Source organism: uncultured Oscillibacter sp. (genome assembly GCF_947654275.1).
Classification (GTDB): domain Bacteria; phylum Bacillota; class Clostridia; order Oscillospirales; family Oscillospiraceae; genus Oscillibacter.
The window spans coordinates 1-54019 of the sequence record NZ_CANTJS010000016.1 but is presented as its reverse complement, the minus strand read 5'-3'; the positions used below and the strand labels follow the sequence as shown (position 1 = coordinate 54019).

61 protein-coding genes and 1 tRNA gene (1 of these 62 cut by a window edge) are annotated in these 54019 nt (G+C 61.0%); 16 read left to right on the top strand and 46 right to left on the bottom strand.

Annotated elements, in window-relative coordinates:
* The 7 genes from Q0063_RS06195 to Q0063_RS06165 all read right to left on the bottom strand — a co-directional run.
* Positions 1–11: the 5' portion of a CbrC family protein gene (locus Q0063_RS06195; RefSeq protein WP_297871109.1), read on the bottom strand. It extends 508 nt beyond the left edge of the window; the window shows 11 of its 519 coding nt (coding positions 1–11); it begins with the start codon at positions 9–11; its stop codon lies off the left edge, out of view.
* A gap of 13 nt (positions 12–24) precedes the next feature.
* Entirely contained in the window at positions 25–198 is a 174-nt protein-coding gene (locus Q0063_RS06190) for a DUF4250 domain-containing protein (RefSeq protein ID WP_297871108.1), read from the bottom strand.
* The gene (locus tag Q0063_RS06185; protein WP_297871107.1) at positions 195–794 is read right to left on the bottom strand and encodes a hypothetical protein; all 600 of its coding nucleotides are present in this window, start codon (positions 792–794) and stop codon (positions 195–197) included. The genes Q0063_RS06190 and Q0063_RS06185 overlap by 4 nt, the downstream gene beginning before the upstream one ends.
* Positions 795–808: 14 nt before the next feature.
* Positions 809–1141: a cupin domain-containing protein gene (locus Q0063_RS06180; RefSeq protein ID WP_297871106.1), complete on the bottom strand. Its 333-nt coding sequence runs from the start codon at positions 1139–1141 to the stop codon at positions 809–811.
* A 172-nt stretch (positions 1142–1313) separates the two neighbouring features.
* Positions 1314–3980: an alanine--tRNA ligase gene (gene alaS / locus Q0063_RS06175; protein WP_297871105.1), complete on the bottom strand. Its 2667-nt coding sequence runs from the start codon at positions 3978–3980 to the stop codon at positions 1314–1316.
* A gap of 35 nt (positions 3981–4015) precedes the next feature.
* A complete protein-coding gene (locus tag Q0063_RS06170; protein ID WP_297871104.1) occupies positions 4016–4441 on the bottom strand; it encodes a hypothetical protein in 426 nt (141 codons plus the stop codon).
* Between the two features lie 370 nt (positions 4442–4811).
* Positions 4812–5099, bottom strand: a complete 288-nt coding sequence (locus Q0063_RS06165) for a YciI family protein (protein WP_297871103.1) — start codon at positions 5097–5099, stop codon at positions 4812–4814.
* Positions 5100–5217: 118 nt separating this feature from the next.
* Between Q0063_RS06165 and Q0063_RS06160 the strand changes: the two genes are divergently transcribed.
* Entirely contained in the window at positions 5218–5832 is a 615-nt protein-coding gene (locus tag Q0063_RS06160) for a TetR/AcrR family transcriptional regulator (protein ID WP_297871102.1), read from the top strand.
* Between the two features lie 233 nt (positions 5833–6065).
* Here Q0063_RS06160 and Q0063_RS06155 read toward each other — a convergent pair whose 3' ends face one another.
* Together Q0063_RS06155 and Q0063_RS06150 are read right to left on the bottom strand one after the other, a co-directional pair.
* Entirely contained in the window at positions 6066–6284 is a 219-nt protein-coding gene (locus Q0063_RS06155; RefSeq protein WP_297871101.1) for a hypothetical protein, read from the bottom strand.
* A 37-nt stretch (positions 6285–6321) separates the two neighbouring features.
* Positions 6322–6762, bottom strand: a complete 441-nt coding sequence (locus tag Q0063_RS06150) for a hypothetical protein (protein ID WP_297871100.1) — start codon at positions 6760–6762, stop codon at positions 6322–6324.
* A 358-nt stretch (positions 6763–7120) separates the two neighbouring features.
* Here Q0063_RS06150 and Q0063_RS06145 point away from each other — a divergent pair, with 358 nt between their 5' ends.
* Positions 7121–7657, top strand: a complete 537-nt coding sequence (locus Q0063_RS06145; protein WP_297871099.1) for a DUF5662 family protein — start codon at positions 7121–7123, stop codon at positions 7655–7657.
* Between the two features lie 10 nt (positions 7658–7667).
* Positions 7668–8195: a hypothetical protein gene (locus Q0063_RS06140; RefSeq protein ID WP_297871098.1), complete on the top strand. Its 528-nt coding sequence runs from the start codon at positions 7668–7670 to the stop codon at positions 8193–8195.
* Positions 8196–8236: 41 nt separating this feature from the next.
* Here the strand turns inward: Q0063_RS06140 and Q0063_RS06135 are convergent, their stop codons facing one another.
* The 3 genes from Q0063_RS06135 to Q0063_RS06125 form a co-directional block, all read right to left on the bottom strand.
* Complete coding sequence (locus Q0063_RS06135) at positions 8237–9034, bottom strand: helix-turn-helix domain-containing protein (protein ID WP_297871097.1); 798 nt, start codon at positions 9032–9034, stop codon at positions 8237–8239.
* Positions 9035–9210: 176 nt separating this feature from the next.
* The gene (locus Q0063_RS06130; protein ID WP_297871096.1) at positions 9211–10629 is read right to left on the bottom strand and encodes a hypothetical protein; all 1419 of its coding nucleotides are present in this window, start codon (positions 10627–10629) and stop codon (positions 9211–9213) included.
* 117 nt (positions 10630–10746) lie between these two features.
* Positions 10747–11307: a phosphoribosyltransferase family protein gene (locus Q0063_RS06125; protein WP_297871095.1), complete on the bottom strand. Its 561-nt coding sequence runs from the start codon at positions 11305–11307 to the stop codon at positions 10747–10749.
* A gap of 317 nt (positions 11308–11624) precedes the next feature.
* Here Q0063_RS06125 and gdhA point away from each other — a divergent pair, with 317 nt between their 5' ends.
* Positions 11625–12974: an NADP-specific glutamate dehydrogenase gene (gdhA, locus tag Q0063_RS06120; protein WP_297871094.1), complete on the top strand. Its 1350-nt coding sequence runs from the start codon at positions 11625–11627 to the stop codon at positions 12972–12974.
* 294 nt (positions 12975–13268) lie between these two features.
* Here the strand turns inward: gdhA and Q0063_RS06115 are convergent, their stop codons facing one another.
* The 4 genes from Q0063_RS06115 to Q0063_RS06100 form a co-directional block, all read right to left on the bottom strand.
* Positions 13269–14351, bottom strand: a complete 1083-nt coding sequence (locus Q0063_RS06115; RefSeq protein WP_297871093.1) for a hypothetical protein — start codon at positions 14349–14351, stop codon at positions 13269–13271.
* Positions 14348–14899: an RNA polymerase sigma factor gene (locus Q0063_RS06110; protein ID WP_297871092.1), complete on the bottom strand. Its 552-nt coding sequence runs from the start codon at positions 14897–14899 to the stop codon at positions 14348–14350. Before Q0063_RS06110 ends, Q0063_RS06115 begins: the two co-directional genes overlap by 4 nt.
* A 106-nt stretch (positions 14900–15005) precedes the next feature.
* Entirely contained in the window at positions 15006–15425 is a 420-nt protein-coding gene (locus Q0063_RS06105) for a hypothetical protein (protein WP_297871091.1), read from the bottom strand.
* 7 nt (positions 15426–15432) lie between these two features.
* Positions 15433–16032: a 4'-phosphopantetheinyl transferase superfamily protein gene (locus Q0063_RS06100; RefSeq protein ID WP_297871090.1), complete on the bottom strand. Its 600-nt coding sequence runs from the start codon at positions 16030–16032 to the stop codon at positions 15433–15435.
* A 353-nt stretch (positions 16033–16385) separates the two neighbouring features.
* On the opposite strand from Q0063_RS06100, the gene dnaG reads away from it, so the two are divergent.
* Both dnaG and rpoD read left to right on the top strand, forming a co-directional pair.
* Positions 16386–18179 carry a DNA primase gene (gene dnaG, locus Q0063_RS06095; protein ID WP_297871089.1) on the top strand — a complete coding sequence of 598 codons (1794 nt, stop codon included), beginning with the start codon at positions 16386–16388 and terminating at the stop codon, positions 18177–18179.
* Positions 18172–19560: an RNA polymerase sigma factor RpoD gene (rpoD, locus tag Q0063_RS06090; RefSeq protein ID WP_297871088.1), complete on the top strand. Its 1389-nt coding sequence runs from the start codon at positions 18172–18174 to the stop codon at positions 19558–19560. Before dnaG ends, rpoD begins: the two co-directional genes overlap by 8 nt.
* A gap of 166 nt (positions 19561–19726) precedes the next feature.
* On the opposite strand, the gene Q0063_RS06085 is transcribed toward rpoD, so the two are convergent.
* The 5 genes from Q0063_RS06085 to Q0063_RS06065 all read right to left on the bottom strand — a co-directional run bounded on the left by Q0063_RS06085 (position 19727) and on the right by Q0063_RS06065 (position 23407).
* On the bottom strand, positions 19727–20479 hold the full coding sequence (locus tag Q0063_RS06085; RefSeq protein WP_297871087.1) for a hypothetical protein: 753 nt from the start codon (positions 20477–20479) through the stop codon (positions 19727–19729).
* Positions 20480–20576: 97 nt separating this feature from the next.
* Positions 20577–22130 (bottom strand): recombinase family protein, encoded by a 1554-nt coding sequence (locus tag Q0063_RS06080; protein WP_297871086.1) that lies wholly within the window; start codon positions 22128–22130, stop codon positions 20577–20579.
* Between the two features lie 77 nt (positions 22131–22207).
* Positions 22208–22345 carry a hypothetical protein gene (locus Q0063_RS06075; RefSeq protein ID WP_297871085.1) on the bottom strand — a complete coding sequence of 46 codons (138 nt, stop codon included), beginning with the start codon at positions 22343–22345 and terminating at the stop codon, positions 22208–22210.
* 449 nt (positions 22346–22794) lie between these two features.
* Positions 22795–23148: a sporulation initiation factor Spo0A C-terminal domain-containing protein gene (locus Q0063_RS06070; RefSeq protein WP_297871084.1), complete on the bottom strand. Its 354-nt coding sequence runs from the start codon at positions 23146–23148 to the stop codon at positions 22795–22797.
* A complete protein-coding gene (locus tag Q0063_RS06065; RefSeq protein WP_297871083.1) occupies positions 23135–23407 on the bottom strand; it encodes a helix-turn-helix transcriptional regulator in 273 nt (90 codons plus the stop codon). The genes Q0063_RS06070 and Q0063_RS06065 overlap by 14 nt, the downstream gene beginning before the upstream one ends.
* 726 nt (positions 23408–24133) lie before the next feature.
* Here Q0063_RS06065 and Q0063_RS06060 point away from each other — a divergent pair.
* The 3 genes from Q0063_RS06060 (at position 24134) to Q0063_RS06050 (ending at position 26030) form a co-directional block, all read left to right on the top strand.
* Positions 24134–24616, top strand: coding sequence for an RNA polymerase sigma factor (locus Q0063_RS06060; protein ID WP_297871082.1), 483 nt, complete (start codon positions 24134–24136; stop codon positions 24614–24616).
* A gap of 238 nt (positions 24617–24854) precedes the next feature.
* Complete coding sequence (locus Q0063_RS06055; protein WP_297871081.1) at positions 24855–25583, top strand: DUF4367 domain-containing protein; 729 nt, start codon at positions 24855–24857, stop codon at positions 25581–25583.
* A gap of 6 nt (positions 25584–25589) precedes the next feature.
* The gene (locus Q0063_RS06050; RefSeq protein WP_297871080.1) at positions 25590–26030 is read left to right on the top strand and encodes a hypothetical protein; all 441 of its coding nucleotides are present in this window, start codon (positions 25590–25592) and stop codon (positions 26028–26030) included.
* Between the two features lie 12 nt (positions 26031–26042).
* On the opposite strand, the gene Q0063_RS06045 is transcribed toward Q0063_RS06050, so the two are convergent.
* Positions 26043–26483 carry a hypothetical protein gene (locus Q0063_RS06045; RefSeq protein ID WP_297871079.1) on the bottom strand — a complete coding sequence of 147 codons (441 nt, stop codon included), beginning with the start codon at positions 26481–26483 and terminating at the stop codon, positions 26043–26045.
* Between the two features lie 160 nt (positions 26484–26643).
* Between Q0063_RS06045 and Q0063_RS06040 the strand changes: the two genes are divergently transcribed.
* On the top strand, positions 26644–27471 hold the full coding sequence (locus Q0063_RS06040; RefSeq protein WP_297871078.1) for a DUF6985 domain-containing protein: 828 nt from the start codon (positions 26644–26646) through the stop codon (positions 27469–27471).
* A gap of 48 nt (positions 27472–27519) precedes the next feature.
* Here Q0063_RS06040 and Q0063_RS06035 read toward each other — a convergent pair whose 3' ends face one another.
* From Q0063_RS06035 to fumC, 18 genes are all read right to left on the bottom strand, one after another.
* Positions 27520–27846 carry a hypothetical protein gene (locus Q0063_RS06035; RefSeq protein WP_297871077.1) on the bottom strand — a complete coding sequence of 109 codons (327 nt, stop codon included), beginning with the start codon at positions 27844–27846 and terminating at the stop codon, positions 27520–27522.
* A 3-nt stretch (positions 27847–27849) separates the two neighbouring features.
* The gene (locus tag Q0063_RS06030) at positions 27850–28155 is read right to left on the bottom strand and encodes a DUF2089 family protein (protein ID WP_297871076.1); all 306 of its coding nucleotides are present in this window, start codon (positions 28153–28155) and stop codon (positions 27850–27852) included.
* Positions 28156–28294: 139 nt separating this feature from the next.
* On the bottom strand, positions 28295–31564 hold the full coding sequence (locus Q0063_RS06025; protein ID WP_297871075.1) for a M56 family metallopeptidase: 3270 nt from the start codon (positions 31562–31564) through the stop codon (positions 28295–28297).
* A 7-nt stretch (positions 31565–31571) separates the two neighbouring features.
* Positions 31572–31925 carry a BlaI/MecI/CopY family transcriptional regulator gene (locus Q0063_RS06020; protein ID WP_297871074.1) on the bottom strand — a complete coding sequence of 118 codons (354 nt, stop codon included), beginning with the start codon at positions 31923–31925 and terminating at the stop codon, positions 31572–31574.
* 327 nt (positions 31926–32252) lie between these two features.
* Entirely contained in the window at positions 32253–33083 is an 831-nt protein-coding gene (locus Q0063_RS06015; RefSeq protein WP_297871073.1) for a histidinol-phosphatase HisJ family protein, read from the bottom strand.
* On the bottom strand, positions 33080–33718 hold the full coding sequence (gene hisIE / locus Q0063_RS06010; RefSeq protein WP_297871116.1) for a bifunctional phosphoribosyl-AMP cyclohydrolase/phosphoribosyl-ATP diphosphatase HisIE: 639 nt from the start codon (positions 33716–33718) through the stop codon (positions 33080–33082). The genes Q0063_RS06015 and hisIE overlap by 4 nt, the downstream gene beginning before the upstream one ends.
* 257 nt (positions 33719–33975) lie before the next feature.
* Positions 33976–34503 (bottom strand): RNA 2'-phosphotransferase, encoded by a 528-nt coding sequence (locus tag Q0063_RS06005; RefSeq protein ID WP_297871072.1) that lies wholly within the window; start codon positions 34501–34503, stop codon positions 33976–33978.
* 13 nt (positions 34504–34516) lie between these two features.
* Complete coding sequence (gene hisF / locus Q0063_RS06000) at positions 34517–35272, bottom strand: imidazole glycerol phosphate synthase subunit HisF (protein WP_297871071.1); 756 nt, start codon at positions 35270–35272, stop codon at positions 34517–34519.
* A gap of 3 nt (positions 35273–35275) precedes the next feature.
* Positions 35276–35992, bottom strand: coding sequence for a 1-(5-phosphoribosyl)-5-[(5-phosphoribosylamino)methylideneamino]imidazole-4-carboxamide isomerase (gene hisA, locus Q0063_RS05995; protein ID WP_297871070.1), 717 nt, complete (start codon positions 35990–35992; stop codon positions 35276–35278).
* Positions 35993–36004: 12 nt separating this feature from the next.
* Positions 36005–36475 carry a pyridoxamine 5'-phosphate oxidase family protein gene (locus Q0063_RS05990; RefSeq protein ID WP_297871069.1) on the bottom strand — a complete coding sequence of 157 codons (471 nt, stop codon included), beginning with the start codon at positions 36473–36475 and terminating at the stop codon, positions 36005–36007.
* A gap of 19 nt (positions 36476–36494) precedes the next feature.
* Entirely contained in the window at positions 36495–36665 is a 171-nt protein-coding gene (locus tag Q0063_RS05985; RefSeq protein ID WP_297871068.1) for a hypothetical protein, read from the bottom strand.
* A 10-nt stretch (positions 36666–36675) separates the two neighbouring features.
* Positions 36676–37287 carry an imidazole glycerol phosphate synthase subunit HisH gene (hisH, locus tag Q0063_RS05980; protein WP_297871067.1) on the bottom strand — a complete coding sequence of 204 codons (612 nt, stop codon included), beginning with the start codon at positions 37285–37287 and terminating at the stop codon, positions 36676–36678.
* Entirely contained in the window at positions 37288–37875 is a 588-nt protein-coding gene (hisB, locus tag Q0063_RS05975; protein ID WP_297871066.1) for an imidazoleglycerol-phosphate dehydratase HisB, read from the bottom strand. It abuts the gene before it with no gap.
* Between the two features lie 12 nt (positions 37876–37887).
* A complete protein-coding gene (gene hisC, locus Q0063_RS05970) occupies positions 37888–38952 on the bottom strand; it encodes a histidinol-phosphate transaminase (RefSeq protein ID WP_297871065.1) in 1065 nt (354 codons plus the stop codon).
* Positions 38953–39050: 98 nt separating this feature from the next.
* Positions 39051–39689, bottom strand: coding sequence for a hypothetical protein (locus tag Q0063_RS05965; protein WP_297871064.1), 639 nt, complete (start codon positions 39687–39689; stop codon positions 39051–39053).
* A 1-nt stretch (position 39690) separates the two neighbouring features.
* Entirely contained in the window at positions 39691–40974 is a 1284-nt protein-coding gene (gene hisD / locus Q0063_RS05960; RefSeq protein ID WP_297871063.1) for a histidinol dehydrogenase, read from the bottom strand.
* Positions 40971–42545: an ATP phosphoribosyltransferase gene (hisG, locus tag Q0063_RS05955; protein WP_297871062.1), complete on the bottom strand. Its 1575-nt coding sequence runs from the start codon at positions 42543–42545 to the stop codon at positions 40971–40973. The genes hisD and hisG overlap by 4 nt, the downstream gene beginning before the upstream one ends.
* A gap of 300 nt (positions 42546–42845) precedes the next feature.
* Positions 42846–44204: a class II fumarate hydratase gene (gene fumC / locus Q0063_RS05950; RefSeq protein ID WP_297871061.1), complete on the bottom strand. Its 1359-nt coding sequence runs from the start codon at positions 44202–44204 to the stop codon at positions 42846–42848.
* 340 nt (positions 44205–44544) lie between these two features.
* On the opposite strand from fumC, the gene Q0063_RS05945 reads away from it, so the two are divergent.
* The 3 genes from Q0063_RS05945 (at position 44545) to Q0063_RS05935 (ending at position 46489) form a co-directional block, all read left to right on the top strand.
* The gene (locus Q0063_RS05945; protein WP_297871060.1) at positions 44545–45201 is read left to right on the top strand and encodes an HAD family hydrolase; all 657 of its coding nucleotides are present in this window, start codon (positions 44545–44547) and stop codon (positions 45199–45201) included.
* Entirely contained in the window at positions 45198–45578 is a 381-nt protein-coding gene (locus tag Q0063_RS05940) for a metallopeptidase family protein (protein WP_297871059.1), read from the top strand. Before Q0063_RS05945 ends, Q0063_RS05940 begins: the two co-directional genes overlap by 4 nt.
* 146 nt (positions 45579–45724) lie before the next feature.
* Positions 45725–46489 carry a hypothetical protein gene (locus Q0063_RS05935; RefSeq protein ID WP_297871058.1) on the top strand — a complete coding sequence of 255 codons (765 nt, stop codon included), beginning with the start codon at positions 45725–45727 and terminating at the stop codon, positions 46487–46489.
* A 151-nt stretch (positions 46490–46640) separates the two neighbouring features.
* Here the strand turns inward: Q0063_RS05935 and Q0063_RS05930 are convergent, their stop codons facing one another.
* Genes Q0063_RS05930 through yedF form a run of 5 tightly spaced genes read right to left on the bottom strand, consistent with a single transcriptional unit; the run spans position 46641 to position 49362 of the window.
* Positions 46641–47168, bottom strand: a complete 528-nt coding sequence (locus Q0063_RS05930; protein ID WP_297871057.1) for an NUDIX domain-containing protein — start codon at positions 47166–47168, stop codon at positions 46641–46643.
* Positions 47169–47180: 12 nt separating this feature from the next.
* Positions 47181–47354: a DUF6472 family protein gene (locus tag Q0063_RS05925; protein WP_297871056.1), complete on the bottom strand. Its 174-nt coding sequence runs from the start codon at positions 47352–47354 to the stop codon at positions 47181–47183.
* A gap of 15 nt (positions 47355–47369) precedes the next feature.
* On the bottom strand, positions 47370–47606 hold the full coding sequence (locus Q0063_RS05920; RefSeq protein ID WP_297871055.1) for a DUF3343 domain-containing protein: 237 nt from the start codon (positions 47604–47606) through the stop codon (positions 47370–47372).
* The gene (locus Q0063_RS05915; protein WP_297871054.1) at positions 47606–48748 is read right to left on the bottom strand and encodes an aminotransferase class V-fold PLP-dependent enzyme; all 1143 of its coding nucleotides are present in this window, start codon (positions 48746–48748) and stop codon (positions 47606–47608) included. The genes Q0063_RS05920 and Q0063_RS05915 overlap by 1 nt, the downstream gene beginning before the upstream one ends.
* On the bottom strand, positions 48745–49362 hold the full coding sequence (gene yedF / locus Q0063_RS05910) for a sulfurtransferase-like selenium metabolism protein YedF (RefSeq protein ID WP_297871053.1): 618 nt from the start codon (positions 49360–49362) through the stop codon (positions 48745–48747). The genes Q0063_RS05915 and yedF overlap by 4 nt, the downstream gene beginning before the upstream one ends.
* 296 nt (positions 49363–49658) lie before the next feature.
* On the opposite strand from yedF, the gene Q0063_RS05905 reads away from it, so the two are divergent.
* The 3 genes from Q0063_RS05905 (at position 49659) to Q0063_RS05895 (ending at position 52426) form a co-directional block, all read left to right on the top strand.
* On the top strand, positions 49659–50912 hold the full coding sequence (locus Q0063_RS05905; RefSeq protein WP_297871052.1) for a diaminopimelate decarboxylase: 1254 nt from the start codon (positions 49659–49661) through the stop codon (positions 50910–50912).
* Between the two features lie 32 nt (positions 50913–50944).
* Positions 50945–52054 (top strand): class I SAM-dependent RNA methyltransferase, encoded by a 1110-nt coding sequence (locus tag Q0063_RS05900; protein WP_297871051.1) that lies wholly within the window; start codon positions 50945–50947, stop codon positions 52052–52054.
* Between the two features lie 283 nt (positions 52055–52337).
* Positions 52338–52426, top strand: a tRNA-Ser gene (locus Q0063_RS05895).
* Between the two features lie 66 nt (positions 52427–52492).
* Here the strand turns inward: Q0063_RS05895 and Q0063_RS05890 are convergent.
* Entirely contained in the window at positions 52493–53794 is a 1302-nt protein-coding gene (locus Q0063_RS05890; RefSeq protein WP_297871050.1) for a DUF4368 domain-containing protein, read from the bottom strand.
* Positions 53795–54019: the final 225 nt, after the last annotated feature.

Sequence of the window (54019 nt, the reverse complement as noted above, 5' to 3'; positions counted from 1 at the left end):
GGGAATGACATCAGCGGGCCTCCTTTAAACAAACTGGTTCCGTCCGGCGTCGTATTCGTAATTCAGCGCCGCCAGAGCCTCCCGCAGGGCCGCCTCGTCGGCGTCCAGTGCGGCGCAGAGCTCGGACAGACTGGGGAACTCGTCCCGGAGCTTCGTGTTGACGTAGCTCAGCAGAATCGCGGGGTCTTTGGGCATCATGTCTCTTCTCCTCCGGTCTCCGTAGGGATTTCAAGGGTATGCGGATGCGCTCCGGAAGCCGCAGCCGTCCCCCTGGGATTTTCCAGGCCCAGAACATCATAGTATTCATCGGAGAACACCAGGCCCGCCGGGTCAAAGGCCTTCTGCATCCGCCTGACAGCGGCAAAGGGGTCCCGGGGCTCCAGGCCGAAGGCCTCCGCGACGGTTGTCAGTGCGGCGTCCCTGGCGGCGAAATATTCCGGAATGTCTCCGCGTTCCCTGGCGGCACTGTCCTCCGCCAGAAGGGCCCGGAACTGCTCCTCTGTCATCCACCAGATTTGAGACATCGGATTGGCGTCCCGGCAGTACAGCAGGAAGGAGAGAAATTCCCGGAAATCCGCCCCCACCGGCAGCACATAGGTCCCCTCTTCCCCCATGGCCGGGTCCACGCAGAAAACCCGCTGGTCCCCCGGCAGAAGGATGAAATGCACGCCGTCACAGCCGAGGGTGCCCACAGGCTCCGCCCCCTCCGGGGTGCAGAAATACGGCTTGAATCCGGCGCTCCGTTCCAGGCCGATGGACGAGGCATCAATCTCCAGCGCCCGGAACCGCGCCAAATCCTCCCGGGTGCTCACTGCTCCGGCACCACGGCGAAGAAGCATAGATCCTCGGTGCCCCCGTCGTTCATCAGGCTGTGGGCGTGGCCCTTGGGGCAGTAGTGGCAGGAGCCGGGCTCCAGGGGCTCGCAGCCGCCGTCATAGAGAATGCGGCCCTTCCCCGAGAGAATATAAATGATCTCACTGCTGGTGTCATGGGTGTGCATCCCGATGGTTGCGCCGGGAATCAGCCGCCCCCGCATGATTTTGCAGGCTCCGTCGTTGAACAGTTCCATGCGGGCTTCCTTTTCGCCGCCCCGCATCTGGGGGATGACGGCGGTTTCCATCTTGTCAAATTCAATCAGCATATGGCACGCTCCTTTTTTATCAGCATACAGCTTTATCAGCCTCTTCGCCGCATCCTTTTTCTGCTCCCTCGAACGGTTCCGGACGCCTGTGCGCCCGGACCGCTTCAGGCACGCTCCGTCCATGGGGCCGGGAGGCCCGCCGGTGAGACGGACCCCCAAAAAAACTGGTAAATCAGCCCAGCTTCCCGGCCACGAAGTCGTCCACCATAGCCAGCGCGTCGTCCAGCTTCAGAAGGTCGGTTCCGCCGCCCATGGCGCTGTCGGGCTTGCCGCCGCCCTTGCCGCCGCAGACCGGGGTAATGGTTTTGATGATGTCGCCGGCTTTGATTCCCTTCGCCACGGCGTCCTTGCCGCAGACCGCCAGGAAGGTGATTTTCCCGTCGTTGACCGTAGCCATGACGCCCACCACGCCGGGTTCCTTGTCCCGGAGGAAGTCGCCCATTTTCCGCAGGGCATTGGCGTCCAGGCCGTTGCGCTGGGCGGTGAGAACCTTCAGCCCGCCCACGTCCTTGGCGCTCATGAGGAAGCTCCGGGCCTCGCCCAGAGAGGCCTCGGCCTTGAACTTCTCCAGCGCCTGGCGCAGCTCCTTCATCTCCATGGTCTGCTGCTCAATGCGGCTCTCCAGCTCGCCGGGGGTGGTTTTCAGCATCTGGGCGGCGTGGAACAGCATCTGCTGGTTCCGGTTCACCGTCTCCAGAGTCAAACGGCCCACGGTGGCCTCAATCCGCCGCACGCCGGAGGCCACGGACCCCTCGGACTTGATGCGGAAGGGACCGGCCTTGGCGGTGTTGTCCAGGTGGGTGCCGCCGCAGAACTCCATGGAGAAATCTCCCATCTCCACCACACGGACCACGTCGCCGTACTTTTCGCCAAACATAGCCACAGCGCCCTTCTTTTTGGCCTCCTCAATGGGCAGGACCTCCGTGACGACGGGGTAGCCCTCCAGAATGGCGTCGTTCACCAGCCGGTCAATCTCGCTGAGCTGCTCGGGGGTGATGGCCTCAAAGTGGGTGAAGTCGAAGCGGATGCGGTCCGGCTCCACCAGAGAGCCCGCCTGGTGGACATGGTCCCCCAGGACCTTCTTCAGGGCCGCGTCCAGCAGATGGGTGGCGCTGTGGGCCCGGCGGATGGCGGTGCGGCGATCCGCGTCGATGGAGGTGCTGACAGCATCCCCTGTCATCAGACGGCCCTCCAGCAGACGGCCGGTGTGAAGGAACTTGCCGCCCTTGTTTTTCTGCACATCCGTCACCTGGAAGACGGCGGAGGCCCGCTCCACCGGGAGGTTCGGTCCAGCCATGATAACGCCGTGGTCGGCGGTCTGGCCGCCCATCTCGGCGTAGAAGGTGGTTCGGTCCAGCACAATAGTGGCCTCGGCCCCGGCGACGATTTCGTCCTGGAACTCGCCCTCTACGATGATGGCCAGCACGGTGGCCGCGGTCTCGTTCCGCTCATAGCCCACGAACTCCGTGGCGGGCACGTCGCTGCCGAACTCGATACCGGCCCAGCCCAGGTCTCCCAGGGCCTCCCGGGCTTTTCTGGCCCGAACCCGCTGCTCCTCCATGAGCTGGTCGAAGCCGGGGCGGTCCACGCTCATGCCCTCTTCCTCCACCATCTCCACCGTCAGGTCAATGGGGAAGCCGAAGGTGTCATAGAGCTTGAAGGCGTCCGCGCCGGAGAATACCGTCTCGCCCCGCTGCTTGTGGGCGGAAAGCAGGTCGTTGAAGATACGGAGGCCGCCGTCGATGGTCCGGGCAAAATTCTCCTCCTCGGTGCGGATAACCTTGGTGATATAGCCCTGCTTCTCCCGGAGGTCGGGATAGGCGGACTCATTTTCGTGAATCACCGTATCCACCACCTCATGGAGGAAGGGATGATTCACGCCGAGAAGACGGCCATGGCGGGCGGCCCGGCGGAGCAGGCGGCGGAGGACGTAGCCCCGTCCCTCGTTGCTGGGCAGCACGCCGTCGCAGATCATCATGACGCCGGAACGGATGTGGTCCGTGATGACCCGGAGGGAGACGTCGGTCCTGTGGCTCTCGCCGTAGTGGGCTCCGGTGATTTCGCTGACCTGGTTGGTAATGTTCATCACCGTGTCCACATCAAAGAGGGAATTCACATTCTGGCACACGCAGGCCAGCCGCTCCAGGCCCATGCCGGTGTCAATATTTTTGTTGGTCATTTCCTCATAGTGGCCTTCGCCATCGTTGACGAACTGGGAGAACACATTGTTCCAGACCTCAATATAGCGGTCGCAGTCGCAGCCCACGGTGCAGGTGGGCTTGCCGCAGCCGTGCTCCTCTCCCCGGTCATAGTAGACCTCGGAGCAGGGACCGCAGGGACCCGCACCGTGCTCCCAGAAATTGTCCTCCTTGCCGAAGCGGAAAATCCGCTGGGCGGGGATGCCGATGTCCTTGTTCCAGATTTCAAAGGCCTCGTCGTCGTCCAGATAGATGGAGGGATAGAGACGGTCCTCCTCCAGACCCACCACCTGGGTGAGGAACTCCCAGCAATAGGGGATGGCGTCCTTCTTGAAATAGTCGCCAAAGGAGAAGTTGCCCAGCATCTCAAAATAGGTGCCGTGGCGGTCTGTCTTGCCGATGTTTTCAATGTCTCCGGTGCGGATGCACTTCTGGCAGGTGCAGACCCGGTCCCGGGGAGGCTCCTCCTCCCGGGTGAACCAGGTTTTCATGGGGGCCATGCCGCTGTTTATCAGCAGCAGGCTGGCGTCGCTGGCGGGGGGAATCAGGGAAAAGCTGGGCAGGCGCAGGTGGCCCTTGCTCTCAAAGTAGCTGAGGAACATCTCCCGCAGCTCGTTGAGGCCGTGATAGGGATGGGACATGGGAATTACCTCCTAAAATAATGATTTCATGATAGTTATTCGATGACAATTTTGTACTCGGAACCGCCGCCCTCCGGGTCGTCCTTCCCGCAGAACACGGCGTAGAAGCGCTTGCCGATCAGGCCCCGGAGGTTTCGGATATTCTCGATCTCAAAGGCGCCGAATTCCTGATAACAGGTGCAGTCGCTTTCCTGGTTCAGGGCGTCATAAAAATCGGTGACAAACACGGAATAGTCGTCCAGAATATCCTCAAAGGGAACCTGGGTGATGTCCTGGGGACAGCCGCCCTCCTCGCCGTACCGGTCCGGCTCCATCTCGAAGGAAAGCGACGTAACAAAAAGCTCCTCAATCCCCGGCCTCGAAAGGGAATAGGGATTCGGGCCCCAATAAATGCCGTCCTCGACCTTCTGATAGTCGGGCCCGCCGTATTTTTCCGGGGTATAGTTCTGGAAATTTTTCATCTGACACCTCCCTTCCACGCAAAAAAGCCAAAAAGCAAAAAAGCAAGAAAACAAAAACAAAAAAACCTCCGCCCCGGCATAGGGGCGAAGGCGCGCTTCGCGGTACCACCCTAATTATCCCCCGCCGCACAGGCGGAGACATCTTGAGTCATCCGGTAACGGGGATGAGCCGTTCCGCTCCTCGCGGACTGCTCCAAAGTGGCTGCGGCACGGCGTGGACAAGGGGCTTCCACCCTCCCCCTCTCGCTGAGAACCGTTTCGTGACGCTGGCTTTTTCACGGCGTTTGGCTGATTGAACAGTGTTATTATATGCCTTTTCCCACGTTTGTCAACCAGAAGATTTGCCAGAATCAAAGATTTTACCCCAGAATCACCCCAGCAGGGCCTGAAACCTTTCGGACATCTTCGTGGGCAGGAACTCGATGATCTCATATTCCGCCGCCCCCTCCTGAAAAAAGGGGTCCTGGTCCCGGATTTTTTCCGCCTCCCGGCGGCTCTCGCAGCGGCAGAGAATCACGCCGCCGGTACGGGGCTCCTTCCGGCCGGAGCACAGGAATTTCCCCCCGGCATAGAAGGCGTCCAGAAACGCGATGTGTGCTGGCAGCAGCCTTTCGATTTCGTCCAGAGGCTTGACATACGTCAGATTGAAAAGAAACATCTTGCAGAGCCCTCCCTTTTCTGGTACAATAGAATTGACCACAGTCAATGACCACGGTCATTATTATAACACAGTCCCGTCCCTCTGTCAATACCGGGCCTTGGAAAGGAGCGTTTTCATGGAATATCAGAGCCGAAAGGAAAAAGCCGCCGCCACAAAGGAGAAAATTTTCTCCACGGCGGCGGGACTCATCAAAGAAAAGGGCTACGCGAATGTCACCGTCAGCGAAATCTGCGCCAGAGCGGGCATCGCCAAGGGCTCTTTTTACGTCCATTACAGGTCCAAGGAGGACATCATCCGTGAAAGCTATTACGCGGACCTGGGCGCTTATGTAGAAAAGCACTATGCCGCCTGGCTCCGGGACCGTCCGGACAGCCAGGGCGGGGAGCGCGTCCTGAAATTCCTCTCCCTGGAACTGGAGTTTTCCGAGCTGGCCGGCTACGAGCTCACCTGCCTCGCCTATTCCCTGAATCTGGGGGCCTGCGTGCCGGGGCCCTCGGAGCATCTGCAGAAGCGGACCTTCAGCCGCATCCTCTACCAGGAAATTTCCGCCCATATGGACGAGGCGCAAACCGGCCTCTCCGCCGCCGGACTCTTCACCTATCTGGAAAGCGTGGTCCGGGGCATTATGGCCACCTGGTGCTTCTCCAACCACGCGTTCCACATGGAGGACACCGGCAGAACCTATCTGGCCTGCGCCGTCCAGTCTATATTCCCGAGCATCCGAGTATAAGAACCTGCATTCACAGCCGCTGCACGCCGTCCGGCCGGTCTTTTTCCCACCATACTGCGTCGATCTCCCTTGCCATACGTCAGTATGGCCGCGGGCGCTCTCCTTGTCTGACGAGAAAAATCCTCGCCCATCCGGCATCCCCCGGCTGTGAATGCAGATTCTAAGAAAGCTTTTTCATGTTCGGAAGGGAAAGGGCACTTGAGGGAAAACCGATCAGAGGGTTTCCCTCATGTTCAATCAACAGCATTTGAGCCTGTGCCCGGATGCTCCCCGCCGGGCTTTGTCCGGCGGGGTCCCACCGGCTTCCCGGTGAGAATGCAGATTCCGTCCCTGTCGCATTTCCCGCAGCCTATGCAGCGGGAGGGGCCCCGGGTCCCCTTGCTCAGCGCGTATTCCCACAGCGCCACAGCCGCGCCAATGCCAATCAGCAGCACCCAGCCCATCAGCGGCATACATTGCCCTCCTTATTTTGAAGTGGATGCCCTGATTTTACGGTGGAAACAGGCCGTCTGTCAGCGGCATTTGCAACAGCCGCAGCCCCAGCAGCGGCAGCATCTGTTCCGCCGGGGCGGGCAGCGGCGGAAGGGGAAACTCCTGGGGCTCCACCAGCCTTCCGTCCGGCCGGGGCAGCGCCCTCTGCACGCACAGCACCGGTTCCGCCAGACTGGAGAGCGTCAGGCTGTCCCGGGGCGACAGTCCGTAGGATATCACGGTCTCCGCCCCGGCCAGCAACGCCGGCGGGCAGTCCCCCGGCGCCAGCAGAATCCGGCAGAGGGGACCTGTCCCCTCCAGACGGCGGCAGCCCTCCGCCGTCAGCACCAGCAGAGACCACACCCGTTCCGCCAGCGCCTCCGGCTCCCACAGCTGCCGGACCCCCTCCGGCAGCAGGTCCCCCCAGACCCTGGGGCAGTCGTAAATTCCGGAGTCCATCCCATTCCCCCTGTCAGGGCTGTACCCTGAAAATTGATAGACATGCTTTGCCGGAAAATAGTTTCTGCGGACGGCGGAATTCCATGCAAAAAAACCTCGTCTTTTTTTGCCCGGCGTGTTATAATAGAATCCATTCAAAAGCTTGAGAAGCTTTTCCCCCGCAAGGGGGACGCCCGGCAAAACCGCCAACGGCTGCGCAGAATTACGTCAAAAATGCGTTGAGACGTGTTTTGCGCTATTGGGGCGTAAAACGGAAACGCAGCATGCATTTCCATTTCTTTCAAATAAAACGAAATCGCTTTCTTTGAAATGAGTATGATACTGCACCTGAATCATTCTGCGAACGGGGTGAAACGCCTTGCATTTCTGGGGACATCTGAAAACCATCTGCTATCACCGGTGCCTGGTACGGAAGTATTGCTTCCGCCTGGGACTGTATTGGCAGGGGTTGACCCACGACCTGTCCAAATTCTCCCCGGTGGAATTCTGGGCGGGGGTCCGCTATTTTCAAGGGGATCACAGCCCTAACGACCAGCAGCGAAAGCTCTTCGGCTACAGCGCCGCCTGGCTCCACCACAAGGGCCGCAACCGCCACCATTTTGAATACTGGACCGACTATCAGCAGGACGGCAGTGGCATCGGCGGCGTGCGGATGCCCAACAAGTACATCGCAGAGATGTTCTGCGACCGGCTGGCCGCCAGCAAGGTCTATCAGAGAGACAACTACAACGATTCCCACCCCTACCAGTTCTTTCAGAGGGGCAAGAACCGGCGGCTCCTCCTCCATCCGGAGACCGCCGCCCTGCTGGAAACCATTCTGGTCAAGCTCCGGGACGAGGGTGAGGACGCCGCCTTCGACTTCGTCCGCCGGGAAGTCCTGGGGAAGACACAATAAGGAGTATCGTATGGACGAGAACAGGCAAAGCATCCGCACACAGCTCCAGCCCGGCGAGGTTCTTCTCTGGGAGGGCGCGCCGGAGCGCGGCATTCATTTTCAGCGGTCCGATCTCCTCGCAATTCCCTTCAGTCTGCTCTGGTGCGGCTTCGCCATCTTCTGGGAAATCGGCGTCATCGCCGCCGGCGGGCCGCTGCTGTTCAAAATCTGGGGCATCCCCTTCGTTTTGATGGGACTTTATATCACCGTGGGACGTTTCTTCTTCCGGGCCTGGCAGCTGGCGGGAACCTGCTACGCCGTGACGGACCGGCGGGTCATCCTGCAAAGCCGCCGGGAGACCGTTTTTCTGCCCTATGGGCAGATTCCCCTGCTGCAAAAGGAGGTCCGCGCCAACGGGACCGGGACCATCTGGTTCCGGCCCCCCACGTCCTGCGGAGCCGGGAAGCACCGCCACCGCGTTCCCGGCGTGGGCTTTGAGGAAATTGCGGACGCCGAAAAGGTCTATCGAATCATCGAGGGGCAGATGCTGCATTCATAAAAAAGCGTGGAGGTTTCTCCTCCACGCTTTTCCTATTTGAATCACTTGATGTTCGCGCCGAAAAAAGCCAGCAGCTTCAGCAGCGGCCTCCAGAGATTGGGGTGGTACTCCAGAAGAAAGGTCTCTACCTCTGCGCTGGTCAGACCGTTTCCCCATAAAAGGACCTGTTTTCCCGCAGCGTCATAACCTACAGCAGTCTCCCCCACCGCGGCAACGCCTACAGAGATTTTTCCGCCCAATGCCGCCACGCCTCCGGCGTACCACAGACCTATTGCCACAGGGCCGAACGCCATCAGGCCGATGGCCACCGGGCCCAGCGCCGCCAGGCCAAATGCCAGAGCGCCCAAGGCAAACACGCCGGCGCTCAAAGCGCCAATGCTGAATACACCCGCGCTGAGGAGCCCTAACGCCACCACGCCCACCGCGATGTTGCCGATGGCGACGATACCCTTGGCGGTCTTCCGGCAGCGCGACATATGGGGGTACATACAAAAGCAGACAGAAACCAGAGGGATGCCAAACACCTTTGTTTTGCTGGTCCACTCCCAGGTCCGGAAATACCGGCTGATCTCTTCCACCTGTTCCTCCAGCTTTGCTGTGGACCTCGGTATGGAGGACTCCGGACGCTCCGGCTCCTCCAAGTAATCCTTCACCAGATAATCCACGCTGACGGAAAACAGCTCCGACAGGGCAACCAATTTGCTCAGCTCCGGCATTGCCGCGCCGCCCTCCCACTTGCTGACGGACTGCCGGGTAACCCCTAAACGGTCTGCCAGCTCTTCCTGAGACAGGCCCTTTCGGCGGCGGAGCTCCAGCAGTTTCGCTGAAAATGTTTTCATGTGCTCACAAACCTCTCACTTTCCTTTGGATTGGCCCTATGGTAGTCCTCCCCGCCCAAAAAAGCAAGAACGCAGCACGTGGAACTTTGTCAACCTGTGGTTGCGGCCCTTGTGCCGCAAGGGTTTCATAGATTCAAAGTTTTGAGGCCCCGAGCTTAAACCCTCCGCCCCTCCGGTCACGGCTGGTCCCGGTTCACCGTCTCCGGCGGCTGGTCCAGCTGCCAGGGATCACTGAAAATGCCATGGATATAACGAATGGCGGAGGCGTAATAAAAGCCGTCCGCAATCCGCTCGTCGGTGACGAAATTGCAGTCTATGTATTTCCGGCACACCACACTGCCATCCCGCTTCGTCTCATACACCCGGCGCTTCCGGCCAAAGGCGCAGAAGACGGGGACATTGCCGAAGTCATAGAGGTGATGATGAATGGGCGGAATGCCCAGGGAAGCCATAGACGTGATGAACAGAGAGCCGTGAAAAGGGGAAAGCCTTGTCAGCCACTGGGGCAGCAGACCGAAGTAGTCCCCTCCCTGCAGCAAAGCCACCACCCCTCGCAGCAGAAGGCCCGGCACCCGGTTCAAAGCGCCGGCCAACTGGTCAAAGGAGGAATTCAGCGGCGTGTTCTTTACCTCCTGAACCGCCTTGTCAAAGCGGCGAAACACGGTTTCCGCCGTGTCGGCGGGGTCAAAAGTGACCTTGATGACGGTATCCGGCGAGGCGGTGGACATCTCCTTTTTGATGGTCATATTGACCTCGATCACCCGGTCCCGGCTGTAGGCCCGCTGGCCGGCAATGAACCGGTTCAGCCCCGGATACCGGGCGCAGGTCCGGACATAGGCCGCCAGGATGACATGGAGGACGCCGAAGCCCTTCCAGCCCGCCTGACGCTTCTCCGCGATATAGCGGTCCACCGCCGTGACCTCGAACTGGTCGGCAATGAAATTCTGGGACGTGTTGCGGGTCTTCATGATATAGGGCGACACGGCGAAAATAGGCGACAGGGTCCGCAGGCGGCGGCCGTCGTTCCGGTCTCCGAAGCGGCGGACATAGGCCCCCTCTTCCACAGGCCGCCGCCTCATGGCCAGGGATAAGCACAGCAGCGCCGCCATACAGCACAGCACGGAAATCTCCGGCAGCCAGTCGTGAACCGGCCAGCCGATTTTCTGCCGGTCCTCTACGATGATGTGGTAGACCATCGGCAGGCCGAACAGCAGCCACAGCGGCGCCTGCGTCGGCACATGTCCCACCACCGTAGCGGTGTAAAGTACCGCCACCAGCGCGTAGAGAAGCAGGCAGAGCACCGTGCGCAGAAGAGAGGGAAAGGATAAAGCCTTTACAGCGAAGAAGATACACCCCAGCCACACCGGCACAGCGGAGCGGTACAGGCGTTCTCTTCCGTCCAGAAAGAGAATCCCCACAAAACACACATTGGCCGCCAGCGGCAGCAGAATCTGAAACAGCCAGAAGGGACGGCTCAGCGCCGATTCTCCCATCACCCAGGCAATCCGCACCAGACCGGAGCAAATCATCAGCAGCGCCGCCGACAGGGCCAGGACGCGGAATGTCGGAAGCCAATAAACGGTTCTCGTTCTCATGGGCGTCTCTCTTTCTTTCTCGTTCTCTTTTTATTTCTCGTTCTCTTTTTACGTCTGCAACTAAAACGCCGGCGCGCCGTCAGGAGACAGTGCGCCGGCGTTCCGCCTCAATATGACTTATCGAATGCTGCCGTCGGCGTTGAACAGCGGCAGCGGCGCGAGGAACTGAATGTCCGTCCGGTCCTTTGCGGAACCCTCCGCCAGCACCGCCATCCGGCCCGTCACGGTCCCCCCCGCCAGCTCCACCAGAGCCTCCATGGCCTTGAGAGAACCGCCGGTGGAAATCACATCGTCCACAATCAGGACGCGCCTGCCCGCCAGCATTGCCGCGTCGGTCCCGTCCAGATACAGCCGCTGAACCCCGGCGGTGGTGATGGACTGGTCCTCCACATGGATGGGATTCCGCATGTAGGCCTTGGGGCCCTTCCGGGCCAGAAAATACTTGGCCGTGCCGGACTGCCGGGCCATCTCGTGAATCAGGGGAATGCCCTTGGCCTCGGCGGTGAGCATGCAGTCATAGCTGCCCGGAGCGGCCAGCTTCAGCAGCTCCCGGGCGCAGGCTTCCGTCAGCTCCGCGTCCCCGAGGCAGATAAAGGCGGCGATGTACAAATCGTCCGAAACCTTGCAGATGGGCAGCTCCCGCCGCAGGCCCGCGACTTCCAGGGTATAGGTTGACATAAAAGGTCCCTCCCTCAAAATCCTTTTTCAGGAAAGTATTTTCATGTTTATTATATCTTCTATCTTCCGAAAGTCAAGAACATGGCCCGGTTTTGGGGGCAAAAATTCTGCCCGTCTGTTTCCGGAGCCCCGCCCTCTGTCACTTTGCACAAAAAGGGGGTCCCATTTTCTGGTGTATTGAAAAAAAGTTTGGTAGGTATTCAAAATTCTGCCCTTGTTTATTGCCGCCGCAAATGATAAACTAAGAGTGAAAAACCCCGACGGGGCCAAACAAAATCACAAAGACACAAAGAGTAGAGTTAAGAGGAGGATGTTTGATGAACGCATATCTGTCCAGCGTGATTGAGAGCGTTAAAACCAAGCACGCCAATGAGCCGGAATTTGTCCAGACCGTGGAGGAGGTCCTCTCCTCCCTGGAGCCCGTCATTGAGAAGCACCCGGAATATGAGCAGGTGGATCTGCTGGGCCGCATGGTGGAGCCCGAGCGCATGTTCACCTTCCGCGTCTGCTGGATGGCCGACGACGGCACCTGGCACACCAACACCGGCTGGCGCTGCCAGTTCAACGGCGCCATCGGCCCCTACAAGGGCGGCCTCCGGTTCCAGAAAAATGTGTATGAGGGCATCATCAAGTTCCTGGGCTTTGAGCAGACCTTCAAGAACTCCCTGACCGGCCTGCCCATCGGCGGCGGCAAGGGCGGCAGCGACTTCGACCCCGCCGGGAAATCCGACGCGGAGATCATGCGCTTCTGCCAGAGCTTCATGCAGGCCCTGTACCGCTACATCGGACCCGATGTGGACGTGCCCGCCGGCGACATGGGCGTGGGCGCGAGAGAGATTGGCTATCTGTACGGCGAGTACCGCCGCCTCAAGGGTGCTTTCGAGAACGGCGTCCTCACCGGCAAGGGCTTTTCCTACGGCGGCAGCCTGATTCGTCCTGAGGCCACCGGCTTCGGCGCGGTGTATTATCTGGAGAACGTCCTGAAGCACGAGGGCGAGTCCATTCAGGGCAAGACCATCGCCTGCGCGGGCTTCGGCAACGTGACCTGGGGCATCTGCAAGAAGGCCCGGGAGCTGGGCGCCAAGGTCGTCACCCTCTCCGGCCCCGACGGCTACGTCTACGATCCCGACGGCGTGACCACCGACGAGAAAATCGCCTATCTGGTGGAGATGCGGAACAGCGGCCGCAACCGGGTGCAGGATTACGCCGACAAGTTCGGCGTGGAGTTCCATGCCGGCGAAAAGCCCTGGGGCGTCAAGGCCGACGTCATCATGCCCTCCGCCATGCAGAACGACGTCCACATGGAGCAGGCCAGGCAGATTGCGGCCAACGGCGTGAAATATTATATCGAAGTGGCCAATATGCCCACCACCAACGACGCGCTGAAGTTCCTGATGGAGCAGCCCGGCATCATCGTGGCCCCCAGCAAGGCCGTCAACGCCGGCGGCGTGGCCACCTCCGCCCTGGAGATGGCCCAGAACAGCGAACGTCTGGTGTGGACTGAGGAAGAGGTCGACAGGCAGCTCCACCAGATCATGGATACCATCTACAATATGAGCGTCGAGGCCGCCGAGATGTACGGTCTGGGCTATAACCTGGTGGCGGGCGCCAACATCGCCGGCTTCCAGAGAGTCGCTGACGCCATGATGGCTCAGGGCGTGTTTTAAAATTCGTCCAAAATCTGCGGATTTTGGACGAGGGGGAAGGATGCAGTTCTTCCGCGCACTCAGCCCTCCACCCGCTTTGCGGGTGGAGGGCTTCACACACTCCAGAACTGATGAGAAGTGTTTTTCATGACGCCGCAGCGTTAAGAAAATGTGCCGGCGGCACATTTTTAGCGCAGGCCGCAGCGGCTATGCCGCTAGGAGGGAACTTTGTGTCGTCATGAAAAACGGATTTCATTTTCTTTCGCCGCCTCCGGGCGGTGAAACTCCTGGGGAGGGCTTGGGCTTCGCCTGCGGTTACCCTCCGATATACGCGCCGCCGGGAAGTTCTTCCAGCCCTCCGGCGGGGCCCTGTACGGGGCCCGCTTCCGCCGTCTCTGAGGGCTCTGTCTGGGGCAGGACGGGCACTGACGCGGGCCGGGACTCTTCTTCTCCCTCTACAAAGACGTATCCGCCGCTCTCCGTCTCCTCTCCGATGATGACCCGCCACTGAGCCTCCTCTTCCCCGATTTGCTCCCGGATATAGGCGGCAATTTCGTCCAGGGTCTCCGCGTCCGCGATTTCCTCATAGACGGTCCGGTCGAAAACCAGACCCTCAGCCGTGTCCGCGAAGACATAGCGCTGTCCCTCGCCCAGATAAAATTCCGCCAGGTCAGCGTAGCAGAAGTAGCTGCCGCCCTGCTCCCAGCCGGTATTTTGGTCCGTGGAAATGGGCATGAAAACGGCCTCGTCTCCCGCTTCCAGATCCTCCAGCGGGCCGCTCAGGGTCGTGGACAGGTAGCCCTTCGCCCCTATCCAGAGGAGGCTGTAACGCTCCCCCGCCGTCAGGTCTCCCCGGATGGAGTCCGTCACCTCCACGATGGCCCGGGTGCAGTAGACCGGAATGTTCCCAAGGCCGTCCATCGCCACCTGATAATACTGCATCTCTTGAACCGTTCCCCGGAAAACCGCCGTGTCCTGGGCAAAGATCTCCTCCGGAGACAGCCAGGCCATACAGGCGGCCTCGGCGAGCACTCCGGCGTTGTCTCCCGGGCCGCTAAGCTCCCCGATCTCCACGCCGGTGGACCAGTCGGGACGGCCGGGCCGGGCCGGGCCGTCTGTCCAGTAGGAAGAGCCGTCCGCCCCCCCTGCCGTCGCGCCGCCTCCGGCGTCTCCCCCGCTCTCACGGTCTACCGCCGGGTTGAAGCTGTAAATAATGGACGTCCACTGGGGCTGTCCTCTGATGGCGGGGACAGCCGCCGCCGTCACGATCACCGCCAGACAGGCCGCCAGGGCCCCCGCCCGCCGCCAGGGGCGGACCTGTTTCTTTACGGTTTCCGCCCCTTCGATCTGGTCCTCCCGGACCTCGCCCACGGCGCGGAATAATTCTTCTCTTGTCATAGGTCATAGCCCTCCTTCACGAGATAGGTCCGCAGGCCCTGCCGGGTCCGGCGGAGCATGGATTTGATTTTTGACTGGGTGAAGCCGGTGGCTGCGGCAAGCTCCGTGATGGTGTCGCAGTACCAGTATCGCCGGAGAAAGACCAGCCGGACCGCCGGGGACACTTTATTCAGATATGCTGAAATAGCCTCCCCCAGCTGCCGCAGGTCCACGGCCTCCTCCATAGGTGTGCCGCCAACGCACTCCGCCAGCTCCTCCAGCGCCGTTTCAAAGCCGCTCCGCCGCTGGGCGCTGTTGTAGTCATAGCGGTCCAGGGCCGTGTTCCGGGCAATGCGGCCCAGAAAGACCGGCAGGCGGGCGGGCCGCTGGGGCGGCATGGCGTTCCAGGCTCCCAGCCAGGTGTCGCTGAGGCACTCCTCCGCGTCCCGTCCGTCCCCCAGCACCCGGCGGATGATGCCGCCGCAGTAAAGCGTATACTTTTGGGCCGTCTGACGGATGGCGTCCTCGGAACGCGCCCAGTACAGGGCGATGATCTCCCGGTCTTCCATAATGGCCCCTCCTTCCTGAAAAGCGCTTTTCACCCTTATAGTCGGCAAACAGAGCCGCCGGGTTGCGGGGAAAACGAAAAAAACGGGCAGGACCTTCCCCTGCCCGTTAAAAATCCCCATAGACCCACCGGTAAATCCGGCGTCCGCTGTGAAGGCGCTGCCTGAAGCTGCTGATCCGCCACTCGCCGTTTTTACACACAAGGTTAAATTGGAAATCCAGACGCCCCTCGCTGGTCAGCAGCTCCGCCACAGCCCGGTTTTTCCCCTTCCGCTCCACCGTGCTGAGGGTCAGGCCCTCCAGGGCGGCATAGATAGGCGGCGAGCCAATGGACGCGCAGCAGCTTCGCTCCCCTGGCGTCAGATACCGGCCATAAAGCATCCCCGCCTCCGTCCGGTAAGCGGCGAACACGGCGGCGGTCCCGCCCCGCTCTCTGGCCTTCTCCAGCAGCGGCGCATAGCACCGCTGAAGCGCATTCATCTCTCCGGCAAATGAAAGCACAAAATTCACCAGTCCCTTGTCATCCATACAGCCCTCACAGCATTTCGTCCAGGGAATAGCGCCGGACCTCCCCGGGACGGTCCGTGCTCCGGGTGGCGGCTCCGGCGGCGTAGCCGGGGAAGGTCTCCAGCTCATAATAGTATTCCCCGTATTGCAGGGGCGTCTCGGAGCGCATCATCGCGCCGATTCCGTCGCCGCTGCGCTTGGATCGGGCTTCCCGGCGTACCCAGCTCTCGAAAAATTCCGCCTCTGTCGTGACATGGGCCAGGCGGACCATGGTTCTCTGCCCCACCGGACGGATTCGCTCGATGTCCACCCCCAGCGCCTGGTCCGACAGCCCCACCAGCACCGCGCCGGCGGTGTGGCTGAGGCTGAAATGAATGTCGGGATAATCCGGAAACCAGGGCTTTCCCCGGCCGCTTACGGCAATCTCCGGCAGCTCCCGCAGACCGTGCCGCTGCCACAGCGCCAGCCGCAGCATCAGGTACGCGCAGAGGGGCTCCCGCCTTTTTTCCGGCTCCTTCTGCCGCAGAAGCCGCTCCCGCCGCTGAGGCGGCAGCATGGCCGTCATGGTCTCGGTCTCCCGGTCCGTCAGCGGCCGTTCCAGCCGGGCCGCCCAAAATTCAACCGGCACCGCGCCGCCCTCCTTTCATCACATTTGCTTCTATCGCCGCCGCAGGGATTTTACCTGGCAGCGGCCGCTGTTTGAAAACCGGTCTGTACCGGTTTTCGACCGTGCTGACTCTATCATATCGGTTCCCTAGCGGGATGTAAAGGGCTCCCGGCAGAAAGTTTTCAAAAATTCCTGAGAAAAAAGAGGAAATTCCAGCCGGACGGCGTATATCTTTAGTACAGCGGTTGTTGTCCGCAGCTTACGGAGACGGCGGACCGCTTCTCCGGGAAAGACCCGCCGATTTCCGTCCGGGCTCCGGCTTTTTGTATGGATGGCGGATATTTTGGCTAAACTGACCGAAAGGAGGGGGCATTGTGGCGTTTCCTCAGAACTTTTTGGATGAGTTGACCGCCCGCTGCGATATTGTGGACGTCGTGGGCAGTTACGTACAGCTGACCAGAAAGGGCGGCAATCTCTTCGGCCTCTGTCCCTTCCACAGTGAAAAAACCGGGTCGTTTTCCGTCTCGCCGGATGGACAGTTCTATTACTGCTTCGGCTGCAAAAAAGGCGGCGGGGTCATCAACTTCATCATGGAGGAGGAAAACCTCCCCTACCCCGACGCGGTGCGCTTCCTGGCCAAGCGGGCAGGCATGGAGGTGCCGGAGGAAGAGGGCGACCGGGAGGCCGGCCGCCGCAGGCAGCGGCTCCTGGAGCTGAACCGGGACGCGGCCCGCTTTTACTACCAGCTTCTCCAGCAGCCGGAGGGCCGGGCGGTGCGGGACTATCTGGAGCGCCGCCGCATCCGGAAGTCCACCGCCGTCAATTTCGGCATGGGGGCCTCTCTGGACGCCTGGGACGTTCTTCTGAACGCCATGACCAAAAAGGGCTACACCAAGTCGGAGCTGCTAACCGCCGGTCTGATTGTGGACAATAAGCGGGGCGGGTTTTATGACAAGTTCCGAAACCGCCTTATGCTCCCGGTCATCGACACGCGGGGGGACGTGGTGGCCTTCGGCAGCCGGGTTCTGGACAAGTCCGAGCCCAAATATATGAATTCCTCGGAGACGCCGGTCTACAGCAAGCGGCGGGTTCTCTACGGGCTGAACCTGGCCCGGAAGAGCAAGCGGCCCAACATCATTCTCTGCGAGGGCAACCTGGATATCGTGACCCTCCACCAGGCGGGCTTTAACAACGCCGTGGCCTCCATGGGCACCGCCCTGACTCAGGAGCAGGTCCGGCTTCTCTCCCGCTTCACCAGGGAACTGGTGCTCTGCTACGACAACGACAACGCCGGAAAGGCCGCCACGGAAAAGGCCCTTCAGCTGCTTGGCAGCTCGGAGCTCTCCGTCAAGGTCCTCCAGCTCCCCCTGCGGCGGACCGGGGATGGGGCGCTGGTCAAGCAGGACGCCGACGACTTCATTAAAAATCAGGGAGCCGACGCCTTTGAACGCCTGCTGAACGGAAGCGAAAACGGCGTCGAGTTCCGCATGGCCCAGGTGGCCGGAAAATACGACCTTGGCAGCGACGAGTCCCGGGTGGCCTACTGCGCGGAAATCAGCGGTCTGATCGCCACGCTCCCCGGCGCGGTGGAGCGGGAAATCTACACAGCCCGGGCCGCCGAAACAGCCCGCATCACCCCCGACGCCATGAAGCTGGAGGTTCAGCGGGCCCGCAAGCGGCTTTTGAACCGGGAGAACCGGGCGGCGCTGCGGAGGGAGCTGAACCCCGCCGCCCTGTCTCAGCCCGCGGAGCGTTCCCTGCGCTATGACAACATCCGTTCCGCCATGGCGGAGGAAGGCGTGCTGCGCCTGCTGCTGCGGGACGACAGCCTGTTCCCCCCTCAGCCGCCCTTAAAAGAGGAGCAGTTCTCCTCTCCCCTGCTGGGGCGGGTCTTTTCCCTGCTGTGGCAGGCCCGTGAGGAGGGCCGGGCCCTGACCCTGCCGGCTCTGGCGGGGGCCCTGACCCAGGAGGAAATGAGCCATATCACCTCTCTCTGCCAGCGGCCTGAGTCGCTGAAAAACGGAAAACAGGCCCTGGCGGACTACATAGCCGTCATCTCAGAGGAATGGGAGCGGCGGACCGCCAGCGGAGAAGACCCGCTGGCCGCAGCCATGCGAAAGAATAAATATAAAAACAAATCGGGTACTGGAGGAAAGCGGAATGTCTGATAAAAAGGAACTGACTCCCAAGGAACTGGAGCGGCAGGCGGACGCCATTCTGGCCGCGGGAGAAAAGCAGTCCGGCAAAACGGAGCCCCCCGCCGTCATGACGGACGAGGAGGCCAAACGGGCCGGCATTATCCGGCTGGATGATAAGCAGGTGTCGGCGCTGCCCGCCGCCAGCTGGCTGATTAACAACGAAAAGCTCCGGGAGCTGCTGGCCAGAGGCAAGAAAAAGGGCAAGCTGGAATCCGCCGAGCTGATGGAGTCCGTGGACGACCTGAATCTGGAGAGCGAGCAGATGGACCAGCTCTATGACTCTCTGGAGGCGCTGAATATCGACATCAGCGCTGAGGACGACCTGCTGCCGGACCTGCCGGAGGACGGTCCCGCCGCCGAGGAAATCGCCAGCATGGAGGAAGAGGAGCTGGTGGACCCCAATACCCTGGTCAACAGCTTCTCCATTGACGACCCCGTTCGGATGTACCTCAAGGAAATCGGCAAGGTCTCCCTGCTCACACCCGACGAAGAGGTCAACCTGGCCCAGGCCATGTCCGCCGGAAACGAGGCGGAACAGACGCTGGCGGAGCTCCGGCGGCGGAAGGAAGCCGGCGAGAGCGTGGACCCCGCCGAGGAAGCCGCTGTCCGCAAGGTCTATCTGGCCGGCGAGACCGCCAAGCAGAAGCTGGCCGAGGCCAACCTCCGCCTTGTGGTCTCCATCGCCAAGCGCTATGTGGGCCGGGGCATGCTGTTCCTGGACCTGATTCAGGAGGGCAACCTGGGCCTTATCAAAGCCGTGGAGAAATTCGACTACACCAAGGGCTATAAATTTTCCACCTATGCCACCTGGTGGATTCGTCAGGCCATTACGCGGGCCATTGCCGACCAGGCCCGGACCATCCGCATCCCCGTTCACATGGTGGAGACCATCAACAAGGTCATCCGGGTCAGCCGCCAGCTTCTCCAGGAGCTGGGCCATGACCCCTCTCCCAACGAGATTGCCGCCGAGATGAACATGCCCGTGGACAAGGTCCGCGAAATCATGAAAATCGCCCAGGAGCCCGTCTCCCTGGAGACTCCCATCGGTGAGGAGGAGGACAGCCACCTGGGAGACTTCATTCCCGACGAAGGCGCTTCGGAGCCCTCCGAGGCCGCCTCCTTCACCCTTCTGAAGGAACAGCTGATGGACGTTCTCTCCACCCTGACCCCCAGAGAGGAAAAGGTGCTGAAGCTCCGCTTCGGCATCGAGGACGGCCGTTCCCGGACGCTGGAGGAAGTGGGAAAGGAGTTCAACGTCACCCGGGAGCGCATCCGCCAGATTGAGGCCAAGGCCCTGCGGAAGCTCCGCCACCCCTCCCGCAGCAAGAAGCTGAAGGACTTTCTGAACTGAAGGATTCACGAGGACAAGCCTGCCGGTTTCCGGCAGGCTTGTTTATAGCCAACGTTAAAATTCCTGACAAACGGGTCGGCCAGGGGCCGACCCCTACAGGAATGTGTAGGGGCCGCCGCCCTCGGCGGCACGCTGACAGCAATTATGGGGGGTGCCAGAAGCGCGGTCAGCCCAGATAGCTGAGAAGCCGTCCCGCCTCCAGGGCCGCCAGGGCCCGGACGCCGTCGAAGTCCACATAGGGGTTGTAAACGGATTCCAGCGCGTCATGATTTCGCTTGGCGTCCTTCAGGGCGGCGACCGCCTCCTCCCGCAGCAGCGCGGCGATGCGGACCTGAAAGCGCAGGCGGCTCTTCCCCTCTGTTTCCGCCGTCATGGCGTCCAGACGGACCCGGCGATAGGGTTTTTCCCCGTAGCTCATGCCGGGCCGGGACGTGACAAAGGCCAGCCCCAGGCCGGGAATCAGCAGATGTTCCATCCGGCCGGGGTCCTCAGGGGAGGGACAGACAATGGTATCCCACCCCTTCCCGACTGCCGCGGCGTGAATCAACGCCAGAGCCGGCCCCGCCAGCTCCCAGCTGTCCGCGAACTCGTAGACCCTTGAACACAGGGCATCCACGCTGTCATAGCGCCAGACAGCGCCCTTGTGGGTGATGCTGCCCAGGAAGCGGCGGAGGGTTTTTCCCTCCTGGTTCCCCCTGGCCCGCAGCTCCCGGGCGATGATGCCCCGCACCCGGCGGTCCAGCCGCTCCGAATCAAAGCCCTTCCCCACAGAGGCTATGGCATCCAGCTCCACCTGCCGGGCGGCCTTCAGGCTGTGGTAGGCCCGGACATACGCGGCCTTATAGGCATGGGTATGGGCCTTCACCGCCTCCGCTCCGGCCTTGGCGGCTGTGAGATCGTAGAACCGCCCCAGATCCACATAGCGGTCCACCGCGGCGGGGTATTGGGGTTCGATGACGTGGGGCAGTGTAACGGTAGGACGCAGAGAAAAGTTTTCGTCCGCCGGAGGTACGGCGTCAGAACCTCCAGGTGACGCGGACCTGCTGCTCACCGGTGACGGGGTTCCGCTCCCCGATTTCGACCCGCTCGACCAGGGCCGCCGCCAGCTCCCGGGGGACGGTTTCCAGCTTCAAAAGCTCTCTGGCCCGTTCCATCCGGTCTGCCTGCCCCTGGGATTCTTCACAGCCGGAGAGCTCTGAGTCGATTCCGGCAAGGCGCTGCTCCAGCCGGGCCTGTTCCTCCAGAAAGGACTGGTTCAGGGCGGCAAACTCCGCGCCGGTCAGAAGGCCGGAAGCTCTGTCCAGGTAAAGCGTTTTCAGGGCCTGACTGTGTTTTTCCGCCTGAGCGGCCAGCGTTTTTCGTTCCTGCTCCAGAATTTTCAGATGAGCGTCCTTTGGGGGTTGCAATTCTGATGATTTTAGTTTATAATCGGTTTGTACATAACAGCGGATGCGGTCTGAAACCAGCTCCTCCAGTCTGTCGAGGCGGATGGAGTGGCGGGTGCAGAGCTTCGCGCCGCCGCTGTCGGCGTAGCGCTTGCAGCGGAGATAGGAAACCCGGGGCCTTCCCTGGCGGCAGTCGGTGACCTTGCTCATGGTGCTGCCGCAGTCCATGCACTTTACCAGACCGGAAAGCAGGTGGACTTCCCCTCTGCCGTCGGTTCTGGTACGGGACGCCAGGTTTCTCTGAACGGCGTCGAAGGTCTCCCGGTCGATGATGGGCTCATGGGTGCCTTCCACCCGATACCACTGGTCCGGGGGAACGTCAATCAAGAGCTTTGACTTGTAGCTGACCTTTTTTCGTCGGCCCTGAACCATGGTGCCGGTGTACATCTCATTGCGGAGGATACGCCAGACGGTCGTTCTGTTCCAGAGGCCGGAGCCCGAAGCGCCGCAGGCCCAGCCGTGTTCGGCTTTATAGCGGGACGGGCTCGGAATGCCGCTTTCGTTGAGCCTGCGGGCGATGCTCTGCTTGCCGAGGCCCTCCAGGGACCACCGGAAAATCCGGCGGACCACCCCGGCGGCCTCGCCGTCGATGACAACGCGGTTTTTATTGGCGGGGTCCTTTTTGTAGCCGTAAACCGGGAATCCGCCGATGTACTGGCCTTCCCGGCGCTTCTGGTCAAAGACCATCCGGACATTTTCGGAGAGGTCCTCCAAATACCATTCGTTTACCAGGCCGTTGATCTGTCGGGCCTTTTTGTTGCCCTTCACTTCTGTGTCGGCGTTGTCCGCCACAGCAATGAAGCGGATGCCCCAGACGGGAAACAGGCCGTGGATATACTTCTCCACCAGCTCCATATCCCGAGTGAAGCGGGACTGGGATTTGCACAGGATAATCTGGAACTTCTTCTGCTTCGCCGCGGACAGCATCCGGTTGAAGTCCGGGCGGAGACCGTCGGCTCCGGAATAATCCTCGTCGCAGTAGATGGAGTAGACCTCCCAGCCCTGGCCGGCGGCATAGGCGGTCAGCAGGGATTTCTGATTCTGAATGCTCTCAGATTCGGCCTGATGCTTGTCTTCGTCCTCCCTGCTCAGGCGTACATAGATGGCGCAGAGAATGGATTGCACCCCCTTAAAGACGGGACGCCTTTCCTTGCGGGCGGCTGTCCCCCGGGAACTCACTTAAATGCCCGGACCCTCGGGCGTCATTTGTGAGGGGTGCTGAGCCGGGCGACAAGCCAGGCGGTAACAGCCCGCTGAATCAAATCCTCTGCGGCAGAGCCGGAAGGTTTTTCTTGTGCTCCTTTTCGCACCTCGATTAACGTCAAAGATGTCTGTTTCATCAGATTTACCTCCCGTGCTATCCTATGCCCTGCCATTTTTAAGTATGAAAAAACAGATGCCATCCAGCATCTGCTTTTTCGGATTGATATGCTTTTGCATCAATGCCCCGGGCCGTCAGGCGGGGGCGTTCGATGGAAGGATTTTAGATTTTGGATTTTGGCGGGAGCCTTGCGGCTCCTCCCCAAAAACCGCCGGGGACGCCTGTCCCTGGAACTGCCGGTCTCCTGAAAGACGGACCGAATTCCTGATAAATGGCACAAACGAACGCTTTTCCTTTTGTTTTGGTTTTCCTCCGGAGGAGGTAAACCGCAGTACCGGCGCAGCCGCAGAAAAGCGCTGAGGGCCGGAAACGGAGACAGCAGACGGCCCCGCGGGTCCGCCGCTGCCCGTCCCACAGGCCGGACAACAGCCCGGCAGTTCCGACAGGCAATGTATGATTCTTCCGCCGCTACGCGGCGCGGCCCTTTCTCAGGCTTTCGGCCAGAATCGCCAGGAAGCGGACAGGCGTGGGCATGGTCTCCAGCGTGACGCCTGCCATTTGCGACAGCCGTTCCCGTCCGTTCTTCCAGACCTTCACGCTGAGACGCCGGACATTCCGCTCAACGGTCTCCGGACTGGTCCGGTAGTGCCGGGCGGTTTCCGGATACAGCCACGCCGGAGCCAGCAGCCGCTGGGGCTGGCATGCCGCCAGGCGGACGGTATAGGCCAGGTGGAAAAAGGCGGAAGAGTTCGCGGAAAGCCCCAGACGATAGAGCAGGTCATAAATTTCACCCGGCCTGGGATTCAGCTCACGCGGCGTCATGCCGGTCCGCCCCCTTCAGCTCTTTTCTGATCTCATGAATCAGCCGAAGGGCCTCTTCGTCCTTCAGCAGCACCATAAAGAGTATCACCGTCAGGCCGGAACAGCCGCTTATCCCCCGTTCCAAATCCGCATAAGAGCGGGGCGCCATGCACAGGCGTTCCGACAGCTGTTCCTGTGTCAGCTTCCATTCTAAACGGTACTTCCGTATCTCCCGCGAGAAAAAGCGGCGCATCAGTGTTTTGTATTGTTGACGCAGCATAAAAAGACCTCCCGATTACAGAATTTTAGTAAAATTCTGCCGGAAGCCAGTCTGCATCGCCATGAGGCATACCTCATGAATGTATTATTTTGTCGAAAAAAGGCGGATGTCCGGAGCCGCCTTTTCACGCCGCCCTCTGCGCGGCAGCGCATTTCCCTGCGCCTGACATGGACGCCGCCGTTGGATTGCGGACGGCATGCTCTGGCGGTGGAGAATGAGCCCCGGCAAAGGAGTAGTTCCTACCCCCTGTATGTTCTATTTGATAAAAAACACAAATTGTAACCAGATTTCCAAAATCAGTAAACCTCTGCAAAACCCCTGGAAATACGGCTCTTTTTGTGGTGCAATGCCGCATTATTATTTCCGAATTAAAAATTCGGAAGTAATACATTAGATTTGAGCCGTTTTGCCCGCCGCCGTAAACGGTGGCAACCGCAAAACATGGCACATATTACTTCCGGCCTTTCAGTTCGGAAGTACTATTTACCAGTGGTTCACTTTTTATATCCGTCAGGTCCGCTTCTTCTCCGCTTATGGATACGCTCATTGAACCGCGGGGGCCATCTCCGGTCGGCGCGGTGCGGAAACCGGCGGTCCGGGCCATTCCGACACAGCCGGGAGGACGGGCCCGTACTGCCTGAGCAGAAAATAATCCTCCGGACCTGCGCAGCGCAGCCGGAGGAATTATCATATATACGGTTAGTTTTCAGGAAAGGGGGGAGACTCGTGAGTGATTTGAACACCTGGTTTGATTCCATCTACGCCGCCAATTATCCCAGACTGGTGAAGGTGGCCTACTACATATTGTGGGATGAGAACACAGTGGAGGACATTGTACAGAACGCGTTCTCCACTCTTCTGATTAAGCAGAAGCAGCTGCGGGATCACCCCAATATTTCCGGATGGCTGACCTTAACGGTGCGGAATATGGCGGATAACGAGCGGAACCGGGCCCACTATACCCGGGAAATTCCAATCCTGCCGGAGCATGAGCCTGCGGCGGGCGAGGCTCAGCCGGACTTTCTCTCTCTGCTGCCATCGGAGCTCAGCAAGGACGAAAAGCAGATCTTATACCTCCATATTGAGGTTGGATTATCCCATGAAGAAATCGCCAGCAGGCTGGGCTGCAAGCCGGAGGCCAGCCGTATGCGGCTTTGCCGGGCCAGGAAGCAATGCAGGAAGTTCCTTCTGAAAAATAAAAATTCCTGATTTTTAAAAAACCCGTTACATTCGACACAATTCGACAAATACATGAATAGGAGGTGAATCGATGTCCGAGATCCGGAAGGACACGGCTTTCAGTGGGGCCGGAGAACGTTCGGAGCGAATCCAGGGGCATCCGGGCGATACCCAGATTCAGCGGCTGCAGGACCAGCTGGCAGACCTGTTATATCCATCAGACGGCGGGGAAATAGACGTTGAGGCGCTGGATTCCCTGCTGGAGCAGATGGAGGCGGTCAGTCCCCTGCCCGCATCACTGTCCACTGACCCGGAGGAGAGCCTGAAGCAGTTCCGCCGGCGGTACGCCTCTGTCATCGAGACGGCGAACGCCGGGACTGCGGAGGACATTTCTGCGGTTCCAGAAAAACGGCATTCAAACAGGCTTTTTGTCAGGGCGCTGCCCTTTGCCGCGGCGCTGATGCTGCTGCTCAGCTCCATCACAGCACAGGCCTTCGGCATGAATGTGTTCTCGGTCATTGCACGCTGGACGGCGGAAATCTTCCGTCTTGACGGCGGTTCCACCCCCTATGCCACCGTGTCGCTCCGCCCCCTGGAGGTGGATGAGGAAGCCACTTATCAGAGCCTGGAGGAGGCCATGGAAGCCTTCGGCATCCGTGCGCCCCTTGCACCCAAGGAGATACCGGAGCGGTTTGAGCTGGTAAAAGTCACTGTAAATTGCCGTAAAACCGGCATTTTAATCTATGCTGAGTTCAAGAGCAGCGATGGGGAGGGGCTAATCCGGTATAACGAGGCGGAAGAACAGGAGTTTAATACCTTAGAAAGAGAAAATAGTGTTATTACTTCCTATTTTGCGGGCCGAATTGATCATAAACTGATATCCGATATGGGGCGGCAGAAAGCAGTCTGGAGGAATGGAGATTTCGAGTGTGAAATAAGTGGAGATTTCTCCGAGCAGGAACTAAAAACCATTATTGATTCTATTTATCAGGAGTGATATCGCGTGAAGCGTTTGGGTAAGAGGTTACTGAGCGGGATTTTTGCGTTGGTGATGATTTCAAGTCTTCTCTGCACGGCGGCATCCGCGTCCGTGAAGTCCAGTGCGTATCTTGACGCATACCGGGCCATGTTGACGGCAGACCCTAATGGTTCCATGGTCATTACTGTGGATGTGACAGCTGTTGGACGTAAGCCGGAGTTGGGCGTAAAAACAATCTATGTATACGAATCCACAGACGGAAAAACATTTAACTGGATTCGTACCTATGAAAGCGAAGATTACCCGGAAATGATGGGCTCCGGAATTATCTTTTATGAAGATGTGATTACCTTCCAGGGAGTCATCGGACGTTATTACTACGCGAAGGCCTTTGTCTATGCCGGAGACAGCACCGGCGGCGATGAGAGATACTGCAACACCGCCATTAGACAGGCCAAAGCCTGACGGCTGTTCCCATTATTTCGGGCATAGCCCGCGCCTCTTCAAATACGGAATGCGGTAAAAATCACCCATTTCATGGAGAGGCGCGGGCTGTGCCCTTTTTCCGCGCAAACATCCGCCCTGCCGGCAGGCAATCAATTTATACCGGCGGCAAAAGCGTCCTTTTGATACGCTCCCGTGGGGCGACGTACCATCCGCCACCGCGCATCGGAGCTCCGGCAGCACCACGCCGTCCAGAGAGTCCGGGTCCCCGGAGCACCAGAGGTATTCCACCGGCGTTCCCGCCGCCTCCATGGTCCGGCCGATCTCCCGCATGAAGGTGTTCTTCCCCACGCCGGGCCCGCCCTTGAGGACCATGAAATCATATGTATTCTCGATATCCACCATCTCCGAAAACAGGTTCCGGAATCCCTCTCCGCTGTTGGCTCCTGCAAAAAAATTAGTGATCTGTGCCATGGCGTTTGCCCTCCCCAATGGATTTTACATGCTCAGCGTATGCCGGGAGAACTTGGCCTGACAGTGATTTTCCGAAATAACTCCCCCTTCTCTTTCGAAATCTCTTGTGAAAAGCAGCAGCCTCTGCTATACTGGGGAAAAATCCTGGGAGGCCATACGAATGAAATTTGAGGATATACTGACCGGCGCGGGAGAAGACGAATTCGGCCGGATGTGCGGCTTCGCCCCCTTCCCCTATTTTCAGCGCGATATTGAGGTCGTCTGCGACGAAGCCGTCACGCCGGAATATGCCGCCCGTTCCCTCCAGTGGCTGGCGGAGGTAGACGAGGGCCTGATGCGGGAAATCTGCCAATATGCCTGCTATTACCTTCAGGACCTTCTGGAGGCCACCAGCATCGGAGAGCTGCTGGACGAGGACATCCAGCATATTCAGGACCCGCTGGAAATCCTGCAGTACATGGAATTCGGCACACTTCAGATTGACGAGCCCGCCGACCCGGACCTGCCTGTATTGAACCTGAGCGGCGGGTGTGACTGGCAGGAGGACCTGGGCCTGCAATGCCTCATCAAAAACGGCCATGTCGTCTACCTGGGCGGCTGGAGCGACCTGGACATCTGGCGCAGTCCCTCCCTGATGGAAGAGGACTATATCTGCAATTATGTCTACTACCCCCGCCGGGACGAGCTCCGGCAGAAGGCGGCGGAACAGCTGGCCCGGCGCCCCGTCCAGCCCCTGCCCCACCTGGAAATCCCCATGAGCTCCCCCATCCGCCATTTCATCGAGGGCTGCCTGACTCAATTTGAGTCCTGCGCCGTCAGGGAGGCCTGGGCCAAAATGGAAAACACCCTCCTCTTCCAGTTCCTCCAGGACTACCCCGCCCTCAGCCGGGAAAGCGGGACCTTCCTCTGCCAGTGCTACCGCATCGAGCGGGACCAGGGCCCCGGCGAACTGGCCCAGTTTCTGGCGGAGCAGCGCGACATTTTCTGAATCAATAGCAAAGAGGCCTCCCCAACGGGAGACCTCTTTTTATCCGATTTACAGCTCGTCAATTTTCATGATATCAATCTGGCTCTTCACCCGCCGTTTCTCCCGGGCCGCCCAATAAACGGCCAGCAGAACCAGCGTGGGGATGTTCCCCACCAGCAGCGTCACAGCCACCGTCAGCACATTCTGGGACACGCTGCCGGTATCTCGAAGATTCAGCACCAGCAGCAGTGCATACAGAACCGTCAGCAGAGGCAGGACCAGTCCCGGCCAGCGGCTCTCCCGCCGGGACAGGAAGATTTGCAGACAAATCCCTCCCGCTCCAAACACCAGCAGAAACACCAGAGCCATGATTACCGTTCTTGAAGCAATGTGCATCCCTTATCCTCCATTCTCTTTCCGGGTCTCCCGGTAAGCGGAAATCAGAATCTTCGCGGTGTCGAAGTCCAGCTTGTCATCCACCGCCAGCCGCTTCACCAGAGCCACATAGGGGTCCGCCTCCGCCGTGTCGCTGAGGCGTATCTTCTGAATCAGCCGGTCCAGCCGCAGGCGGACCGTGGGATAGCTGACGCCATACTGGGCCGCCACCTCCTTCAGCGACCCGGAGGCCAGCAGAAAGCGCTTTACAAAGGTCAGTTCCTGTTCGTCCAGGCCCGCCATCCAGGGGGGCAGCATGGTCATCGGCACAGCCTCCTTTCACAATATTCAGTATATACTTTAATTTTATGAAAGTCAAGTCTTACTTTTATTTTAATAAAATTCAAATTTCTCAACCGGAACACAAAGAGGCCGTCCCAGTGAGACGGCCTCTTCCCTGTTTCTGTTGTCAGGCGTTTTTGTCCGCCTCCACGATCAACTCGCCAATCACATCCCCCGCCTCGTCGTAGACCGGCAGAGATCGGAACTGGCCGGCGGCCAGGTCCGTACGGGATTTCCAGAGGCCCCAGAACACATGGGTCCCGTCCGCGTTCAGGTCCTTCAGGGACACATAGCCCTTCTCTCCGTTGGAGGCCACGGCCCCCACCAAGTCGGGAGGATATCCCACCACGGCGGTCAGGGATTCGTTGGGGGCGTAGGTCTGACCGTTTTTGTTTTTGGGATATTCCCCATCCACCAGCCAGTCCCTGGCCAGATGTTCCGCCGCCTGCTGGACGGACAGGGCGCTCAGCGCCCCGGACTCCTCCTCCGGCACGTCGGGGTCGGGCCGCCGCCAGCCGTTGGCCAGGGCCTCCCGGGCCTCTTCCATGGTCTTGAAGGGGTGGCCGGGCCCCTCCTGGGGAGCGCTGCCTTTGGCGTTGGGGAAGCCCAGGGCCCGCGCCTCTTTCAGCTCCGCCAGCGTCACCTGATGATAACTCCGGGGAGCCAGGCCATCCTCGACTCCGTCGTGGGTCCCGATCAGGTTGTGCTCCGAATCATAGAGGGGAACCGTATAGCCGCTGACTTTGTTCTCCTCGCACCAGTTTTTATAAGCGTCGCGCTCCTCCGAGCTGAGGCTGAGTTCAAACCTCAGGTCCTCTCGAAGGACATAGCCGTCGCCGTCCGTGCTTGACGAAGCGGCTCTCAGGTCCGGCTCATAGCCCAGGTATTCCTCAAAGAAATGGTTGCCGTAGGTCTCTCCCCGGCTGTTCCGGGGATAGCCGCCGTCCACCAGATTTTCCGCCGCCCAGGCCTGCCACTTCTGCCGCTCGGCATCAAAGCTGCCCAGCTCATCGGCGGAGCCCTCGCCGTAGGAATACAGATTGCCGTTGTTCCACCAGGCGATGACATCCCCCGCCCGGACCTTGTCCCCGGTCTTTACCAGAAGCTTGTCACAGCCGAAGTAGGTCATGGTGGATGTCCCGTTGTACAGAATTTCCACAAAGGGGCCCCGTCTCTCCTCATAGCCGTAGTCCCGCACGCCGGCGTTGAGAATCAGGCCGTCCTGAATGGCGCAGACGGGAACGGACTTCCCCTCCTCCGGAGACACCTGCTTCCCCATACCGACGATGGTGGAGTTGATCTGATAGCTGTGGGTCTGTCGCTGATAGCCCAGGGGGTCCACGCTCTGGCCGTTGACCAGCACCTCATAGTGGAGGTGGGCCCCGGTGGACATGCCGGTGCTGCCCACGGTGGCGATGTTCTGGCCCCGGGTCACGGAGTCGCCGGTCTTCACCAGCACGCTCCGGCAGTGGGCATAATAGGTTTCCAGACCGTTCCCGTGGTCCAGCCGGACGAAATTTCCATCAGCGGCGTTGAATCCGGCCTCCTTCACCGTGCCGTTTCCGGCGGCGTAGATGGGTGTCCCCTGCTCCATGCCGCCGATGTCCACACCGGTGTGGGTCGCAACGCCGTCCCCGCCCGGCTTTGCCCGGTCGCCAAAGGAGTTGTTGATTTGGTCGCTGTCCACGGGCCAGAGCAGCCCGTCCCCCTGGGGAACGTCCGCCCTGCCCTCGGGCAGGCTCAGAGGCTTTTGGCGGTCCTCCGGCAGAAACCGGGTCAGGTCTAGGCTCCACGCCTCCGCCCCCTCAAAGGAGGCCTCCATGGTCAGCTCGTCATACCGGGCGTCCTCCACGGCGAAGGAATAGGTCCCACCGGGGGCCCACTCCGCCTGCTCGCTCTCCTCCGCCAGGTAGTGGACGCTCAGGCCCAGGCCGTCCTCCGTGGCCACGCGGCCCCGGATGAAGAGGGACCATCTGCCCTCCCCTTCGGGGATGGTGAAGGAGACCGTCCCGCCGTCATAGGCCACGCTTTCAAACAGGGCTTCCTCGGCGGTGCTGGCGATCTCCCGCGCCGCCGTCCACTCCGCCTGCTCCTCCTCGGTGGCGAGGCGCAGGCCCGTCAGGCCGCTGCCGTCGTACATGGCGTAGAGCTCCACGGCGTCGGGGCCGTAGGTCCCGTTTCCGGCGTGCTCGCTGATCCAGATCCCTGTCCAGCCGTCAAAGATGCCCCGGACCTCATGGCCCTCAAAGGTCATGGTCAGGCCGTTGCCGTCCAGGTCCGGGTCGTAAAAGGTCCAGGTCAGGCCGAAGGCCTGATAGGGCACCAGCACCTCGTCCCACAGGGCGGCGGTCTCCGCCGAGGACGCCGCCAGCAGCTCGCCGTCAACGATATCCTCATAATCGGGCGCGTCCGCATCCTGGGGCTTGGCGGTGGTGGCGAAGGCCGTGGTCATCCCCAGCACCAGAGCCAGGGCAATCAGGCAGGCCAGCCAGGATTTTTTCTTGATGCTCATAATGGCTTTGATCCTTTCTTCCATGCCGTTCTCACTAAAGGAGCTGCAAAGAGGCACGGACGCGCTTTGCAGTTCCGCCATACGGATCAGGGTCAGTGCGTAGAGCTCCCGCCGGTCCTCCCCCAGGCGGCGGACCGCCGCCTCGTCGCAGCGCAGCTCCATGTCGCGGTTGGCCAAAACGTACAGCAGCCACACCGCCGGGTTGAACCAGTGGACACAGAGAGCCGCCGTCAGAAGCAGCTTCAAAAGGCCGTCCATCCGCCGGATATGGACCTCCTCATGGGTCAGAACGCAGAGGAGGGCCTCCTCGTCGGAGAGGTCCATGGTCTTGGGCAGCAGAATCACAGGGCGGAGCAAACCATAGGTCAGGGGCGCGGCGATGCGGTCGGAGACCCGGACCTGAACCGGGTTCTTCTGTCTCCGCATCCCCTGCCAGCGGGAGACGCAGCCCCCCTCCGCCGGCAGGGATTCCCGGAAGCGCCGCCGCCAGCGGACATAGGACGCCAGAAAGGCCAGGGCCAGCACCGCCGCCACCGTCAGATACACGGCGGTCTTTACCGGGAAGGCTGGCGCGGACACGGGGACCGTCGCCGGGACGGTGGGCGTGATTCCCACAGAGGGCGCGGGCAGCACCATCACCGGGGGCTGGGCGGGCGTCACGGGAACCGCAGGTTCCGGCACAGGCGTGGCCCGGGTCAGGGATTCCCAAAATGTGTACACGCTGAGCCGGGCAGGCAGCTCCACCGGCAGCAGCAGCCGCAGAGCCGCCACCCACCACAGCGCCACAAAGGTCCCCTTGGGCAGGCGGCGCAGGGTCAGCAGGCGGAGACAGGCGGCGGCCAAAATCAGCACGGCCCCGGAACAGCTCAATTCAAGCAAAGTCATAGACGCCTCATCTCATTTCTTCCACGATCTCCTTCAGCCGCTGAATCTGCTCTGCCGAGACCCTCCGGCTGCTCAGCAGAGATGCAAACAGCAGGTCCGGAGACCCGTCGAACAGCTTGCCGATCAGCTCCTCCGTCTCTTCCGCCTGAATTTCCTCCTTGGTCACAAGAGCGTGGCAGAGAAAATTGGGCTCCGTCCGCAGAATCGCCTCCTTAGTCACGCACTTCTTAATCACTGTATAGGTTGTGTTCATGTTCCAGCCGGTCTCTTCCTTCAGGATATCGGAAATCTGTTTCGCGGTACAGTCCCCCATCCGCCAAAGCACGTCCATAACCTTCAGCTCGGAGTCAAACAGCTTCATAGTCGCTCATCCTCTCTTTCAAACTATTGCAATAGTTTATGGTGCCATACTATCACAGTAGTGCAGCTCTGTCAAGACCGTTCCCGGTATTTTTAAAATATTTTTCCTTTTTGAGGCAGGCCGGACCTCGAGGGCGCTTCACAGAGACCCGGCGTAAAAGCGCAGAAAAAGAGCCGCAGGCACAGGCCGGCGGCTTTTTCGGTTTTTTCGGGTTTTTCGAGTTTTTCGGGTTTTTGGTTTTTTTAGGTTTCTCGGTTGCTTGACAGCTTCGTAATTCCCTTCGTTCTGGAGGCTGGGGGCAGATTCCGTTCTTCCCTTCCTCCGCCTTTAAAGGGGGCTGTCCGTAATTCCCGAGGCCGTCAGCAGAGCGGTCTGGCGGAAGCCCGCCGTCCGGGCCAGCTCCGCCGCCTCGTCATAGCCATAGACAATCGCTTCAGCGCTGTGGGCGTCGGCGGTGAGGATGACCCGGCCCCCCATGGCCCGCCACTCCTTCAGCAGAAACAGGGCAGGATAGGGCGTGGACCGCCAGCCCCGGGACATGGCCCCGGTGTTGATCTCCAGAAGCGTCTCAGCCGGGTCCGCGGCATGGAGGACCTCCAGGGCGGCGGAGCGATATCGGGGATGGTCCCCGTCAAAAAACCGGCCGTCCCCGTTGAACTTGGTAATCAGGTCAATGTGCCCCAGAATGGTGGGCCTCCGGGCCGCCATTTGGGCCACGTCCTTAAAATAGAGCTCCGCCATGGTCAGAAAATCCCCGCCGCACAGGGCCCGGCAGCCCTGAACCAGAGCGTCCGGCGTGTAGTCCACGCTGTAATATGCGCCGGTCTCCCCGTCATACAGGTGGTGCACGGAGCCTATCCAGTAATCGAAGTCCGCCGGGGAAAAGGCCATGTCGGAACGGCTGTCCAGCTCGATGCCCAGCAGTACGTCCATCCGCCCGGCGAACTCCTCCCGCAGGCGCAGCACCTCTTCCCGGTAGACCGTCAGGTCCAGGGGCAGGGTGCAGCCCTCGTCCACAGGGGCAGGGGTATGGCTGTGACCGGAGGCCCCGAAGGAAACCGCCCCGGCCTCATAAGCCGCCCAGGCCATCTCCGACAGGGAGTTCGTTCCGTCGCAGAGGCGGGAGTGGGTATGGACGGAGCAGAAGGGTCCGCTCACTGCATCCGCTCCTGCTTCACCTTATGGTCCACCACATGGCGTTTCTCCAGCTCCCGGGTGACGTCCTCCACAGTAATGCCCATCTGCACCATCAGCACCATCACGTGATAGCACAGGTCGGCAATCTCATAGACGGTTTCCGCCCGATCCTCTTTCCGTCCGGCGATGATGACCTCGGTGCACTCCTCCCCCACCTTCTTGAGAATCTTATCCAGGCCCTTCTCAAAGAGATAGGTGGTGTAGCTGCCCTCTCTGGGGGAGGTCTTCCGGCCCTCGATCAGACGGTAAAGGCCCTCATAGCTGAACTGCTTCAGCTCCTCAGAGAGGTGGACTGGGCTGAAAAAACAGCTCTCCGCCCCGGTATGGCAGGCGGGACCATCCTTCACCACCTCCACCACCAGGGCGTCGGCGTCGCAGTCGGCGGTGATGGACACCACGTGCTGCCGGTTCCCGCTGGTCTCCCCCTTCCGCCACAGCTCCTGACGGCTGCGGCTCCAGAAGCAGGTCCGGCCCTCGTCGATGGTGACAGCCAGACTCTCGGCGTTCATATAGGCCAGTGTCAGAACCTCCTTGGTGTAGTGGTCCTGAACAATGGCGGGAATCAGTCCTTTTTCATCAAATTTCAAATCCATAATCTGCTCCTTATTCCTTCAACGCTTCTTCAGTCTAAATCATCCATGCACAGGCGGCGCCCCGGGTCCCGGCAGAAAAAGGGCTCTCTCCCCCATTGTCGGTCCCTTGCTCCATCAGCCTGCCGGATGTTGGACACCGCGCAGGAACTCTCCCGGGTCTCCACGCCCTCCGGAAACTGCACCAGTGTTCTGTACCGGAGAAGGACGCCCGGCACAGCAGCAGAGCGCCTTTTTCTTCCGGCTCATCCAGACGCCTCCCGTCAGCCCGGGAACTTGATATACTCCGGCGGCACTGCGTCTGTCAGCCACACGCCGTTCTCAGAGAGATAGAATGTGCATCCATCCTCGTGCATCCTGCCGGAGGCCACCTGCAAAATCACCGGCCTGCCACGGCGGCGGCCCACCTTCACGGCGGTCTCCACGTCCGGCGACAGGTGGACGTACTGCCGTTTCTGTCTGGTCAGGCCCTCCTTTTGAATGGAGCCCAGGAACTGGCCCACGGTGCCGTGGTACAAAAATTCCGGCGGCTCCCGGGCCTCCAGCTCCAGGTCGATGGGGATGCTGTGGCCCTGGCTGGCCCGGATGAGGGTTTTGTCTTCGTTGAAGCTGTAACGCTGCTTCTCGTCCGTTTCCACGATGTGAGTCAGGTCCTCCATGGTGAGATTCATTCCCATGAGGATGTTCCGGACCTCCGCCCAGCCGTGGCGGTCCAGGGTAATGCCGATTTTTTCCGGCTGATGCCGCAGGACCAGACTGAGGAACTTGCTGGCCCTGGTGTAATTTCTCATATGTATTTCCCCTTCACAGGCGCATTTCCACGCCCCGGTCCCGCAGATATTGCTTCAATTCCCGGATGTCCACCTGCTTCGTGTGGAAGATGGAGGCCGCCAGCCCCGCGTCGATGCCGGGATGGGTGAAGAGCTCCGCAAAGTCCTCCCTCTTCCCCGCGCCGCCGCTGGCGACGATGGGCACCTTCACCCGGGCCGCCAGCGTGTCCAGCATCTCCAAATCGAAGCCCTGCTTCACGCCGTCGGTGTCGATGGAGTTCAGTACAATCTCCCCGGCGCCCTCTCCCACGCCCTTCACAGCCCACTCCATGGCGTCGATGCCGGTGTCCTCCCGGCCCCCCTTGGCAAAGAGCCTGAATTGTCCGTTTACCCGCTTCACGTCCATGCTGAGGACCACGCACTGGTCGCCGTACTTCTTCGCCGCCGCCCTGATGATACCGGGGTCGGCAATGGCGCCGGAGTTGACGGAGACCTTGTCCGCGCCGCATTTCAGCACCCGGTCGAAGTCCTCCAGGGTCCGGATGCCGCCCCCCACGGTAAGGGGAATGAAAATCTCAGAGGCCACCCGGCGGAGGATGTCCGTAAACAGCCCCCGGCCCTCGGCGGAGGCGGTGATGTCATAGAACACCAGCTCGTCGGCCCCGGACTCGTTGTAAAACCGGGCCATTTCCACCGGGTCCGCCATGTCCCGCAGCCCTTCGAAGTTGGTCCCCTTCACCACCCGGCCGTTTCTCACGTCCAGGCAGGGAATGATTCGCTTTGCCAGCATGATTCAGCCCTCCATCTCGTCGATGACGGTCCGCAGGTCCAGCCGTCCCGTATACAGGGCCTTGCCCAGAATGGCGGCGGCGACGCCGGTGCGCTCCAGCTCCCGCAGCTCCTCCAGGGTGCTGACGCCGCCGGAGGCGGTGATCTCCAGGCCGTCGATGGTCACAAGCTCCCGATAGATCTCCAGATTGGTTCCCCGGCCCGCGCCGTCCCGGCTGATGTCGGTATAGATGACGGTTTTCACGCCCGCGTCCCGGAGGCGGCGGCAGAAGTCCACGCCCTTCTCCTGTGAAAGCTCCTTCCAGCCGTTGACGGCCACATAGCCGTCCCTTGCGTCCACGCCCACGGCAATCTGGTCCCCGTATTTCCGGGCCATCCGGGCGGTGAAATCGAAATCCTTCACCGCCACGGTGCCCAGGATGCAGCGGCCCACCCCCAAGTCCAGATACTGGCAGATGCGTTCCTCCGTGCGGACGCCGCCGCCCACCTCGATATAGAGACCGCCCTGTTTGGCTATGGCGGCAATGCTGTCAAAATTGGCCATGGTGCCGTCCCGGGCCCCGTCCAGGTCCACCACATGGAGATACCGGGCCCCGGCATTGATAAACTCCCGGGCATAGGCGCAGGGGTCGGTCCCGTAGACTGTCTCCTGGCCGTAGTCCCCCTGATACAGGCGAACCACCTGTCCGCCCCTCAGGTCAATCGCTGGAAAAATCCGCATAAGCCCCTCCCCTCACAGGTGCACCTTACAGGTCAGTTCTTCCACATTCAGACGGAAAACCAGAGTCTTTTCCAGCGCCGCCTGACCGAGTTCCCATTGGTCCCGGCCTGTGGCATGGGCCAGAATGGCCAGAAGCCCCGTCCGCTTCTCCGCCTCCGTCTCCAGCAGGGTCACCGGACCGCCGCCCATGACGCTCTGGAAACGGGAGGTGGTCTGCTGGGCCGTCTCGCCCCGGACCCACTCGTGGCCGCAGTCCATCTCAAAGGCAGCCCACCCGGTTTTGCGGATCAGGTCTGCTTTCCGGCCCTCCCGGGCGCCGTGGAAATAGAAGACATAGCGCCCCTGACTCTCCGCAAAGCCGAAATCCAGAGGGACGATATAGGCCCGGCCCTCATCGCACAGGCCCAGGCGGCAGCAGTCACAGGCAGCGATAATCTCCCGGATTTTCGCCGGATCCGTGACCTCCCGATCATTTCTTCTCATACTCTTACCTCAATTTTTCCTAATCTCCGGAACCGCTGTGCCGGAGCACCGTCACAAGGCCGGCGATGCCGCACAGCAGCGACACGGCCCAGATATAATCTCCAATGACCGGCGTCCACACATCTCTCAGGACAAAGTAAAGCAGCAGCCCGAAGAACATCCAGGCAAACCCTGCCAGCTGTTTTTTCATATTCCGCACCTCACAATTCCGCAAATGCCTTCAGCAGCCGCAGCCCCGCGTCCCCGGATTTTTCCGGGTGGAACTGAGCGCCCCAGACGTTCCCCCGTCGAACCGCGCCGGTGACGGCCACGTTTCCGTATTGAGAGGTCCCCAGAATATCGTCCCCGCAGTGCCGGGCGTAAAAGCTGTGGACATAGTAAACATATTCCCCGTTCCTGAAATACCTGAACAGCGGGTCGTCCTTCCTGATATCCAAGCTGTTCCAGCCCATGTGAGGAACCTTCAGCGTCCCGTCCTCCAGGTCCTCCCCCAAAGACGCCACCTCGCCGGGAATCAGCCCCAGTCCGGCGTGCTCGCCGTACTCAAAGCCCCTGTCGAACAGCAGCTGCATCCCCAGGCAGATGCCCAGGAGGGGCTTCCGCGCCGCCTCCTCCAGCAGGACGGGAATCAGCCCCGTGGCGTCCAGCTTTTCTCTGGCGTCTCCAAAGGCCCCCACGCCGGGAAGCACAATGCGTTCTGCCGCCCGGAGCTTCTCCGGGTTCCGGGTCACCTCGGTTTCCAGTCCCAGGGCATGAAGGCTGGAGGTCAGGGAGAACAGATTTCCCACGCCGTAATCCACAATGGCAATCATTTACAGGACCCCCTTTGTGCTGGGTATTTCGTCCGGGTGCCCGGGGTCAAGGGCCACGGCGGCCTTTAGCGTCCGGCCCAGGCCCTTGAAAACAGCCTCTAAAATATGGTGGGTGTTCTCCCCCGCCATCTGCCGGACATGGAGGGAGCCGGGACAGTTCCGGATGAAGCCCAGCCAGAATTCCTGGGCCAGCTCCGTGTCAAAGCTCCCCACCCTGGCGGCGGGCAGATTCACCGCCCAGCCCAGATAGTCCCGTCCGGAGAGGTCCACGGCGCAGAGGACCAGGGTCTCATCCATGGGCAGGAGAAACTGCCCGTAGCGGACAATCCCCCGCTTGTCCCCCAGCGCCTCCTGAAACGCCCTGCCCAGGCAGATGCCGATATCCTCCACGCTGTGGTGATCGTCCACCTGGGTGTCTCCATGACAGGTCACAGAGAGGTCGAAATCCCCATGGCGGGCGAAGAGCTCCAGCATGTGGTCCAGAAAGCCGCAGCCGGACGCAATCTCCGCCTTCCCCGTTCCGTCCAGGTTCAATGTCAGCTGAATCTGCGTCTCCCGTGTGTCCCGCCGTATGGTTGCGGTCCGCATGTTCATCCCTCCTTACAGCGCTTCCAGAATCCGGTCCAGGGCGTCCGCCAGAGCCGCCATCTGTTCCATGGAACCGATGGTGATGCGGACGAAGTCCCGCAGGCGGTCCTTGTCGAACCAGCGGACCAGAATGCCCTCCTCCTTCAGCAGCCGGTACAGCTCCCCGCCGGAGATGCGTTGGGATTTGGCGAAGACAAAGTTGGCGGAGGAGGGCAGCACCGTGAAGCCCAGCCGCTCCAGCTCTCCCGTCAGCCAGGCCCGGTTCCCCTGAACAGCCTTGCAGCAGGTCTCGAAATAGGCGGCGTCCTCCACGGCGGCGGCCCCGGCAATCAGGGAGAGGCGGTTGACATTATAGGGGTTGAAGCTGTACTTCACCCGGTTCAGGTCCTGAATGAGTCCGGCATGGCCCATGGCGAAGCCCACGCGGCCCCCGGCCAGAGACCGGCTCTTGGACATGGTCTGCACCACCAGAAGATTGTCATAGCGGTAAATCATGGGGACGCAGCTCTCCCCGCCGAAGTCCACATAGGCCTCGTCCACCACCACCACCCGGCCGGGGTCCTTCTCCAGAAGCCTCTGGATGTCCGCCCGGGGAATGGCCATGCCGGTGGGGGCGTTGGGGTTGGCGATGAAAATGGGGCCGGGAAACTCCATGTAGTCCTCCACATTCAGGGAGAAATCCTCCCGGAGAGGAATCCGCTCCGCCTCCAGTCCGAAGAGGGCGGTCTGGGCCTCGTAAAAGCCATAGGTGATGTCGGCAAAGGCGGCGGGCTTCCCCTGGCCGCAGAAGGCCCGGAAGGCAAAGGCCAGAATCTCGTCGGAGCCGTTGCCGGTGATAACGTTTTCCGGCTGAAGCTCATAGTACCTGGCAATGGCGGCGTTCAGCGCGGCGCAGGCGGGATCGGAATACAGGTAGAGCTTTTGCAGCTCCGCCCTGCTGACGGCCTTCGTCACCCGGGGCGAGGGCGGAAAGGGGCTTTCGTTGGTGTTCAGCTTGATATACTGCTGGTCCTGGGGCTGTTCGCCGGGGGTGTAGGGTGCGCAGCGAAGGGCCTCCAAAGAGAGGAATTGACTCATAAGATAACCTTCTTTCTATTAGGAATTAGAAATTAGGAGTTAGGAATTTCCCGCGTTAGGAGTCAATTACTCATTCCTAATTCCTCATTCCTAATAACTCAGTAGTTGTGGTCCTCCTCCCGATACCGGAGGGGGATTTCAAAGCCCGCCATGACATCCAGAAGGGCCTGGATCTGGTCTTCGCTCAGATCACGGCAGCAGATATTCAGCACATGGTCCTGGCAAGGGTTGTTCCGCCCGCCATACCAGAATGTCCAAAAATGGACGTCGCTCCAGGCGTCCGGCTGCTCCAGGCAGTCCATGCGGAGTCCCTCCGGCTGATATCCATTCCATGAATGCTCCCGAAAGCCCGGCAGTGCCCGGAGGGCCTCTGTGATCTCCTCCGCGGGCAGAGGGACCAGCGCCTTCATCTGATTGCCGAGACGATACTTTTCATAGACTGTTTGGGGGTCCAGCACCGCGCCGGGCTTCAGACGGTAAAACACCAGATTCACATTGGTCACCGGCGGATAATCTCCATGGAAGAGGAAATAGACCGTTTCCTCCAGGGAATTATGACTGGAAAATTCAAAGCAGAGTTCCCGGACGTCCCCGGCAGTCCATTCCCGCCCGGTCAGCCGGTTCAGTTCCCGGAGCTCGTCCGCTTCCGGCAGGGAATCCTCCCAGGGGCCGCAGCCCCATTCATAGTCCCAATTCTCCACCAGGGCCCTGACCTGCTCATAATTTTTCTTCTCCATATCAGTCCTCTTTTCTGGAAAGGGCCGACCGGGCGTGTCCCTCCAGCCCCTCCCGGCGGGCAAAGTCCGCTACCCGGTCCGCGCAGGCGGACAGAGCCGCCCGGTCATAGCAGAGGAAGCTGGAGCGCTTCATAAAATCGTCCACTCCCAGAGGGCTGGAAAAACGGGCGGTGCCGCTGGTGGGCAGGGTATGGTTGGGCCCGGCGAAATAGTCCCCCAGGGCCTCCGGCGTGGACCGGCCCAGGAAGACGCTTCCGGCGTTTCTGATTTGGGGAAGCAGGGCAAACGGATCGTCCACGCACAGCTCCAGATGCTCCGGGGCGATGCGGTTGACAACCTCCACCGCTTTGTCCAGGCTGTCCGTCACAATGATTTTTCCGTTGTCCTCAATGGACTGGCGGGCAATCTCCTTCCGGGGCAGGTTCTCCAGCTGCCGCTCCACTTCCGCCTGAACGGACTCCGCCAGCCTCCGGCTGTCCGTTACCAGCACCGCCGAGGCCAGCGCATCGTGTTCCGCCTGGCTCAGCAGGTCCGCCGCCGCCCACATGGGATTGGTTTTCCCGTCGGCCAGCACCAGAATCTCGCTGGGGCCGGCAATCATGTCGATGTCCACCCGGCCAAAAACCTTCCGCTTGGCGGTGGCCACATAGATTCCGCCGGGGCCCACAATCTTGTCCACCCGGGGCACGGTCTCCGTCCCATAGGCCAGAGCCGCCACGGCCTGGGCCCCGCCAATCCTGAAGACCTCCGCCGCCCCTGCCAGCTCTGCGGCCATCAGGGCCTCCGGGCTGACAGTCCCGTCCTCTCCCGGCGGTGTGACGACAACAATCTCCTCCACCCCGGCAATCCGGGCCGGAATCACGTTCATCAGAATTGTGGAGGGAAAGGCCTCCGGGCTCCGGGGCACGCAGATGCCCACCTTTTCAATGGGGGTCCACCGCTGGCCCATGATGACCCCCGCCCGGTCTGTCAGAATAAAATCATTGTGCCTCTGCCGTTCATGGAAGCGCCGAATGTTCTCCGCCGCCGCCCTCAGCGTCTCCATGAAATAAGGGTCCACCGCCTCACGGGCGGCGGCGAACGCTCCGGCGCTCACCCGAAGAGTTTCCCGGGCCAGCTTTACGCCGTTGAACCGCTCCGTATACTCCAGCAGGGCGGCGTCTCCCCGCGTCCGTACCTCCCGGATGATCGCGTCCACGGCCTCGGAGACGTCCTCCTCTGCCTGGATGTCCCGGTTCAAAAACTCCTCCGGAGACAAGCTGTTAAACTCCAGAATTTTCATCATGAGACCGCCGCCTCCTTCAATTTCTTCAGCAGCGCTTCTATCTCCCGGCCCTTGAACTGGAAGCTGGCCCGGTTGGCGATGAAGCGGGCGGAGATGGGCATAAATTCCGTCAGCACCTTCAAATGGTTTTCCCGCAGGGTGGTCCCCGTCTCCACAATGTCCACAATCACATCGGAGAGGCCCAGCAGAGGGGCCAGCTCAATGGACCCGTTGAGCTTGATGATGTCGATGTCCCGGCCCCGGGCCGCATAATAATCCTTGGCAATATTCACAAACTTGGTCGCCACCCGAAGGGTACGGCTGGGGTCGTCCGCGAAGTCCTCCGGACCAGCCACGCACATGCGGCACTTCCCCAGACCTGTGTCCATCAGCTCGTACACATCGGCGCCGGATTCCTCCAGAATATCCTTGCCCACGATGCCGATGTCCGCCGCGCCGTGCTCCACATAAATCGCCACATCGCTGGGCTTCACCAGGAAGTAACGGATACCGGCCTCGGGATTTTCCACCACCAGCTTGCGGCTCTCGTTGTAGTCCTCGGGGCAGCCGTAGCCCACGCCCGCCAGGAGCTTGTAAACCTTGTCCCCCAAACGGCCCTTGGGCAGAGCCACATTCAGCATCACCGGTTCTTCCCGCTCCGCGGCGTCCCCCAGACGGTCCAGCTCGTCCAGATACAGGGCGAAGCCCACCGCCTTCCCGCCGGGGCGGAACTGCTCCGCCAGGGGGTCGTACCGTCCGCCCCGGAGCACCGCCCGGGGCAGGCCCGCCAGATAGCCCTGCAAAACCAGGCCGTTGTAATAATCCATGTCGTTGACCAGAGACAGGTCCAGCCGCAGGCACTCCGTCTGCCCCTCCGCCGTCAGGGCTCCGCAGAGCTCCCGCAGCTCCGTCAGGGCGGCTCCCATGGCGGCGTTGAGGGCAATGGGCTCCGCCGCCTCCAGCACGGATTCCCAGTCCCCGGAGAGGGTCCCCAGCCGCCTCAGGGCGTCGGCCCCCTGGCGGGAGAGTCCCGCCGCCTCGGAGGCGTCCTGAAGCTCGTGGAGATTCCGGTCCCGGAGACAGGCCAGCAGCCGGGGGCGGATGTGCTCCGGGGCTCCCACGGCGTCCAGAAGGCCCGTGACAAAGCCCATATGGCTGAGCTCCAGCACAAAATCCCGGCCCGTCAGGGCCAGCGACCGCCAGGCCAGGGACACGGCCTGAGCCGTGACGGCGGCGTCCACCGCGCCGATGCACTCCAGGCCCATCTGCCGTATCTCCTGAAAGGTGTGGCTCTCCTGGCTGGGGCGGTAGACGTTTTCCAGATAGTAGAAGCGGCCGCAGCCCCCCGCCTCATACTGGGCGTTCTTGGCGATGGAGAGGGTCACGTCCGGCTTCAGCGCCAGCAGCCGCCCGTCCAGGTCCGTGAAGGTGATGACCTGGTCGGAGGCCAGAAACCGCCGGTTTTCCTGATAGAGGCCGTATTCCTCAAACCGGCCCATGTGATACTGGCGGAAGCCCGCCTGCTCGTACAGCAGCCTCAGCTGCAAAGAGACCCGCTCCTGAGGCCGGAGAATGTTCAGATCCAATTCCATGGGGTTCCTCCTTGTGGGGCCGCGCCCCATTGATGGACTTTAGTGTACTCCAGTCTTTTAATAAAGTAAAGCGCTAATTCGATAGTGAAACAGAATTTTCTGTTTTTAACAAAAGCTCCGGTTTCTGCAAGACGATTTTGCACGTACCGACGGGAAAACGGCTCCCGTCCAAGGAGCGTCCAGGTCCTGCAAGGCGGAGGGCCGTTTCCATTTGGCATAGACAAAAAGGTCTTTGATAGCGGAATAAAAGACCTGCGGACGGGAGCCAACAAATTCAGCGTCCATCCTGTTCCGCCGCTGTCACACCATCTTTTCCGGCCTGACCGTCTCGTCGAATTCCTCCGCCGTCAGCAGACCCAGAGAGAGGACCGCCTCTTTCAGGGTGGTGCCGTCGTGGAGGGCCTTCTTGGCGCAGGCCGCCGCCTGCTCATAGCCAATCTTCGGCGTCAGGCAGGTCACCAGCATCAAAGAGTTGTTCAGATTTTCCTTCATCTTCTCTTCGTTGGGGACGATGCCCTCCACGCAGTGGACCCGGAAGGAATCCATGGCGTCGGCCAGAAGCCGGGCGGAGAGCTGGAAATTATAGGCCGACACCGGCAGGAAGACATTCAGCTGGAAATTCCCCTGGCTGGCGGCGAAGCCGATGGCGGCGTCGTTGCCCATCACCTGCACGGCGGCCATGGTGACGGCCTCGCACTGGGTGGGGTTCACCTTGCCGGGCATGATGGAGCTGCCGGGCTCGTTCTCCGGGATACGGAGCTCTCCCATGCCGCAGCGGGGGCCGCTGGCCTCCCAGCGGATGTCGTTGGCAATCTTCATGAGATTCGCCGCCAGGGCCTTCAGCGCGCCGTGGGAGAATACCAGGGCGTCCTTGCTGGTGAGGGCGTGGAACTTGTTGGGGTCCGGCTGGAAGGGCAGGCCCGTCAGCTCGCACAGCTTCCCGCACACGGCCTCGTCATAGCCCCTGGGGGCGTTGAGGCCGGTGCCCACGGCGGTGCCGCCAATGGCCAGCCTGCAAAGCTCCTCCCGGGCAGTCCGGAGCATCCGGCAGGGGGCCTCCACCAGGTTCCGCCAGCCCGAGACCTCCTGGGCGAATTTCAGCGGCGTGGCGTCCTGAAGATGGGTCCGGCCAATGCGAATGAGGTCCGGCCAGGCGTTTTCCAGGTCCTGAAACGCTGCCGCCAGCCGCTCCGCCGCCGGGAGAACCTGATTTGTCACCGACAGAGCCGCGGCGATATGGAGGGCGGAGGGATAGGTGTCATTGGAGGACTGGGAGGCGTTGACATGGTCGTTGGGGTGGAGCCTGACCCCCCGGTCCGCCGCCAGATGGGCGATGACCTCGTTGACATTCATATTGGTCTGGGTGCCGCTGCCGGTCTGCCAGACCACCAGGGGAAACTCCTCGTCCCACTTCCCCGCCCGAATCTCCCGGCAGGCGGCGGCGATGGCCTGGGCCTGCTCCTCCGTCAGCTTGCCGGCGGCGGCGTTGGCCAGGGCGCAGGCCTCCTTCAGATAGGCGAAGGCCTCGATGATCTCCTTGGGCTGCCTCTGGCCGCCGATTTTGAAATTCTCCAGGCTCCGCTGGGTCTGCGCGCCCCAATGGCGGTCCGCCGGGACGGCGATCTCACCCATGGTGTCGTGTTCCATCCGAATATTCATAGCATCCTCCCCGTTTTGTCAAAGATTTGCGATGCTCCTATTATATCGGGAAGCGGGGACAAACGCAAGTCGGGGAAGCGGCAAACATTTTCCCCCGGCGCGGCCCTTTGCTGGCTGTTTTGACAGAGGTGCTTCCCATCCGGCCGCAGGCCCAAAGGCACCTCCGCCTGTGTCCCGCCGTTTTCGCCAATTGCGCTAAAAAGAGGGGCGGCGGAAGGTTGGCTTTCTGCGTCTTCGCCACTTGCCAAGAAAAACGGGGCTTGATAAAATGTTGTTACGCGGCTATGCGGCAGGACTGCGGCCCTGGCCGTTTCCAAACACAACAGATATGAGGTGCTATATGTATCGTACCGTAATTTTCGACCTGGACGGAACCCTGCTGGACACCATCGAGGACCTGGCCGGGGCGGGCAATTGGGTTTGCCGGCGGAACGGCTGGCCGGAGCACAGCGTGGAGACATTCAAGACCATGGTGGGCCACGGAATTCCCAATCTGGTCTCCCGGTTTTCCCCGGAGAACTGCCGCAGCCCTCTGATGCTGATGAACACCCTGTCTCAGTTCACCGCGTATTACGGCGCTCACAACATGGAAAAAACCCACCCCTATCCCGGCATCCCGGAGCTGGCGGCACGGCTGAAGGCCGCCCGGATTCAGCTGGCGGTCTACTCCAACAAGGCCGACGGATTCAGCCAGGAGATCATCGACCACTACCTGCCCGGCCTGTTTACCCTGGTCCGCGGAAAGGTGGACGGCGTGCCGGTAAAGCCGGACCCCGCCGGTATTTGCAGCGTCATGCGGGCCCTGGAGGCGGAGACCGACGAAACCCTGTTCGTGGGAGACAGCAGCGTGGACATCCAGACCGGCCACAACGCACGGCTGATGACCTGCGGCGTCACCTGGGGCTTCCGCTCCCGGGAATCCCTGGAGGCCGCCGGGGCGGACTACCTGGCGGACACCATCGAAGAGCTGGAATCCGTCATCATGGAGCGCTCATGAATCTGAGCTTCGATCAGGCGGCGGAGCTGCTGGATGAAATCGCGGAGTCCTTCCCCCCCGCCCTCTTCGATGGGCTCAACGGCGGTGTAAACCTTCTGAGGGAGGCCAAGCCGGACCCGGAGCTGCCGGACCTGTGTATTATGGGCGAATACTGTCACGATCTGCTGGGCCGGTATATCAATCTCTATTTCGGTTCCTTCGCCGTTCTGGCGGAGCAGGAGAACTGGAGCCCCAGAATCTGGGCCCGGGAGCTGCGCCAGACCCTCTCCCACGAGCTGACCCACCACATGGAGGCCCGGGCCGGCCTCCACGCCCTGGACGACAAGGACGCCGCGGAGATGGACGCCTGGCGGGAGGAACTCGGGGACGAGGACTGAGCCGTCCATATCCCCTCAAAAAATGCCGGAGCGTGTCCCGGCGCATATTGCAGAAACGTGAACGCCCGCCGGGGAACGCTGTTTTCCGGCGGGCGTCGGCGTATCACCGGCCGGCAAACCGGAATACCACATTGGGAGAAAGCGAGATGGAAAACAAACTCACAGTCAGTGAGGGCAGACAGCTGGCGCAAAAGCGGCTGAAGCTCTTTTTGCAGCCCCTGGGATTCCAGTCCCGTCCGCGCCCTTACAAGCGCTTTCTGCGTGCGCGTGAGGAATGGATAGACGAGATATCCTTTTACACCGACCGCATCCACGGCAAGGTCCTATGCTATATCTTTCCGCGGTTCGCGCCGCTCACCTGGCTCCAGTGTGACCGGGAACGGCTTTGGCGGGCAGAGGGAAAACCGGCTTCCGACCTGAATTGGGACTATATACGGCTGCTTGACGAGGGCCCGGACTATTTTGAAGCGGTGTGGCGGGACATCGTCCATGCGTTGGAGCGGAGGGTTCTGCCTCAGATGGAGCAGATGACGGCGGACCGGTTTCTCTCCCGGCAGTCACAACCCGGCAGCGATACGGGGGACTTGTTCCTTCCCTACCGGAATCAGGCGATTGATTTGCGGCATCGCAGTCTCAGCTGTGACCCCATCGCCGCAGGCCACGGCATGGAGCTCTGGCACCTGGGCCGGTTCGACGAGGGCGTTCCCTATCTGCGGTTTGCCCAGGAGGGGTATCATGCGCAGTTAGCGGGCCTTGCTCCGGAGGAACGGGAGACCTTTCGCAAGCAGTATCTGGAGCTGGCTCTTCTGGACGAGCTGCTGGCACTGTGGGAGCAGCAGGAGGGAGATTGGAAGCAGGCTATCCGGAGAAAACTCGACCAGACTGCGGCAGATTGGTCCATGTATGTGTAGTTCCGGTTCTCCCCCTCAGAGTCGTTTTTCGAAAGCGCCATCACGGATTACACAGGAAACAGGAAAAAAAGGGCAGGACAAACCGCTGCGGTCTGCCCTGCCTTTTTTCTTGTGTCCCGCCATCGAACGCCCTTGCATACTTGCCCTGCGCTTATTTGGTGGGAAACCCGAACTGCTCCCGCATATCGAACAGAAAGCGGAGAAAGCTCTTGGGATACGGGATGAAGCTCCCCCCGTCCACCATGTCCAGCACCTCGTCCAGCCCGGCATAGCGGACGGCGGCGACCTCCTCCTTCTGACAGATCAGCTCCTCCGGCTTCAGGTCCCCGGTGACAATGAAAAAGTCGTCAAATCCCCCCTCAAAGTTGACCGTCACCGAAGGGCGGCGGCCGCTGAGGTCCAGGGAAACACCCAGCTCCTCCCGGAATTCCCGCTCCGCCCCCTGGCGGCTGGTCTCCCCCGCGTCCACGCCTCCGCCTACAGACACGTCCCAAAGACCGGGCCAGATATGCTTTTCCGCCGTCCGCTGCTGAATCAGCAGACGGCCCCGGCTGTCAAAAAGGCAGACGTGGACCACCATCCGGTATTCCCCGGGTCCCTTTTTGCCCTGCCGCTCTGCCGTTCTCCCCAGAGGGAGACGGTTTTCATCATAAAGATCTACAAGCTCCTTCACTTCCATCGCGCCGTCCTCCTACTGCCGCCGGGCCGTGTCGTAATCGCCGCCCCGGCGGTAAAAGGGACAGGCGGTTTGGGTCTGCTGAAGGAACCGGGCCATATCGTCCTCGTCCAGGTCCGCCTCACAGACCCAGGCGTCCAGCTCCTCATCAAAATCGTAGTATACGCAGTCCTCACAGATATTGGACATCCGGCATCACCTCTCTTAGAGAATCATAGCATAGATGCCGTCCACATCCAAGTGTTTTTTTATCACCAGCTCCTCAATGGCCTCCCGGCTCTCCGCCGGTCCCGCCCAGCACAAGCCGCACCCGGCGGAGATGCTCCGGGGCAGGGGGATAATCCGCCCCGGCAGGCCCGCCGCCCGGCAGGCGGCCTCCATGGCCATGGCGGCGAAGGTGGTGGAGAACGCCACTACGCATTTTTCCGTTCGCTTCCACATCAGTCCGCCTCCAGCGCCAATATCCGGACGCCCTCCGCCGCCGCGTCCGTTTCCTCCTCCGTATTGAACCAGGACCAGGAGAAGCGGACCGCCCCCTGCTCCTCCGTCCCCAGGCATCTGTGAATGCGGGGGGCGCAGTGGGCGCCGGGACGGGTGGCTATGCCAAAGCGCTCCGCCAGCTCGTCGGAGACCTCGGAGGAATCACAGTCCCCGATATTCAGCGCCACGATGGGGGCCCGGAGGGGCCTGGAAAAATCGCCATACACCCGGACCCCGGGCAGCTTCCGGACCGCCTCGTAAAACCGGCGGGCCAGGGCGTCCTCACGGGCATGGACGGCCTCCACTCCTGTCCCGGCCAGGAAGTCCAGCGCCGCCCCCAGGCCGGCGATGCCGTGTCCGTTCAGCGTCCCCGCCTCCAGCCGGGTGGGATACCCGGCCGGCTGGGTCTCGGAATAGCTCCGGACGCCGGTGCCTCCCACGGCAAAGGGCCGGACCTCCAGCCCCTCCCGGAGGCACAGCCCTCCGGTGCCCTGGGGGCCCAGCAGGCCCTTGTGGCCGGTGAAGCAGAGGACGTCCACGCCCTGGGCCGCCATGTCAATGGGGATGCTCCCCGCCGTCTGAGAGGCATCCAGAATCAACAGCAGCCCGTGTTCCCCGGCGAAGCCGGAAACCCGCTCCAGGTCCAGCAGGTCCCCTGTCAGATTGGAGGCGTGATTGCAGACCAGGGCCCTGGTGTTCCCCCTCAGAAGGCCGGGAAGCGCGCCGTAATCCAGCCGCCCCTGCCGGTCCGCCGGGAGAAAATCCAGACCCATCCCCCGGTCCCGCAGGCGGTACAGGGGGCGGAGCACGGAATTGTGCTCCCAGTCCGTGGAAATCACATGGTCCTCCGGCCCCAGCAGGCCGGAAATGGCGGTGTTCAGGGCCTGGGTGGAGTTCTGGGCAAAGCACACATGGTCCGCCCTGGGACAGCCGAACAGCGCCGCCAGCTTCTCCCGGACGCCGTAGACGGTCCGGGCGGCGGCAAGAGCCCCCTCATGGGCCCCCCGGCCGCAGCTGCCATAGGAGGTCAGGGCCTCCGTCACCGCCCGGACCACGGCGGCGGGCTTGGTCCGGGTCGTGGCGGCATTGTCCAGATAAATCACGGCTTGACAACCTTTCCCGCCCCCGCCAGCTTCTCCACGATGGTGTACATATTGGTGACGCCGCCCACCTCCAGGTCCTCCGTCAGTCCGTAGTGATTCAGGCAGGTGCCGCAGGTGAGAATCTCCACGCCCTGGGCCTCCAGATGCTTCAGGTCCTCCAGGGCCCCGGAGCCCCGGCAGGTCAGATGGGCTCCGCCATTGTAGAACAGGACGGTCCGGGGCAGCTGCGGCAGCTGGCTCAGGGCGTACAAAAAGCCCTTCATCAGAACGGCTCCCAGCTCATCGCTGCCCCGGCCCATAAAGGCGCTGTCCACCGCCGCCACCAGGCCCCCCCGGCTGTCCGGGACACAGGTCAGGGCGGGCTCCTCCACCGGCGTCTCCCCCATGGGCTCGGACACCTCCATGGTTACCACAAATTCCTGTTCGGACCGTTTTTCCGCCTTCGCCGTCAGCCGGTGGCCGGAGGCCATCCGGGTCAGGTTCTGCACGGCAATCTCATTGTCCACATGGACCTCCAGCACCCCGGGCTCTGTCATAGCCCGCAGGGCCCGGGTGGCCTTGACCACCGGGATGGGACACTGCTCGCCCACGGCGTTTACAACGACTGTGTTCATCAGGCGCTCCTCCTTCATATCCGTCAGGTGACGGGAATCCTGTCCCCATTGTACCGCCGGGGCACGGAAAACGCAAGGGTTATTTTCTCTCCAGTATAACGAATGCCGTGTCCCGCTTCCTGACAGACCGGGTACAAAAGAGGGCACAAGAGCGCAAAATCCACAAAATCCGCCGGACTTTTGAAAGAAGAACCGTGCAGCCTGCCCTTTTTTTCACGTTAACTTGACAGAGCAGGGCCCGGACCATAAAATAAGGTCATATCACCGGGATTATTGAAGGATTCGAGGTCGTTTTCATGAAAACACCCTTTGTCACAAAAGACCAGCTGGAGGCCATCGCCGCCCGGCACCCCACCCCCTTCCACATTTATGACGAGAAAGGCATCCGGGAGAACGCCCGCCGCTTAAAGGCCGCATTCTCCTGGAACCCCGGCTTTCGGGAGTACTTTGCCGTGAAGGCCACCCCCACCCCTGCCATTATCAAAATTCTCCGCCAGGAGGGCTGCGGCTGCGACTGCTCTTCTCTGGCGGAGCTGGTGATGTCGGAGCGCTGCGGCGCCGCCGGGGAAGAAATCATGTTTTCCTCCAACAACACCACCGCCGAGGAATTCCAGGCGGCGGCCCGGATGGGAGGCATCATCAACCTGGACGACATCACCCTCATTGACACGCTGGAGGCCGCCTGCGGCATTCCGGAGAAAATCTGCTGCCGCTTCAACCCCGGCGGCGTCTTCACCCTGGGAGAGACCGGCGAGGGCTTCCAGGTGATGGACAACCCCGGCGACGCCAAATTCGGCATGACCCGCCCCCAGATGACCGAAGCCTTCCGGCGGCTGAAGGCCATGGGAGCCAGGGAATTCGGCATTCACGCCTTCCTGGCCTCCAACACCCTGTCCAACGAGTATTACCCCGCCCTTGCCCGCATTCTCTTCCAGCTTGCGGCGGAGCTCTGGCAGGAAACCGGGTGCAGGATTACCTTCATCAATCTCTCCGGCGGCATCGGCGTCCCCTATCTCCCGGACCAGGCAGCCAACGACATCGCCGCCATCGGCGCGGGCGTCCGGCGGGCCTATGAGGAGATTCTGGTCCCTGCCGGCATGGGGGACGTGGCGCTCTATACGGAGCTGGGCCGGTATATGCTGGCCCCCTACGGCCATCTGGTGACCAGGGTCATTCACGAAAAGCACATCTACAAGGACTACCTGGGCGTAGACGCCTGCGCCTGCAACCTGATGCGGCCGGCCATGTACGGCTCCTATCACCACATCACCGTCATGGGCAAAGAGAACGCTCCCTGCACCCATTCCTATGACGTTTCCGGCAGTCTCTGTGAGAACAACGACAAATTTGCCGTGGACCGGATGCTGCCCGAAACCGTCCCCGGCGACCTGCTGGTCATCCACGACGCCGGGGCCCACGGCTTTTCCATGGGCTATAACTACAACGGAAAGCTGCGCTCCGCGGAACTGCTGCTGCGGGAGGACGGCAGTGTGGAACTGATTCGCCGGGCGGAGACTCTGGAGGATTATTTTGCCACGCTGGTCTGGTAAACACGTTTGAAATAAGGAATGGAGGCGGGGATATGATTTTGACGGTGCCCTGTCTGCTGGGGCTGGAGAGCCTGGTGGCGGACGAGATGCGGCGGCTGGACCTGAAGGAGGTCCGGGCGGAAAACGGCCGGGTCCACTGCTCCGGCGGCTTTGCCGACATCGCCCGGCTGAATATCAATCTGCGCTGCGGGGCCCGGGTTTTAATGGAGCTGGGCTCCTTCCCCGCCCCGGATTTCGAGGCGCTGTTCCAGGGGGTGCTGGCCCTGCCCTGGGAGGACTTCATCCCCGGCGACGGAGAGTTCCCGGTAAAGGGCTATTCCCTGAATTCCGCGCTCCATTCCGTCCCCGCCTGCCAGTCCATCGTGAAAAAGGCCGCCGCCCAGCGGCTGGGCCGGGTCTATGGCCGGGAGACTCTGCCGGAAACCGGCAGCCGCTACCAGATTCAGTTTGCCATTGTCAAGGACCGGGCGTTTCTCTACCTGGACACCTCCGGCGAAGGCCTGTACAAGCGGGGCTACCGGGCCCGCAACATGGGCGCGCCCCTGCGGGAGACCCTGGCGGCGGCACTGGTCATCCTCTCCCGCTACCGGGGGAAGGATTCCTTCTGCGACCCCTTCTGCGGCAGCGGCACCATTCCCATTGAGGCGGCCCTGATTGCGAAAAACCGGGCTCCCGGCCTGGACCGGCGCTTTGCCGCCCAACGCTGGAAGCCCATGGATTCCAAGCTGTGGCTGGAGGCTGCCGATGAGGCCATGGATCGGGAATTTCACGGGAATTATGATATCTGGGGCGGCGATATCGACCCGGCGGCGGTGGAGCTGGCCCAGCATAACGCGGAGCTGGCGGGGGTTTCCGACTGTGTGCGTTTTGAGACGGCGGACGCAGGAAAATTTCACCGGGACAGTGAATATGGCCAGCTGGTAACCAACCCGCCCTATGGCGAGCGGCTTTTGGAAAAGCAGGAGGCCGAAGCGCTGTACAGGTCTTTCGGCCAGGCGCTGCGGACCCTGCCGCCGAAATGGCGGGTGCTGGTTCTCAGCTCCCACACGGAATTTGAGCGCTGTTTTGGCCGCCAGGCGGACAAAAAACGGAAGCTGTACAACAGCATGATTAAGTGCGATGCCTTCCAGTTTGGGCGATAACGGAAAATTTTCCGGCTCCGGAGCGGGTTACCCCTTGCAACCCAGGGGAAAATGTGGCATAATAAACGTGGTCCTGCCGCAGGGCCCGCAAATGTGGGCCTCCCCTCCGGGCCGGTTTAACCGGCTCTGCTCCGGCAGCATTGTCCGGCCGGAAATACGGCTGTTCGGATTCAGCGTCAATATTTCTGCCTGTGCGGTCAAGGGACAGCGGCGGTATGGAACGGCTGTCACAGGGCCGGCCCGAAATTATGTTTTTGATTCAAAAAACCGCATATGTTCACATGGAGACGTATCGAAGTGGTCATAACGAGCCTGACTCGAAATCAGGTAGCCCTCAAGGGCTCGTGGGTTCGAATCCCACCGTCTCCGCCATGCGGAGTGTCCTTATAGGATTTGAGTATCCTTTGAGGACACTCCGCATTATTTTTGCTCAAAATCCTATACGGCGATCCGCTCCGGGGAGTAGCTGACGGCTACTCCCTTTCTCGTCCCCATCGTGATCTCCGCAGCCGGGATTTTCCGACGGTCAGGGACGGAGAAAGTGCCGATACAGTTGTAATAGATGGTGATGTGCTGGGTGGTAACGCCGTCCTGCTTTTCCGCATGGTACACGTCGATATGGTCAATCAGCTCCGCCACCATGCGCTGGGTAATCTCGGTGGCGTTGGTGTACCGCCGGACCGTTTCAAGAAACGTGTCAACGTCCATCCTCTGGCCCTCGCTCTTTTTCAGCTCCAGCCGCAGCGCCTTGATCCGCTTGGCGTTCTCCCCCTGCTCCTGCTCGTACCGCTGGGACATTTTCGCAAACCGGGCGTCGCTGATTTTCTGGCTCACGTTGTCCTCGTAAAGCCTCTCGAAAAGCCCGTCAAGCTCTTTGTCCCTCGCCAGCAGCCCATCCAGCTCCCGCTGCTTCCTGGCCCGCTCATTCTCCGTCACCTTTGCGGAACGGCCCATCATGGCCTTGATGAAATCGTCCTCATACTCGTTGGCAAAAGAGGCCAGCCGGTTTACCTCGTACAGCACCACCCGCTCCAGAAATTCCAGCCGAATGTAATGGGTCTTGGAGCACTTGCGGAGGCCGGAATTATGGTTTTGACAGCTAAAGAATTTAATAGTGTGGTTGCCTTGGTTGAAGTGGAAGTTGAGGTTGCCGCCGCACTCCGGGCATTTGAGAACGCCGGAAAAGGCACTTGGCTCCTGGGTGACGGTGGGCCGCCTCCGGCGGGTCCCCTTTTTCATGCTCTGCACCTTTTCCCAGGTGGGCCGGTCTATAATGGCCTCGTGGACGTTGAGGAAGATTGCCCGGTTCTCCTCCGGGTTTTCAATCCGCTTTTTCATCTTGTAGGACTTGGAGTAGGATTTGAAGTTAATCACGTCACCGCAATACTCCTGCAAGGTGAGAATTTTCTTGATGGTGGTATGCCCCCATTTGGTGGGCTCCACGGTGCTTTTGGAACCGCCCCGGCTGGTTCCCTTGCTCCGCCAGTAGTAGGTGGGATTGAACACCCCATCTTTCTCCAGCGCGGAGGCGGTTTCTGCCAGCCCGTAGCCGTCCAGGGCCATTTGATAGATACACCGGACAACGGCAGCGGCCTCCAGGTCAATCACCCAAAAGCGGGGATCGTCCGGGTTCTTGATGTAGCCATAGGGAGGCGGAGACAGCGGTATGCCGAAATTGCCTTTCATTTTGTTCACGATCCGGCGCTTCTTGGAAATATCGCGGGCATAGTATTCGTTCATGATATTCCTTGTGTGGGGGAAAAAGATGCAGACCCAAAACCGTTGCGGCACAATGGTTTCGGTCGTTTTGGGGCATAAGAAAAGAGCGCAGGATCGGAGCCGGCGTTTGCCTCTCCGGTCCTGCGCTCTTTTCTCATGCTTTCGATCAGGGCAGTGTTTCATCGATCACCACATCAACATCCCTGATTTTGACCTGAATGTTGCCGGCGTCCACCACCGTGATCC

Excerpts from the sequence above, each read along its gene's own strand:
- Q0063_RS06070 (WP_297871084.1), bottom strand. The coding sequence starts at position 23,148 with ATGACGCCGCGTGAGCTGAATCCCAGGCCGGGTGAAATTTATGACCTG.
- Q0063_RS06170 (WP_297871104.1), bottom strand. The coding sequence starts at position 4,441 with ATGAAAAATTTCCAGAACTATACCCCGGAAAAATACGGCGGGCCCGAC.
- Q0063_RS06105 (WP_297871091.1), bottom strand. The coding sequence starts at position 15,425 with ATGGATGACAAGGGACTGGTGAATTTTGTGCTTTCATTTGCCGGAGAG.
- Q0063_RS06130 (WP_297871096.1), bottom strand. The coding sequence starts at position 10,629 with ATGAGAACGAGAACCGTTTATTGGCTTCCGACATTCCGCGTCCTGGCC.
- Q0063_RS06115 (WP_297871093.1), bottom strand. The coding sequence starts at position 14,351 with ATGACAAGAGAAGAATTATTCCGCGCCGTGGGCGAGGTCCGGGAGGAC.
- Q0063_RS05985 (WP_297871068.1), bottom strand. The coding sequence starts at position 36,665 with ATGAAAAAACAGCTGGCAGGGTTTGCCTGGATGTTCTTCGGGCTGCTG.
- Q0063_RS06075 (WP_297871085.1), bottom strand. The coding sequence starts at position 22,345 with ATGAAACAGACATCTTTGACGTTAATCGAGGTGCGAAAAGGAGCACAA.
- Q0063_RS06055 (WP_297871081.1), top strand. The coding sequence starts at position 24,855 with ATGGAGGCGGTCAGTCCCCTGCCCGCATCACTGTCCACTGACCCGGAG.
- Q0063_RS05990 (WP_297871069.1), bottom strand. The coding sequence starts at position 36,475 with ATGAGAAGAAATGATCGGGAGGTCACGGATCCGGCGAAAATCCGGGAG.
- Q0063_RS05965 (WP_297871064.1), bottom strand. The coding sequence starts at position 39,689 with ATGGAGAAGAAAAATTATGAGCAGGTCAGGGCCCTGGTGGAGAATTGG.
- Q0063_RS06160 (WP_297871102.1), top strand. The coding sequence starts at position 5,218 with ATGGAATATCAGAGCCGAAAGGAAAAAGCCGCCGCCACAAAGGAGAAA.
- Q0063_RS06045 (WP_297871079.1), bottom strand. The coding sequence starts at position 26,483 with ATGGCACAGATCACTAATTTTTTTGCAGGAGCCAACAGCGGAGAGGGA.
- fumC (WP_297871061.1), bottom strand. The coding sequence starts at position 44,204 with ATGAATATTCGGATGGAACACGACACCATGGGTGAGATCGCCGTCCCG.
- hisC (WP_297871065.1), bottom strand. The coding sequence starts at position 38,952 with ATGAGTCAATTCCTCTCTTTGGAGGCCCTTCGCTGCGCACCCTACACC.
- Q0063_RS06125 (WP_297871095.1), bottom strand. The coding sequence starts at position 11,307 with ATGTCAACCTATACCCTGGAAGTCGCGGGCCTGCGGCGGGAGCTGCCC.
- Q0063_RS06155 (WP_297871101.1), bottom strand. The coding sequence starts at position 6,284 with ATGCCGCTGATGGGCTGGGTGCTGCTGATTGGCATTGGCGCGGCTGTG.
- Q0063_RS06065 (WP_297871083.1), bottom strand. The coding sequence starts at position 23,407 with ATGCTGCGTCAACAATACAAAACACTGATGCGCCGCTTTTTCTCGCGG.
- rpoD (WP_297871088.1), top strand. The coding sequence starts at position 18,172 with ATGTCTGATAAAAAGGAACTGACTCCCAAGGAACTGGAGCGGCAGGCG.
- gdhA (WP_297871094.1), top strand. The coding sequence starts at position 11,625 with ATGAACGCATATCTGTCCAGCGTGATTGAGAGCGTTAAAACCAAGCAC.
- Q0063_RS05935 (WP_297871058.1), top strand. The coding sequence starts at position 45,725 with ATGGAAAACAAACTCACAGTCAGTGAGGGCAGACAGCTGGCGCAAAAG.
- Q0063_RS06140 (WP_297871098.1), top strand. The coding sequence starts at position 7,668 with ATGGACGAGAACAGGCAAAGCATCCGCACACAGCTCCAGCCCGGCGAG.
- Q0063_RS06165 (WP_297871103.1), bottom strand. The coding sequence starts at position 5,099 with ATGTTTCTTTTCAATCTGACGTATGTCAAGCCTCTGGACGAAATCGAA.
- Q0063_RS06150 (WP_297871100.1), bottom strand. The coding sequence starts at position 6,762 with ATGGACTCCGGAATTTACGACTGCCCCAGGGTCTGGGGGGACCTGCTG.
- Q0063_RS05890 (WP_297871050.1), bottom strand. The coding sequence starts at position 53,794 with ATGAACGAATACTATGCCCGCGATATTTCCAAGAAGCGCCGGATCGTG.
- Q0063_RS06020 (WP_297871074.1), bottom strand. The coding sequence starts at position 31,925 with ATGAAGCTGTTTGACTCCGAGCTGAAGGTTATGGACGTGCTTTGGCGG.
- Q0063_RS05930 (WP_297871057.1), bottom strand. The coding sequence starts at position 47,168 with ATGGAAGTGAAGGAGCTTGTAGATCTTTATGATGAAAACCGTCTCCCT.
- Q0063_RS06025 (WP_297871075.1), bottom strand. The coding sequence starts at position 31,564 with ATGACTTTGCTTGAATTGAGCTGTTCCGGGGCCGTGCTGATTTTGGCC.
- Q0063_RS05940 (WP_297871059.1), top strand. The coding sequence starts at position 45,198 with ATGAATCTGAGCTTCGATCAGGCGGCGGAGCTGCTGGATGAAATCGCG.
- Q0063_RS06135 (WP_297871097.1), bottom strand. The coding sequence starts at position 9,034 with ATGAAAACATTTTCAGCGAAACTGCTGGAGCTCCGCCGCCGAAAGGGC.
- Q0063_RS06180 (WP_297871106.1), bottom strand. The coding sequence starts at position 1,141 with ATGCTGATTGAATTTGACAAGATGGAAACCGCCGTCATCCCCCAGATG.
- Q0063_RS05920 (WP_297871055.1), bottom strand. The coding sequence starts at position 47,606 with ATGTGGAAGCGAACGGAAAAATGCGTAGTGGCGTTCTCCACCACCTTC.
- Q0063_RS06040 (WP_297871078.1), top strand. The coding sequence starts at position 26,644 with ATGAAATTTGAGGATATACTGACCGGCGCGGGAGAAGACGAATTCGGC.
- Q0063_RS05900 (WP_297871051.1), top strand. The coding sequence starts at position 50,945 with ATGATTTTGACGGTGCCCTGTCTGCTGGGGCTGGAGAGCCTGGTGGCG.
- hisA (WP_297871070.1), bottom strand. The coding sequence starts at position 35,992 with ATGCGGATTTTTCCAGCGATTGACCTGAGGGGCGGACAGGTGGTTCGC.
- alaS (WP_297871105.1), bottom strand. The coding sequence starts at position 3,980 with ATGTCCCATCCCTATCACGGCCTCAACGAGCTGCGGGAGATGTTCCTC.
- hisF (WP_297871071.1), bottom strand. The coding sequence starts at position 35,272 with ATGCTGGCAAAGCGAATCATTCCCTGCCTGGACGTGAGAAACGGCCGG.
- hisH (WP_297871067.1), bottom strand. The coding sequence starts at position 37,287 with ATGATTGCCATTGTGGATTACGGCGTGGGAAATCTGTTCTCCCTGACC.
- Q0063_RS05925 (WP_297871056.1), bottom strand. The coding sequence starts at position 47,354 with ATGTCCAATATCTGTGAGGACTGCGTATACTACGATTTTGATGAGGAG.
- hisB (WP_297871066.1), bottom strand. The coding sequence starts at position 37,875 with ATGCGGACCGCAACCATACGGCGGGACACACGGGAGACGCAGATTCAG.
- Q0063_RS05945 (WP_297871060.1), top strand. The coding sequence starts at position 44,545 with ATGTATCGTACCGTAATTTTCGACCTGGACGGAACCCTGCTGGACACC.
- yedF (WP_297871053.1), bottom strand. The coding sequence starts at position 49,362 with ATGAACACAGTCGTTGTAAACGCCGTGGGCGAGCAGTGTCCCATCCCG.
- Q0063_RS05905 (WP_297871052.1), top strand. The coding sequence starts at position 49,659 with ATGAAAACACCCTTTGTCACAAAAGACCAGCTGGAGGCCATCGCCGCC.
- Q0063_RS06190 (WP_297871108.1), bottom strand. The coding sequence starts at position 198 with ATGATGCCCAAAGACCCCGCGATTCTGCTGAGCTACGTCAACACGAAG.
- Q0063_RS06005 (WP_297871072.1), bottom strand. The coding sequence starts at position 34,503 with ATGAGAAATTACACCAGGGCCAGCAAGTTCCTCAGTCTGGTCCTGCGG.
- hisD (WP_297871063.1), bottom strand. The coding sequence starts at position 40,974 with ATGATGAAAATTCTGGAGTTTAACAGCTTGTCTCCGGAGGAGTTTTTG.
- Q0063_RS06035 (WP_297871077.1), bottom strand. The coding sequence starts at position 27,846 with ATGCACATTGCTTCAAGAACGGTAATCATGGCTCTGGTGTTTCTGCTG.
- hisG (WP_297871062.1), bottom strand. The coding sequence starts at position 42,545 with ATGGAATTGGATCTGAACATTCTCCGGCCTCAGGAGCGGGTCTCTTTG.
- Q0063_RS06110 (WP_297871092.1), bottom strand. The coding sequence starts at position 14,899 with ATGGAAGACCGGGAGATCATCGCCCTGTACTGGGCGCGTTCCGAGGAC.